General features: G+C 61.7%; 52 protein-coding genes (2 of these 52 cut by a window edge). 44 read left to right on the top strand and 8 right to left on the bottom strand.

Going from position 1 to position 57,671, the window contains the following annotated elements:
• Positions 1–916 carry the 3' portion of a PTS transporter subunit EIIC gene (locus tag J9788_RS19135; protein WP_182265544.1) on the top strand. The gene continues 446 nt to the left of window position 1, outside the view, so only the last 916 of its 1,362 coding nucleotides appear in the window; its start codon lies off the left edge, out of view; its stop codon occupies positions 914–916.
• A 3-nt stretch (positions 917–919) separates the two neighbouring features.
• Complete coding sequence (gene yfhb / locus J9788_RS19130) at positions 920–1,576, top strand: phosphatidylglycerophosphatase C (RefSeq protein WP_046897770.1); 657 nt, start codon at positions 920–922, stop codon at positions 1,574–1,576.
• Between the two features lie 45 nt (positions 1,577–1,621).
• Here yfhb and J9788_RS19125 read toward each other — a convergent pair whose 3' ends face one another.
• The gene (locus J9788_RS19125) at positions 1,622–2,674 is read right to left on the bottom strand and encodes a DUF2157 domain-containing protein (RefSeq protein WP_182265543.1); all 1,053 of its coding nucleotides are present in this window, start codon (positions 2,672–2,674) and stop codon (positions 1,622–1,624) included.
• A gap of 117 nt (positions 2,675–2,791) precedes the next feature.
• On the opposite strand from J9788_RS19125, the gene tadA reads away from it, so the two are divergent.
• Positions 2,792–3,298 carry a tRNA adenosine(34) deaminase TadA gene (gene tadA, locus J9788_RS19120; RefSeq protein ID WP_033644114.1) on the top strand — a complete coding sequence of 169 codons (507 nt, stop codon included), beginning with the start codon at positions 2,792–2,794 and terminating at the stop codon, positions 3,296–3,298.
• On the opposite strand, the gene mltF is transcribed toward tadA, so the two are convergent.
• On the bottom strand, positions 3,299–4,759 hold the full coding sequence (mltF, locus tag J9788_RS19115; RefSeq protein WP_182265591.1) for a membrane-bound lytic murein transglycosylase MltF: 1,461 nt from the start codon (positions 4,757–4,759) through the stop codon (positions 3,299–3,301). It abuts the gene before it with no gap.
• Between the two features lie 275 nt (positions 4,760–5,034).
• On the opposite strand from mltF, the gene purL reads away from it, so the two are divergent.
• The 15 genes from purL to J9788_RS19040 all read left to right on the top strand — a co-directional run bounded on the left by purL (position 5,035) and on the right by J9788_RS19040 (position 26,973).
• Positions 5,035–8,928 carry a phosphoribosylformylglycinamidine synthase gene (gene purL / locus J9788_RS19110; RefSeq protein ID WP_182265590.1) on the top strand — a complete coding sequence of 1,298 codons (3,894 nt, stop codon included), beginning with the start codon at positions 5,035–5,037 and terminating at the stop codon, positions 8,926–8,928.
• Positions 8,929–9,810: 882 nt separating this feature from the next.
• Positions 9,811–11,247, top strand: coding sequence for a HAMP domain-containing sensor histidine kinase (locus J9788_RS19105; protein ID WP_046897768.1), 1,437 nt, complete (start codon positions 9,811–9,813; stop codon positions 11,245–11,247).
• Positions 11,248–11,250: 3 nt separating this feature from the next.
• On the top strand, positions 11,251–12,123 hold the full coding sequence (gene qseG, locus J9788_RS19100; protein ID WP_182265542.1) for a two-component system QseEF-associated lipoprotein QseG: 873 nt from the start codon (positions 11,251–11,253) through the stop codon (positions 12,121–12,123).
• Complete coding sequence (glrR, locus tag J9788_RS19095) at positions 12,120–13,460, top strand: two-component system response regulator GlrR (RefSeq protein WP_033644111.1); 1,341 nt, start codon at positions 12,120–12,122, stop codon at positions 13,458–13,460. Before qseG ends, glrR begins: the two co-directional genes overlap by 4 nt.
• A gap of 130 nt (positions 13,461–13,590) precedes the next feature.
• The gene (locus tag J9788_RS19090) at positions 13,591–15,213 is read left to right on the top strand and encodes an NAD+ synthase (protein ID WP_182265541.1); all 1,623 of its coding nucleotides are present in this window, start codon (positions 13,591–13,593) and stop codon (positions 15,211–15,213) included.
• A 12-nt stretch (positions 15,214–15,225) separates the two neighbouring features.
• Positions 15,226–15,564, top strand: a complete 339-nt coding sequence (gene glnB / locus J9788_RS19085) for a nitrogen regulatory protein P-II (RefSeq protein ID WP_004847623.1) — start codon at positions 15,226–15,228, stop codon at positions 15,562–15,564.
• Positions 15,565–15,781: 217 nt separating this feature from the next.
• Positions 15,782–16,705, top strand: a complete 924-nt coding sequence (locus tag J9788_RS19080) for a LysR substrate-binding domain-containing protein (protein WP_015378793.1) — start codon at positions 15,782–15,784, stop codon at positions 16,703–16,705.
• Between the two features lie 115 nt (positions 16,706–16,820).
• Positions 16,821–18,284: a gamma-aminobutyraldehyde dehydrogenase gene (locus tag J9788_RS19075; protein ID WP_042785220.1), complete on the top strand. Its 1,464-nt coding sequence runs from the start codon at positions 16,821–16,823 to the stop codon at positions 18,282–18,284.
• 73 nt (positions 18,285–18,357) lie between these two features.
• Positions 18,358–19,512: a putative ABC transporter substrate-binding protein YdcS gene (gene ydcS / locus J9788_RS19070; protein ID WP_025303928.1), complete on the top strand. Its 1,155-nt coding sequence runs from the start codon at positions 18,358–18,360 to the stop codon at positions 19,510–19,512.
• Between the two features lie 53 nt (positions 19,513–19,565).
• Positions 19,566–20,594, top strand: a complete 1,029-nt coding sequence (locus J9788_RS19065) for an ABC transporter ATP-binding protein (protein ID WP_033644106.1) — start codon at positions 19,566–19,568, stop codon at positions 20,592–20,594.
• Between the two features lies 1 nt (position 20,595).
• Entirely contained in the window at positions 20,596–21,540 is a 945-nt protein-coding gene (locus J9788_RS19060; RefSeq protein ID WP_182265540.1) for an ABC transporter permease, read from the top strand.
• On the top strand, positions 21,530–22,336 hold the full coding sequence (locus J9788_RS19055; protein WP_016929774.1) for an ABC transporter permease: 807 nt from the start codon (positions 21,530–21,532) through the stop codon (positions 22,334–22,336). Before J9788_RS19060 ends, J9788_RS19055 begins: the two co-directional genes overlap by 11 nt.
• 35 nt (positions 22,337–22,371) lie before the next feature.
• Complete coding sequence (gene patD, locus J9788_RS19050) at positions 22,372–23,796, top strand: aminobutyraldehyde dehydrogenase (RefSeq protein ID WP_046687663.1); 1,425 nt, start codon at positions 22,372–22,374, stop codon at positions 23,794–23,796.
• A gap of 85 nt (positions 23,797–23,881) precedes the next feature.
• A complete protein-coding gene (locus J9788_RS19045) occupies positions 23,882–25,792 on the top strand; it encodes an FAD/NAD(P)-binding protein (RefSeq protein WP_182265539.1) in 1,911 nt (636 codons plus the stop codon).
• Positions 25,789–26,973 carry a cytochrome c gene (locus J9788_RS19040; protein WP_182265538.1) on the top strand — a complete coding sequence of 395 codons (1,185 nt, stop codon included), beginning with the start codon at positions 25,789–25,791 and terminating at the stop codon, positions 26,971–26,973. Before J9788_RS19045 ends, J9788_RS19040 begins: the two co-directional genes overlap by 4 nt.
• Before the next feature lie 37 nt (positions 26,974–27,010).
• Here the strand turns inward: J9788_RS19040 and hmpA are convergent, their stop codons facing one another.
• Positions 27,011–28,201, bottom strand: coding sequence for an NO-inducible flavohemoprotein (gene hmpA / locus J9788_RS19035; RefSeq protein WP_182265537.1), 1,191 nt, complete (start codon positions 28,199–28,201; stop codon positions 27,011–27,013).
• 357 nt (positions 28,202–28,558) lie between these two features.
• On the opposite strand from hmpA, the gene glyA reads away from it, so the two are divergent.
• Positions 28,559–29,812, top strand: coding sequence for a serine hydroxymethyltransferase (gene glyA / locus J9788_RS19030; protein ID WP_025303922.1), 1,254 nt, complete (start codon positions 28,559–28,561; stop codon positions 29,810–29,812).
• Positions 29,813–29,968: 156 nt separating this feature from the next.
• Complete coding sequence (locus tag J9788_RS19025) at positions 29,969–31,114, top strand: 3-phenylpropionate MFS transporter (RefSeq protein WP_094141992.1); 1,146 nt, start codon at positions 29,969–29,971, stop codon at positions 31,112–31,114.
• On the opposite strand, the gene csiE is transcribed toward J9788_RS19025, so the two are convergent.
• Positions 31,115–32,380, bottom strand: a complete 1,266-nt coding sequence (csiE, locus tag J9788_RS19020) for a stationary phase inducible protein CsiE (RefSeq protein WP_182265536.1) — start codon at positions 32,378–32,380, stop codon at positions 31,115–31,117. It abuts the gene before it with no gap.
• Positions 32,381–32,561: 181 nt separating this feature from the next.
• Here csiE and J9788_RS19015 point away from each other — a divergent pair, with 181 nt between their 5' ends.
• Positions 32,562–33,197: a DUF1007 family protein gene (locus tag J9788_RS19015; RefSeq protein ID WP_060560065.1), complete on the top strand. Its 636-nt coding sequence runs from the start codon at positions 32,562–32,564 to the stop codon at positions 33,195–33,197.
• The gene (locus J9788_RS19010; protein ID WP_046897757.1) at positions 33,188–34,210 is read left to right on the top strand and encodes a nickel/cobalt transporter; all 1,023 of its coding nucleotides are present in this window, start codon (positions 33,188–33,190) and stop codon (positions 34,208–34,210) included. The genes J9788_RS19015 and J9788_RS19010 overlap by 10 nt, the downstream gene beginning before the upstream one ends.
• 56 nt (positions 34,211–34,266) lie before the next feature.
• On the opposite strand, the gene suhB is transcribed toward J9788_RS19010, so the two are convergent.
• The gene (gene suhB, locus J9788_RS19005; protein WP_033644096.1) at positions 34,267–35,070 is read right to left on the bottom strand and encodes an inositol-1-monophosphatase; all 804 of its coding nucleotides are present in this window, start codon (positions 35,068–35,070) and stop codon (positions 34,267–34,269) included.
• A gap of 119 nt (positions 35,071–35,189) precedes the next feature.
• Here suhB and trmJ point away from each other — a divergent pair, with 119 nt between their 5' ends.
• The 22 genes from trmJ (at position 35,190) to J9788_RS18895 (ending at position 55,303) form a co-directional block, all read left to right on the top strand.
• Positions 35,190–35,924 (top strand): tRNA (cytosine(32)/uridine(32)-2'-O)-methyltransferase TrmJ, encoded by a 735-nt coding sequence (gene trmJ, locus J9788_RS19000; RefSeq protein ID WP_025303916.1) that lies wholly within the window; start codon positions 35,190–35,192, stop codon positions 35,922–35,924.
• A 193-nt stretch (positions 35,925–36,117) separates the two neighbouring features.
• A complete protein-coding gene (gene iscR, locus J9788_RS18995; RefSeq protein WP_004941404.1) occupies positions 36,118–36,612 on the top strand; it encodes a Fe-S cluster assembly transcriptional regulator IscR in 495 nt (164 codons plus the stop codon).
• A gap of 54 nt (positions 36,613–36,666) precedes the next feature.
• Positions 36,667–37,881 carry a cysteine desulfurase gene (iscS, locus tag J9788_RS18990; RefSeq protein WP_046897756.1) on the top strand — a complete coding sequence of 405 codons (1,215 nt, stop codon included), beginning with the start codon at positions 36,667–36,669 and terminating at the stop codon, positions 37,879–37,881.
• 24 nt (positions 37,882–37,905) lie between these two features.
• Positions 37,906–38,292 (top strand): Fe-S cluster assembly scaffold IscU, encoded by a 387-nt coding sequence (gene iscU / locus J9788_RS18985; protein WP_004941408.1) that lies wholly within the window; start codon positions 37,906–37,908, stop codon positions 38,290–38,292.
• A gap of 54 nt (positions 38,293–38,346) precedes the next feature.
• Positions 38,347–38,670 carry an iron-sulfur cluster assembly protein IscA gene (gene iscA, locus J9788_RS18980; protein WP_004941410.1) on the top strand — a complete coding sequence of 108 codons (324 nt, stop codon included), beginning with the start codon at positions 38,347–38,349 and terminating at the stop codon, positions 38,668–38,670.
• Between the two features lie 62 nt (positions 38,671–38,732).
• Positions 38,733–39,254, top strand: coding sequence for a co-chaperone HscB (gene hscB, locus J9788_RS18975; RefSeq protein ID WP_033644094.1), 522 nt, complete (start codon positions 38,733–38,735; stop codon positions 39,252–39,254).
• Positions 39,255–39,286: 32 nt separating this feature from the next.
• Positions 39,287–41,137 (top strand): Fe-S protein assembly chaperone HscA, encoded by a 1,851-nt coding sequence (gene hscA / locus J9788_RS18970; RefSeq protein ID WP_182265535.1) that lies wholly within the window; start codon positions 39,287–39,289, stop codon positions 41,135–41,137.
• A 2-nt stretch (positions 41,138–41,139) separates the two neighbouring features.
• Entirely contained in the window at positions 41,140–41,475 is a 336-nt protein-coding gene (gene fdx / locus J9788_RS18965) for an ISC system 2Fe-2S type ferredoxin (RefSeq protein WP_046897754.1), read from the top strand.
• A gap of 32 nt (positions 41,476–41,507) precedes the next feature.
• Positions 41,508–41,708 carry a Fe-S cluster assembly protein IscX gene (gene iscX / locus J9788_RS18960; protein WP_006327336.1) on the top strand — a complete coding sequence of 67 codons (201 nt, stop codon included), beginning with the start codon at positions 41,508–41,510 and terminating at the stop codon, positions 41,706–41,708.
• A 223-nt stretch (positions 41,709–41,931) separates the two neighbouring features.
• Positions 41,932–43,227 carry an aminopeptidase PepB gene (gene pepB, locus J9788_RS18955; protein WP_182265534.1) on the top strand — a complete coding sequence of 432 codons (1,296 nt, stop codon included), beginning with the start codon at positions 41,932–41,934 and terminating at the stop codon, positions 43,225–43,227.
• An 89-nt stretch (positions 43,228–43,316) separates the two neighbouring features.
• Complete coding sequence (sseB, locus tag J9788_RS18950) at positions 43,317–44,147, top strand: enhanced serine sensitivity protein SseB (protein ID WP_033644091.1); 831 nt, start codon at positions 43,317–43,319, stop codon at positions 44,145–44,147.
• Between the two features lie 161 nt (positions 44,148–44,308).
• Positions 44,309–44,734: a nucleoside-diphosphate kinase gene (gene ndk / locus J9788_RS18945; RefSeq protein WP_004941424.1), complete on the top strand. Its 426-nt coding sequence runs from the start codon at positions 44,309–44,311 to the stop codon at positions 44,732–44,734.
• A gap of 232 nt (positions 44,735–44,966) precedes the next feature.
• Positions 44,967–46,163, top strand: a complete 1,197-nt coding sequence (locus J9788_RS18940; RefSeq protein WP_004941426.1) for a bifunctional tRNA (adenosine(37)-C2)-methyltransferase TrmG/ribosomal RNA large subunit methyltransferase RlmN — start codon at positions 44,967–44,969, stop codon at positions 46,161–46,163.
• 97 nt (positions 46,164–46,260) lie between these two features.
• Complete coding sequence (pilW, locus tag J9788_RS18935) at positions 46,261–47,010, top strand: type IV pilus biogenesis/stability protein PilW (RefSeq protein WP_046897868.1); 750 nt, start codon at positions 46,261–46,263, stop codon at positions 47,008–47,010.
• Positions 47,000–47,980 (top strand): cytoskeleton protein RodZ, encoded by a 981-nt coding sequence (gene rodZ / locus J9788_RS18930; protein WP_182265533.1) that lies wholly within the window; start codon positions 47,000–47,002, stop codon positions 47,978–47,980. Before pilW ends, rodZ begins: the two co-directional genes overlap by 11 nt.
• 47 nt (positions 47,981–48,027) lie before the next feature.
• A complete protein-coding gene (gene ispG, locus J9788_RS18925; RefSeq protein ID WP_004941434.1) occupies positions 48,028–49,149 on the top strand; it encodes a flavodoxin-dependent (E)-4-hydroxy-3-methylbut-2-enyl-diphosphate synthase in 1,122 nt (373 codons plus the stop codon).
• A gap of 139 nt (positions 49,150–49,288) precedes the next feature.
• Positions 49,289–50,563, top strand: a complete 1,275-nt coding sequence (gene hisS, locus J9788_RS18920; RefSeq protein WP_182265532.1) for a histidine--tRNA ligase — start codon at positions 49,289–49,291, stop codon at positions 50,561–50,563.
• A gap of 13 nt (positions 50,564–50,576) precedes the next feature.
• Positions 50,577–51,197 carry a YfgM family protein gene (locus J9788_RS18915; protein WP_182265531.1) on the top strand — a complete coding sequence of 207 codons (621 nt, stop codon included), beginning with the start codon at positions 50,577–50,579 and terminating at the stop codon, positions 51,195–51,197.
• A gap of 11 nt (positions 51,198–51,208) precedes the next feature.
• Complete coding sequence (gene bamB / locus J9788_RS18910; protein ID WP_046897751.1) at positions 51,209–52,390, top strand: outer membrane protein assembly factor BamB; 1,182 nt, start codon at positions 51,209–51,211, stop codon at positions 52,388–52,390.
• A 131-nt stretch (positions 52,391–52,521) separates the two neighbouring features.
• The gene (der, locus tag J9788_RS18905; protein WP_182265530.1) at positions 52,522–54,012 is read left to right on the top strand and encodes a ribosome biogenesis GTPase Der; all 1,491 of its coding nucleotides are present in this window, start codon (positions 52,522–52,524) and stop codon (positions 54,010–54,012) included.
• Positions 54,013–54,111: 99 nt separating this feature from the next.
• Positions 54,112–55,068, top strand: coding sequence for an AEC family transporter (locus J9788_RS18900; RefSeq protein WP_046897749.1), 957 nt, complete (start codon positions 54,112–54,114; stop codon positions 55,066–55,068).
• Between the two features lie 13 nt (positions 55,069–55,081).
• Positions 55,082–55,303, top strand: a complete 222-nt coding sequence (locus tag J9788_RS18895; RefSeq protein WP_004941446.1) for a zinc ribbon domain-containing protein — start codon at positions 55,082–55,084, stop codon at positions 55,301–55,303.
• A gap of 4 nt (positions 55,304–55,307) precedes the next feature.
• Here J9788_RS18895 and J9788_RS18890 read toward each other — a convergent pair whose 3' ends face one another.
• The 3 genes from J9788_RS18890 to J9788_RS18880 all read right to left on the bottom strand — a co-directional run.
• Entirely contained in the window at positions 55,308–55,649 is a 342-nt protein-coding gene (locus J9788_RS18890; RefSeq protein ID WP_016929750.1) for a protealysin inhibitor emfourin, read from the bottom strand.
• Positions 55,649–56,674 carry a M4 family metallopeptidase gene (locus J9788_RS18885; protein ID WP_046897748.1) on the bottom strand — a complete coding sequence of 342 codons (1,026 nt, stop codon included), beginning with the start codon at positions 56,672–56,674 and terminating at the stop codon, positions 55,649–55,651. Before J9788_RS18885 ends, J9788_RS18890 begins: the two co-directional genes overlap by 1 nt.
• 62 nt (positions 56,675–56,736) lie before the next feature.
• Positions 56,737–57,671, bottom strand: the 3' portion of a protein-coding gene (locus J9788_RS18880) for a LacI family DNA-binding transcriptional regulator (RefSeq protein ID WP_046897747.1). The gene runs 136 nt beyond the window's last position; 935 of the gene's 1,071 nt are visible here — the last part of the coding sequence; its start codon lies beyond the right edge, outside the window — the gene reads right to left on this strand; the stop codon is at positions 56,737–56,739.

Here is a 57,671-nt window from a genome sequence, read left to right as displayed (position 1 = left end):
GTTGGACTACCCGAACGCGCTGGGGCTGCTGGCGATCTTCGGCAGCGCGGTGTTCGCCATCATGAACATTCTGGTCGGGGTGAACGCCGCGCGGGTATTCGGCGGCTCACAGGCGATGGGCGGCGTGATGGCCGGCATTCTTTCCAGTCCGGCGCTGGCGCAGATCACCCTGTTCGGCGAGGCGCTGCAGCCGGGGCGCGGCGGGGTGATCGCCGTGCTGCTGGTGGTGGCGTTGATGTGCTGGGTGGAGAAACGCCTGCGCACGCTACTGCCGGAGTCGGTCGAACTGATCCTCAATCCGCTGCTGACCACGCTGGTGACCGCCTCGTTGGCGATCCTGATCCTGCAGCCGATCGGCGGCGCCATTTCCGATGCCATCGCCCACGGCGCCAATTTGGCGATCGACAAGGGCGGGCTGCTTGTCGGGGCGCTGCTCTCCGGGCTGTTCCTGCCGCTGGTGCTGTCCGGCTTGCACCAGGGGCTGGTGCCGATCCACGTCGAGCTGGTGCAGGCGCACGGTTCCAACCCGCTGTTGCCGATCCTGGCGATGGCCGGCGTCGGTCAGGTGGGGGCGGCGCTGGCGGTGCTGTTGAAAACCCGCAACGCGCGGCTGAAGAAGGTGATCAAAGGGGCGTTGCCGGTCGGCATTCTCGGCATCGGCGAGCCGCTGATCTTCGGGGTGACGCTGCCGCTGGGCCGGCCGTTTATCGGCGCCTGCCTCGGCGGTGCGGTAGGCGGCGCGCTGATCAGCTACTGGAAAGTGGCGACGGTGATTACCTTTGGCATTTCGGGGCTGCCTTTGGCGTTGACCATCGTCTCAGGTAAGGTGATGTTGTATCTGGCGGGGATGCTGATTACGATTATCGCCGGTTTTCTCTTCACCTGGATGATGGGGTTCAACGATCCCGAGGAGTAGCGTTTGAACGACAAGCAGCAACCGTCGGCCGCAGCAGGGCGCCGCGTGGTCTTTTTCGATCTGGACGGCACTCTGCATCAGGAAGATATGTTCGGCAGTTTCTTGCGTTTCCTGCTGCGCCGTTTACCGCTGAATCTGCTGCTGGTGATACCGCTGTTGCCATTGATTGGTCTGGCGCTGTTGCTGCTGGGGCGCGCCGCGCGCTGGCCGATGAGCCTGTTGCTGTGGGCTATCACCTTCGGGCGTACCGAAGCGACGCTGAAGGCGCTGGAGCGGCAGTTCATTGAGGTTTTCCGCCAGAAGGTCACTGCGTTTCCGGTGGTGCAAATGCGCTTGCGGCAGTATCTGGATGAGCACGATGCCGAGGTGTGGCTGATTACCGGCTCGCCGGAGCAACTGGTGGCGCAGGTGTATCGGGATTCGGCGTTTCTGCCGCGGGTGCGGTTGGTCGGCAGCCGCATCGCGCGTCGCTATGGCGGCTGGGTGCTGACCTTGCGCTGTCTGGGCGTGCAAAAAGTGGTGCAGCTGGAGCAACGGCTCGGCGCGCCGCTGAAGCTGTACAGCGGTTACAGCGACAGCAAGCAGGATAACCCGCTGCTGTTTTTTTGCGAGCACCGTTGGCGGGTGAGCAAGCAGGGCGAGCTGCAGCAGCTGGAATAAACAAAGGGCGGAGAATTCCGCCCTTTGCGGTTACCGCTGCCGCGATCAGTCGTCGGTTACGTCGTGTGGTTTGCGCCCGAGCTGCCAAATCTTCTCCGCATAATGCCCCAACGCCCACAGGCTCAGGCCGAGCAGCGCGAAGAAAATTGTCTTCGGCATGCTGTCCCAGAAAAACTCGAACAGGCGGGTATAGAGGTTGATGCCGAGGAAGGTCAGCCCGAAACCGCGCAGCATGGCGTCGTCATGCTTCAACCCCAGCCAGATGGCGGCGAGGGCGGCCAGCCCGAACAGCAGGCTCCAGTGGAACAGCTCAATCTGGCGCGCGCGGTACCAGCTGTCGAGATCGCCGTAGTTGCCGAAGATGGACAGCAGCCACAGCGCGATGAACAGGTACAGCAGGCCCATCGCCAGCGACACCCGCTGCAGGCCGCGCTGCGCCAAGAGCGGCCGCAGCAGCAATGCGGCGGCGATCAGCACCCCGCCGAAGGCGATAAAGCGAATCGGGTAGCTCATGCCGAGCCAGTAGGCGCCCCAGCCGGACAGGTAGCCGGTCTCGGCGCCGAAGGCATTGCCGAGCGACAGCAGGGCGAACCACCATACCAGCCCGGAGCGGCTGAGCCAGCCGATCGCGCCGTACAGCAGCGCGGCGACCAGCAGCAGCACGGAAACCCGCCCGCTGCCGTTATCCAGCCAGACGCCCAGTTGCCATAAGGCGCAGGCGGTGAGCAACACGGCGACAAACAGCGCCGCCTCATTGCCGTAGCATTTTTCCGGATGGCGTTGACGACGACGCAGCGCCCAAACATAGGCGATCGCCGCCAGTACGCCGGCGATCGCCATGCGCACCGGCGCGTCAAAGCGGAACAGTTCGCTCAGCCATTCAAGCAGTGCGCTGTCGGCGAACAGGCTGGTGACGGCGATCAGCAACGAGGCCAGCGCGGCGAGAAACGCATAGCGCGCCAGCCGTCGCCAGTCGAAAGGCTGCACGTCCACATGCAGCAGCAGTTGCTGTTGTTGCTCGGGGGTCAAGGCGCCTTCCCCAACCCAGCCGTCCAGCGCCTTGCGCACCACGACGGCGTTCTTTTTACTGAGTTTCATGTTTCTTGTCCCTGAATCACACGCTGATGTGGCCAGTATAGCCATTGGCGCGCGGCTACGACAAAGGGAGGCTAGTGTGTATAATGCCCGCCGCAAAAGCGCACGAGGAATTATGCGATGACTGAATATAACGATGAGTACTGGATGCGTCAGGCATTGCAGCTGGCCCTGCGCGCGCAGGAAGAGGGCGAGGTGCCGGTGGGTGCGCTGCTGGTGCTGGACAATCAGGTCATCGGCGAGGGCTGGAACCGGCCGATCGGCCGGCACGATCCTACTGCGCACGCCGAGATCATGGCGCTGCGCCAGGGCGGCGCGGTGCTGCAAAACTACCGCTTGTTGAACGCCACGCTGTACGTCACGCTGGAACCCTGCGTGATGTGCGCCGGCGCGATGGTGCACAGCCGCATCCGCCGGCTGGTGTACGGCGCCGCCGACGAGAAAACCGGCGCGGCCGGTTCGCTGGTGGACATTTTGCGCCATCCGGGCATGAATCATCAGGTGGAGATCGTCTCGGGCGTGCTGGCGGACGAATGCGCCGCCACCCTGAGCAATTTCTTCCGCCTGCGCCGCGAACAGAAAAAAGCGCTCAAGCTGGCGCAGCGGGCGGCGGATAAGCCGGAATAATCAGTAGTTGAGCGCCAGTTCCGGCATCACCGTCGGATAGCCTTTTCCCAACGCTTCCTGCTCGGCGGCCGCTTGCGCCGCCTTTCTCTCTTTTTCCTGCAGATAACCCACCAGGCTGACCTGGTAGCGGCGGATGTTTTCTACATAATTGTAGGCTTCACGCCCGCGCGCATAGCCATAGGTCAGCTGCGGGTAGTAGCGCTTTTGGCTGAGCATCGGCAGACGCTGTTTGACGTCGACCCAGCTGTCCGGGTTGCCTTTTTGCGTTTTGGTCAGCTTGCGCGCGTCCAGCATATGGCCCCAGCCCATGTTGTAGGCCGCCAGCGAGAACCAGATGCGCTCGTCTTCCGGCACGCTGTCCGGCACCTTGGCCATCAGCCGCTGCAGGTACAGGGCGCCGCCCTGAATGCTCTCTTCCGGATCGAGGCGATCGTTGACCCCCAGGCCGTCGGCGGTGGCGCGGGTCAGCATCATCAGGCCGCGCACGCCGGTGGGGGAGGTGGCTTGCGGATTCCAGTGCGATTCCTGATAGGCGATGGCCGCCAGCAGCTTCCAGTCGATCTCGTTGGCATGCTTCTCGAACAGCGGGCGGAAGTTGTGCAGCACCGAGTCGATGGCCGACAGGAAGGTTTTGGTATCCACGTAGTCGAAGCTGCCGACGTGGCCGAGGTATTTCTCTTCCAGCCGCGCCAGGGTGCCGTCGTCCACCATTTGGCTGTAGAAATCCAGCATCGCCGCGTACAGGCTGTCGTCGCCGTCGCGTTTGAGGTACCAGGTGACCGGCTCTTCGTCGGTGACGTCGAACGCCACCGCCAGCTGTGGATGGATGCGCTGCAGCAGCGCGATGGTCACCGAATCGCCGAGGGTATAGTCCAGCTTGCCGTCGGCAACCCGCTCCAGCAGTTCTTTGGAGGTGAGATCGCTGGAGGACTCCCAGGCGAGGTCCGGGTATTTATCCTGTTTGAGCTGCTTTAGCGTGCTGACGTGCGCGGAACCGGAGGCGACCGCCAGCTTGCCTTTGATGTCGGCGAAACTTTTCGGCCGCGGGGTGCCCAGCCGGTACACCAGCTGTTGGGAAACGGAGTAGTAGGCGGGGCCGGTGCGCGCGCGGCTGAGGCGCTCCTGGTTGTAAATAAGGCCCGCCGCCAGCAGGTCGGCGTCGTCGTCGTCCAGATCGTCGAACAGGTCATTGATGTTCTGATGGGGGATCACCACCAGTTTTACCCCGAGGTAGTTGGCGAAGCGCTTGGCCAGTTCGTAGTCGAGCCCACCCGGCCCTTGCTTGGTGTTGAAATAGGTCAGCGGTGAATTCAGCGTGCTGATACGCAACTCGCCGCGGGAAATGATCTCCTGGAGTTGCCCGCCCTGGCCGCTGCGCCAGGTGATATTGGGCCACAGCGCGAGAGCCAGAAGCAGAGTGACAACGCCGATGAGGATGTAGTTTATTTTAAGACGTTTCAAATAGTTATCCAGTGATGGCACAGGTACGCCGGCGACGACAACCGCGACTTTTCTCATGGTTAAATCACCAGTGCGGGGGGCATTTTGCGCAACAAAACGCCAGTGTGCAACTTTATTGACACGTTATGACAATTCGACGGTGCGGCGCGCTTTTATCAATAATCCCTACGCAAACGGTTTCGTCGGCGGCGAGGATTCTCTATAATGACGCGCGTTTTCCCCTGTTGCGCCCAATGAAGCGTCTTATCCGTCGCTTCGAAGACGAGAGAACTTTGATTATGGAAATTCTGCGTGGTTCGCCCGCTTTATCGGCTTTTCGCATTACCAAACTGCTGTCCCGCTGCCAGGACGCCCACCTGCCCGTCAGTGATATCTACGCCGAGTACGTCCACTTTGCCGATGTTAGCGCACCGCTAAGTGCCGAAGAACACGCCAAACTTCAGCGCTTGCTCAAGTACGGTCCTTCTCTCGCCGAACACGCCCCCGCAGGCCGCCTGCTGCTGGTCACGCCGCGTCCGGGCACCATTTCCCCCTGGTCTTCCAAAGCCACCGACATCGCCCACAACTGCGGTTTGCAACAGGTGCTGCGGCTGGAGCGCGGTCTGGCGTTCTACGTCAAGGCGCCCGAGCTGACGGAAGCCCAGTGGCACCAGCTCGCTGCGCTGCTGCACGATCGCATGATGGAAACCGTCTTCAGCGAGCTGCAACAGGCTGAACAGCTGTTCGCGCACCATCAGCCGGCGCCGTATCAGTCGGTCGACGTGCTGGGCGCAGGGCGCGCCGCGCTGGAGCAGGCCAACGTCCGGCTCGGCCTGGCGCTGGCGCAGGATGAGATCGATTACCTGCTGAATGCCTTTACCGGTTTGGGGCGCAACCCGACGGATATCGAACTCTATATGTTTGCGCAGGCCAACTCTGAGCACTGCCGCCACAAGATTTTCAACGCCGACTGGATCATCGACGGCGAACAGCAGCCCAAGTCGCTGTTCAAAATGATCAAGAACACCTATGAGCAGACGCCGGACTATGTGCTGTCGGCGTATAAAGACAACGCCGCGGTGATGGAAGGCTCGCAGGTCGGCCGCTTCTTCGCCGCGCCGGAGAACGGCACGTACGATTACCATCAGGAAGACGTGCACATCCTGATGAAGGTGGAAACCCACAACCACCCGACGGCGATCTCGCCGTGGCCGGGCGCCGCGACCGGCTCCGGCGGCGAGATCCGCGACGAAGGCGCCACCGGCCGCGGCGCCAAGCCGAAGGCCGGCCTGGTGGGGTTCTCGGTATCCAACCTGCGGATTCCCGGCTTTGAACAGCCGTGGGAGCAGGACTTCGGCAAGCCGGAACGCATCGTCACCGCGCTGGACATCATGACCGAAGGCCCGCTGGGCGGCGCGGCGTTCAACAACGAATTCGGTCGCCCGGCGCTGCTGGGCTACTTCCGCACCTATGAAGAGCGCGTCAACAGCCATAACGGCGTCGAGCTGCGCGGCTACCACAAACCTATCATGCTGGCGGGCGGCATCGGCAACATCCGCGCCGATCACGTGCAGAAAGGGGAAATCACCGTCGGCGCCAAGCTGGTGGTGCTGGGCGGCCCGGCGATGAATATCGGTCTGGGCGGCGGCGCGGCGTCATCGATGGCGTCCGGCCAGTCCGATGCCGATCTGGACTTCGCGTCGGTGCAGCGCGACAACCCGGAAATGGAACGCCGCTGTCAGGAAGTGATCGACCGCTGCTGGCAGCTGGGCGACCAGAACCCGATCCTGTTTATCCATGACGTCGGCGCCGGCGGCCTGTCCAACGCGATGCCGGAGCTGGTGAGCGACGGCGGCCGCGGCGGCCGTTTCGAACTGCGCGACATCCTCAACGACGAGCCGGGCATGAGCCCGCTGGAAGTATGGTGCAACGAATCGCAGGAACGTTACGTGATGGCGATCGCCCCGGCGCAGATGGCGCAGTTCGACGAGATCTGCCGCCGCGAGCGCGCGCCTTACGCGGTGATCGGCGAAGCGACCGAAGAGCAACATCTAACGTTGAACGATCGTCACTTCGACAATCAGCCGATCGACATGCCGCTGGACGTGCTGCTCGGCAAGACGCCGAAGATGACCCGCGACGTGACCCGTCTGCAGGCGCAGGGCCAGGCGGTACAGCGTGAGAACATCACGCTGGCCGACGCGGTGAAGCGCGTGCTGCATCTGCCGGCCGTGGCGGAGAAAACCTTCCTGATCACCATCGGCGACCGCACCGTTACCGGCATGGTGGCGCGCGACCAAATGGTCGGCCCGTGGCAGATCCCGGTGGCCGACTGCGCGGTCACCACCGCCAGTCTGGACAGCTATTATGGCGAAGCGATGTCGCTCGGCGAACGCGCGCCGGTGGCGCTGCTGGACTTCGCCGCCTCCGGCCGCCTGGCGGTCGGGGAAGCGCTGACCAACCTGGCCGCCACGGAAATCGGCAGCCTGAAGCGCGTGAAGCTGTCCGCCAACTGGATGGCCGCCGCGGGCCACCCGGGTGAAGACGCCGGCCTGTACGAAGCGGTGAAAGCGGTGGGCGAAGAGCTGTGCCCGGCGCTGGGCATCACCATTCCGGTGGGCAAAGACTCCATGTCGATGAAAACCCGCTGGCAGGAGGGCAATGAACAGCGTGAAATGACCTCGCCGCTGTCGCTGGTCATCACCGCCTTCGCCCGCGTGGAAGACGTGCGCCACACCGTGACGCCGCAATTGCGCACCGATAAGGGCGACAGCGCGCTGCTGTTGATCGACCTGGGCAACGGCCATAACGCACTGGGTGCTACCGCGCTGGCGCAGGTTTATCGCCAACTGGGCGACAAACCGGCCGATGTGCGCGATGTCGCGCAGCTGGCGGGCTTCTTCAACGCCATGCAGCAGCTGGTGGCCGATCGCGCGCTGCTGGCTTATCACGACCGCGCTGACGGCGGCCTGCTGGTGACGCTGGCGGAGATGGCCTTCGCCGGTCACTGCGGCGTAGAGGTTAACCTCGATGGCCTCGACGACGATGCGCTGGCGGTGCTGTTCAACGAAGAGCTGGGCGCGGTGATCCAGGTGAGCGCCGAACGTCTCGACGACGTGAAGCGGGCGTTCGCGCAGCACGGTCTGACCGACAACGTGCATCACATCGGCAGCGTACAGGCCGGCGATCGTTTCGTCATCAATCAGCACGGCAAAGCGTTGTACAGCGAAAGCCGCAATACCCTGCGCATCTGGTGGGCGGAAACGACCTGGCAGATGCAGCGTCTGCGCGACAACCCGGCGTGCGCCGATCAGGAACATCAGGCCAAGCAGGATGAACAAGATCCCGGCCTGAACGTGAAGCTGACCTTCGCCCCCGAGGAAGACATCGCCGCGCCGTACATCGCCAAGGGCGCTCGCCCGAAAGTGGCGGTGCTGCGCGAGCAGGGGGTGAACTCCCACGTTGAAATGGCGGCGGCGTTCCACCGCGCCGGCTTTGACGCCGTGGACGTGCACATGAGCGATCTGCTGGCCGGGCGCCGCGATCTGCAGGACTTCCACACGCTGGTGGCCTGCGGCGGCTTCTCCTACGGCGACGTTCTGGGCGCCGGCGAAGGCTGGGCGAAGTCTATCCTGTTCAACGAGCGGGTGCGCGACGAGTTCGAGGCGTTCTTCCACCGTCCGCAGACGCTGGCGCTGGGCGTGTGCAACGGCTGCCAGATGATGTCCAACCTGCGTGAGCTGATCCCGGGCGCCGAACACTGGCCGCGCTTCGTGCGCAACCTGTCGGATCGCTTCGAGGCGCGCTTCAGCCTGGTGGAAGTGGCGGCCAGCCCGTCGCTGTTCATGCAGGGCATGACCGGCTCGCGCATGCCGATCGCCGTTTCCCATGGCGAAGGGCATGTCGAAGTGCGCGATGCGGCGCATCTGGCGGCGCTGGAAAGCCACGGTTTGGTGGCGCTGCGTTTCGTCAACAACGCCGGTCAAGTGACGGAAGCTTACCCGGCTAACCCGAACGGTTCGCCGAACGGCATTACCGCCGTGACCAGCGCCAACGGACGTGCCACGGTGATGATGCCGCACCCGGAACGCGTGTTCCGCACGGTCAGCAACTCCTGGCACCCGGAAGAGTGGGGCGAGGACAGCCCGTGGATGCGCATGTTCCGCAACGCCCGTAAGCAGCTGGGCTAAAAACGGCCACCACCGTACAGAGGGCGCAAGCAATTGCGCCCTTTTTTATGGTCGGCGTTCGCCGACTGGCGGCAGTGTCTGCATTTTGCGACAAGCGCTGGTTTGCTTGTCGCTAAATGGAGACATTTAACCCATTGATTTTATTATCGGTAAACAGGTTTGACTTTAGTTGTCGGCGTTTGGCGACAGAGCGGCGTTTATTTCATCACTGGCCGGCGCGGAATCGGTGAATCAAACTACAGGATTTTATTTATTTTTTATTAAAATCAATTGGTTATTAATTTGTTTGCAAAGTTGGCACGTAACGTGCATTATTCTCTGCGGTTGCTCATTCACCTTTTTATGACGGCGCCGTAATTAAACGGCACATCGCCTCATAAGCCTCCGAATGATGCCAAAGAAATGGTGCCTATCGTCCAACCAAACCGATAACAGACCGCGCAAGCGGCTTTATCAAGCATCGGGCGACACGTGGAGTGAGGCACCGCCTGTATCCAACTGTGATGAAGGGTTCATCAATCCTGGATACTTACGGATGCTATTCGTCCTGTTCGATGCCAGCCGCTGCGCTACATCACCCTGGGGACGAGGTTCAAGGGCATCCACACTTTCCTTGCGGCGGGGCAAGTTTATTGCCCCGGCGTCAATTCTCAACGCTGCGCTTACTCCTGTTTCGTTGCCTATGCCCGCGAACACAGACGTTGTCCAAACCGTATCGCTTTCGTTCCCGTTTACCGTATTGCTGCCGCGTGTCGTCGGTGCGCTTCTGCGCACGTTTCACCGATCCCGCGGCTTTTTCCTTTTGCGTTCAGGATTCTCCCTTGCCGGGCTTTTCTCTTTCCGGCGAGTCAGTTAGCATCGTGACAGGCCTGAGAGAATGAGATGATTTCGTTGAAAAAATGGCGTTTATTCCCACGTTCGCTGCGGCAATTGGTGCTGCTGGCGTTCCTGTTGGTGCTGCTGCCGCTGTTGGTGCTGGCCTATCAGGCCTACCAGAGTCTGGATCACCTGAGCGCGCAGGCGGCGGACATCAACCGCACCACGCTGGTGGACGCGCGGCGCAGCGAGGCGATGACCAGCGTGGCGCTGGAGATGGAGCGCAGCTATCGTCAGTACTGCGTGCTGGTTGAGCCCACGCTGCAGAAGCTGTACCAAAATCAGCGCAAGCAGTATTCGCAGATGCTGGACGCCCACGCGCCGATCTTGCCGGACGAGCGCTACTACCAAACGTTGCGTCAGTTGCTGACCCAGCTGGCGGCGATCAAGTGCCATAACAGCGGGCCTGATCAAGAAGCCTCCGCTTTGCTCGAGTCGTTCTCGCGCTCCAATGCCGAAATGGTGCAGGCCACGCGCGCGGTGGTGTTCTCGCGCGGCCAGCAGCTGCAGCAGGCCATCGCCGAGCGCGGCCAGTTCTTCGGCTGGCAGGCGCTGCTGCTGTTCCTGGTCAGCGTGCTGCTGGTGGTGCTGTTCACCCGCATGATCATCGGGCCGGTCAAGGCCGTGGAGCGGATGATCAATCGCCTGGGGGAAGGGCGTGCGTTGGGCAGCACCGCATCGTTCAAAGGGCCGCGCGAGCTGCGTTCGCTGGCGCAGCGCATCATCTGGCTGAGCGAACGGCTGGCGTGGCTGGAGTCGCAGCGCCACGAGTTCCTGCGCCATATCTCGCACGAATTGAAAACGCCGTTGGCCAGCATGCGCGAAGGCACCGAACTGCTGGCCGACGAGGTGGCGGGGCCGCTGACTTCCGACCAGAAAGAGGTGGTGGCGATCCTCGACAACAGCAGCCGCCACCTGCAGCAGCTGATTGAACAACTGCTGGATTACAACCGCAAACTGGCCGATGGCCCGGCGGAGCACGAGAACGTCGAGCTGCGCGAGATGGTCGATTTGGTGGTCGCCGCGCACAGTTTACCGGCGCGGGCGAAGATGATTTCCACCGAAATCGCACTGGAAGCGGAAATCTGCTGGGCAGAGCCTACGCTATTAATGCGCGTGCTGGATAATCTCTACTCCAATGCGGTGCACTACGGCAAGGAATCCGGTAACATTTGGATCCGCAGCCGTCAGGTTGGACAACGGGTGCAAATCGACGTCGCCAATACCGGCACGCCGATCCCCGAGGCTGAAAGAGCCATGATTTTCGAGCCTTTTTTCCAGGGTAGTCACCAGCGAAAAGGGGCGGTAAAAGGAAGCGGACTGGGGTTGAGCATCGCTCAGGACTGTATCCGTCGCATGCGCGGTGAGCTGCAACTGGCGACGGTCGCCGGTGCAGACGTCTGCTTCCGCATTGAACTGCCGTTAACCGCCGAGAATGAATAAATAATGTACACATGGTCTAAACGCCTTCGTCTTTCACAGACCGAACGTTCACCGCGTGCCACGCACAGAGCGCCGCTCGGCAAACGCCCGATCAGCTGGCTGGGCGCCGTTTTCTTTATGCCGCTGTTGCTGGCGGGCTGCGTCGATCGCGCCGTCAGCGGCGGATTGAGCGCTCAGCAGCAAGAGGCGATCCCGGATACCAAGGTGATCGATTACCGCACCGCGGCTTGCGATACCCTGTGGCAATTGGACGACAAGGACGCGCTGGATAACGCGCTCTACTGGCTGCGCGCGATGGACTGCGCCGATCGCATCGGCTCGACCCAGGCGCGTGCGCTGGCGAAAACGGTGCCGGGCGACAGCTGGTCCGGCGTTTTCAAACAGAGCATCCTGCTGGGGAGCGCACAGCCGACCTCCGGTGAACGTCGCCAGATGCTCGACAGGATCAACAGTTACCGGATGGAGTTCCCCGGTTCGCTGCGTCCGTTGACGCAGCTGTGGCGCCAGCAGCAGATGCTGCAGATCACGTTGTTCGATGAGAAAGCGCGCTATCAGCATCTGCAGGAGAGCAGCGACAGCCAGATCGATTCGCTGCGCCAGAATCAGGCGCGCCTGCAGTCGCAGCTGCAGGACACCTCGCGCAAGCTGGAAAACCTGACCGATATCGAGCGCCAGCTCTCATCGCGCAAGCAGCTGCAAGGGGAAATCCCGGAAAACGGCGCGGGCCAGCAGAAGGGCGAAGCCGCCGGTAAAAGCGGCGCGGCCGCCAAAGGCGCTGAAACGCAGGACGAACCGGAAAAAGGCACCGCGCTGCCGGTTGAACCGGAAGACACCTATACGCCGCATCCCGCCAATAAGGAGTCCCACGCGCAATGACCGCTCGCAAACCGGCCAACCTGTTATTGGTTGACGACGATCCCAGCCTACTGAAGCTGCTGGGCATGCGCCTGACCAGCGAAGGTTTTCACGTCACCACCGCCGAAAGCGGCCAGGAAGCGCTGCGCCTGTTGGCGCGCGAACAGATCGATCTGGTGATCAGCGATCTGCGCATGGATGAGATGGACGGCATGGCGCTGTTCGCCGAAATCCAAAAGCATCAGCCGGGCATGCCGGTGATCATTCTTACCGCGCACGGTTCGATTCCCGATGCGGTGGCCGCCACCCAGCAGGGGGTGTTCAGCTTCCTCACCAAGCCGGTGGATCGCGATGCGCTCTATAAGGCCATCGACGAGGCGCTGTCGCTGTCGGCCTCCCCCGCGGGTGACGACGCCTGGCGCGAAGACATCGTCACCCGCAGCCCGTTGATGCTGCGCCTGCTGGAGCAGGTGAAAATGGTGGCCCAGTCCGACGTCAGCGTATTGATCAACGGCCAGAGCGGCACCGGTAAAGAGGTGTTGGCGCAGGCGATCCACGCCGCCAGCCCGCGCGCCGGCAAGGCGTTCATCGCCATCAACTGCGGCGCGTTGCCGGAGCAACTGCTGGAATCCGAACTGTTCGGCCACGCCAAGGGCGCTTTCACCGGCGCGGTCAGCAGCCGCGAAGGGCTGTTCCAGGCGGCGGCGGGCGGCACGCTGTTCCTCGATGAGATAGGCGACATGCCGCTGTCGCTGCAGGTGAAGCTGCTGCGCGTGCTGCAGGAACGCAAGGTGCGGCCGCTGGGCAGCAACCGCGATCTGGACATTGACGTGCGCATCATCTCCGCCACCCACCGCGATCTGCAAAAGGCGATGGCGAAGAACGAGTTCCGCGAAGACCTTTACTACCGCCTCAACGTGGTGAACCTGAAGATCCCGGCGCTCAACGAGCGCGCCGAAGACATTCCGCTGCTGGCCAATCACCTGTTGCGCGAAGCGGCTCAGCGGCACAAGCCGTTCGTGCGCAGTTTCTCGACCGACGCCATGAAGCGGCTGATGACCGCCAGCTGGCCGGGCAATGTGCGTCAGTTGGTCAACGTCATCGAGCAGTGCGTGGCGCTGACCTCGGCGCCGGTGATCAGCGAAGCGCTGGTGGAACAGGCGCTGGAAGGGGAAAACACCGCGCTGCCGACTTTCGCCGAAGCGCGCAACCAGTTTGAGTTGCACTATCTGCGCAAACTGCTGCAGATCACCAAGGGCAACGTGACCCAGGCCGCGCGCATGGCGGGCCGCAACCGCACCGAGTTTTACAAATTGCTGTCGCGCCACGAGCTGGACGCCAACGATTTCAAAGAATGACAGATTTCCGCCGGTGCCTGCCACGCAGGTTCTCAACAAATCCGGCGGAATGATTTACACTCCGTTCTCTTTGCCGCGGCGCGCCCCGGCGTAGAGCACCATGGAACGTATTAAGCGGGATCGTACACAAATGAGCAGATCACTTTCCATCGCCCTGGCCCAGCTGAACCTGCTGGTCGGCGACATTGAAGGCAACACCGAACGCATGTTGCAAATCGTGCAGGAGCAGCAGAAGGCGGGAGCCGATCTGGTCATGTTCACCGAACTGGCGCTGTCCGGCTACCCGCCGGAAGACCTGCTGTACCGCAATGATTTCTATCAGCGCTGTGATGCGCAGCTGCTGCGCCTGCAGCAGGCTTCAGCCGAGACGGCGATCCTGGTCGGCCACCCGTGGCGCGAAGGCGACAAGTTGTACAACGCGCTGTCGCTGTTCGCCGAAGGCCGTCTGCTGACCCGCTACTTCAAGCAGCAGTTGCCGAACTACGGCGTGTTTGATGAGAAGCGCTATTTTCACGCCGGCAACGACACCTGCGTGGTGGAACTGAAAGGCTACCGTCTGGGGCTGCTGATTTGCGAAGATCTGTGGTTCCCGGAGCCGATCGACGCCGCCAAGGCCGCCGGCGCGGAGATTATCCTGTCGATCAACGCCTCGCCGTATAATCGCGAAAAACCGTATATCCGCAAAACGCTGATGGCCGGCCACTGCCAGCGCACCCAGCTGCCGCTGGTGTACCTCAACCAGGTCGGCGGCCAGGATGAGCTGATCTTCGACGGCTGCTCCAAGGTCTTCGACGCCGCCGGCAGCATGACCCACCGTCTGGCGGCCTTCGACGAGCAGATCACTCGCCTGGAATTCAACGAGCTGGACGTGGTGCCGATGGCCGATCCGGCCGCCGAACTGCCGCAGCTGGCGCAGGTGTATCAGGCGCTGGTGCTGGCGGTGCGTGACTACGTGACCAAGAACGGTTTCAAAGGCGCGGTGCTGGGGCTGTCCGGCGGCATCGACTCGGCGCTGACGCTGGCGATCGCCGTGGATGCGTTAGGTAAAGACAAGGTGCAGGCGCTGATGATGCCGTTCCGCTATACCGCGGACATCAGCATCGCCGACGCCAAGGAAGAGGCGGAAATCCTCGGCGTGGAGTTCGATATCGTGTCCATCGAGCCGATGTTCGATGCCTTTATGGGCCAGCTGTCGCCGATGTTCGCCGGCACCGAGCGCGACACCACCGAAGAGAACCTGCAGGCGCGTTGCCGCGGGGTGGTGCTGATGGCGCTGTCCAACAAACGCCGCAGCATCGTGCTGACTACCGGCAACAAGAGCGAAATGGCGGTCGGTTACGCTACGCTGTACGGCGATATGGCCGGCGGTTTCGATGTGCTGAAGGACGTACCGAAAACGCTGGTGTTCAAGCTGTCCGAATACCGCAACACCGTCTCCTACGTGATCCCGCAGCGGGTAATCGATCGTCCGCCGTCCGCCGAGCTGGCGCCGGATCAGGTCGATCAGGACAGCCTGCCGCCGTACGATATCCTGGATGCGATCCTGGAAGGCTACGTTGAGCGCGACAAGTCGGTCGCCGATCTGGTGGCCGAAGGCTTCGACGAAGCGATCGTGCGCAAGGTGATCCGCCTGGTGGACATCAACGAATACAAGCGGCGTCAGGCCGCCGTCGGGCCGCGCATCACCGCCCGTAACTTCGGCAAAGACCGCCGTTATCCCATCACATCCGGTTTTGGCCGCAAAAATTGGTAATAAGGAAAGAAGATGAAAAAGATCGACGCGATTATCAAGCCGTTCAAACTGGATGACGTCCGCGAAGCACTGGCCGAAGTGGGCATCACCGGCATGACGGTCACCGAAGTCAAAGGCTTCGGCCGCCAGAAGGGCCACACCGAGCTGTACCGCGGCGCCGAGTACATGGTCGACTTTCTGCCGAAGGTGAAGATAGAGATCGTGGTTGCCGACGACATCGTCGACACCTGCGTAGAAACCATCATGCAGACGGCGCAGACCGGCAAGATCGGCGACGGCAAGATCTTCGTCTTCGACGTGGCGCGCGTGGTGCGCATCCGTACCGGCGAGCAGGACGAAGAAGCGATCTGATCCTCACAAGGGTCCTCGGCCATCAGGGCGCAGCTTGCTGCGCCCTTGTCATTTCTGTCCCCCGCACATCGCACTTCTTCGCCTCATTGTTCTCCTCATTTTTGCCTGTCGGCATTCTAAAAAAGCGAACGCTATCGCGTTTTTGATACTTTTCCCGATCGCTTTACGGCCGGCGTCTACACTCAACGCAATGTTTTTGCTTGAGGAATCATTCCCCATGATGACGTTACGCCAAATCCGCCACTTCATCGCCGTGGCGGAAACCGGGTCGATCTCCGCCGGCGCCCAGGCGGTGTTTGTCTCCCAGTCTTCGCTGACGCTCGCTATCCAGCAGCTGGAAACCGAGATCGGCGTGCGGCTGTTCGATCGCCACGCCAAGGGCATGACGCTGACCCATCAGGGGCATCAGTTTTTGCGTCAGTCGTATCTGATCCTGGCGACGGTGGACAATGCCAAGCGCAGCCTGCAGATCGGCACAGAAAGCCTGACCGGCAAGCTGACCATCGGCGTCACCAGCCTGGTGGCCGGCTACTTCCTGGTGGAACTGCTCACGCGCTTTAAATCGGCTTATCCCAATGTCACCGTGCAGGTGGTTGAAGACGAACGCCCGTACATCGAGCATCTGCTGGTCAGCGGCGAGATCGACATCGGCGTGCTGATCTTGTCGAACATCGAGGACCGCGACGCGCTGCAGACCGAGGTGCTGATGCACTCGCCGTACCGCCTGTGGCTGCCGCCGCTGCACCCGCTGCTGGAGCACGAGAGCATCAGCCTGGCGGACGTGGCCAAACAGCCGCTGATCCAGCTCAACGCCGATGAAATGGACGTGCACGCGCGGCGCATCTGGGCACGCGCCGGGCTGAAGCCGGAGATCGCCATGAAGACCGCCTCGACCGAGGCGGTGCGCAGCCTGGTGGCGGCGGGGATGGGAGTCTCTATCCAGCCGGACATGGCGTACCGCGCCTGGTCGCTGGAGGGCAATATGATCGAGGCGCGCAAGCTGGACGATCTGCTGGAGCCGCTGGATATCGGGCTGGCATGGCGGCGCGGCAGCGCGCGGCCGGAGCTGGTGACGCCGTTCCTCACCATCGCGCGCGAGAACGGCAGCAAACACGCCGCCGGGCTTAAGCATTCGATTTAATCGAACGCGGCGTTCAGTATTTAGAATTTGTTGCCCGCCAGAGGCTCGCTTAGGCTGATTAAAACTAACTTATTCACATTTGGTTAACGTTTTTGTCACTTAGGGGCGTCAGGCGATGGCGGATGTGCAGGTTCTCTCAGGTTTGTCCTGTCAGCAGTTCATTAACGGTCAGCTTATCGACGGCGAAGGCCAGCAGGAATGCATCGTCAATCCGGCCAACGGCGAGACGCTGATCGCCCTGACCGAAGCCTCTTCGGCGCAGGTCGGCAGCGCGGTAAAAGCCGCGCAGCAGGCGTTCGGCCATTGGTCGCGCACTACGCCGGCCCAGCGCGCCACGCTGTTGCTGCGCATCGCCGATGCCATCGAGCGGCAGGCGCCGCAGCTGGCGCAACTGGAGGCCCTCAACTGCGGCAAGCCGCTGCATCAGGCGCTGAACGACGATCTGCCGGCGGCGGTCGACGTGTTCCGCTTCTTCGCCGGCGCGGTGCGCACTCAACAAGGGCAGCTGGCCGGTGAGTATGTGCCGGGCCACACCTCGATGATCCGTCGCGATCCCATCGGCGTAGTCGCCTCGATCGCCCCCTGGAACTATCCGCTGATGATGGCGGCGTGGAAGATCGCGCCGGCGTTGGCGGCGGGCAATACCGTGGTATTCAAACCGTCCGAGCACACGCCGCTGACTATTCTGGCGCTGGTGCCGGCGCTGCAGGAGATCCTGCCGCCGGGCGTGCTGAACATCGTCTACGGCGGCGGGGAAGGGGTCGGCAGCCAGCTGGTGGGGCACCCGCAGGTGCGGCTGGTGTCGGTCACCGGCGATATCGTCACCGGGCAAAAAATTCTTCAGGCGGCGGCCAAAAGCGTCAAGCGCACTCATCTGGAGCTGGGGGGCAAAGCGCCGGTGATCGTCTGCGACGACGCCGATCTCGACGAAGTGGTCAACGGCATTCGCACCTATGGCTATTACAACGCCGGCCAGGACTGCACCGCCGCCTGCCGCATCTACGCGCAGGCCGGCATCTATCCCAAACTGGTGGACGCGCTGGGCGAGGCGGTCGCCAGCCTGCGCTTTGCCCGCAAGCGCGATCAGGACAACGAGATCGGCCCGCTGATAAGCAGCCGCCAGCGCGATCGCGTCGCCAGCTTTGTCGAGCGCGCGCTCAGCCAACCGCATATCGAATTGATCACCGGCGCCGCGGCGCACTCCGGGCCGGGATTCTACTATCAGCCGACCCTGCTGGCGGGCTGCCTGCAAAGCGACGAGATCGTGCAGCGCGAGGTGTTTGGGCCGGTGGTCAGCGTCACGCGCTTCGAGCATCTGGCGCAGGCGGTCGAGTGGGCCAACGACTCGGAATATGGGCTGGCTTCGTCGGTGTGGACGCAAAATATCGATCGGGCGCTGCACATCGCCGCCCATCTGCAGTACGGCAGCACCTGGATCAACACCCATTTCACCTTGGCGAGCGAAATGCCGCACGGCGGCCTGAAACGCTCCGGCTACGGCAAGGATCTGTCCAGCGATTCGCTGCAGGATTACAGCGTTGTCAGGCACGTAATGGCGAAGTTCAAAGCCAGCTTCTAGCGGTTCTATAAAGCAAAATCGGGCGGCAGCCGTTCCCTGCCGCACACAGATACGCAACACAGGGGTAATTACGATGAGAAAAACTACCGCAGTCACCACCACCGTCTCCGCGCTCTGTCTCACCGTGCTGTGCGGCCTGGCTCAGGCGGCCGATCTGCCGCAGTCGCTGGGCAAAGGCGAAGGCCGGCTGGACATCATCGCCTGGCCCGGCTACATCGAACGCGGCCAGTCCGACAAAAACTACGACTGGGTCACCCAGTTTGAGAAGCAAACCGGCTGTGCGGTGAACGTGAAGACCGCCGCCACCTCCGATGAAATGGTCAGCCTGATGGCCAAGGGCGGCTACGATCTGGTGACCGCCTCCGGCGACGCCTCGCTGCGTCTGATCTTCGGCAAGCGGGTACAGCCGATCAACACCGCGCTGATCCCGAACTGGAAGAACATCGATCCGCGCCTGCTGAACGGCGCCTGGTATACCGTGGACGGCAAAACCTACGGCACGCCGTACCAGTGGGGGCCGAACCTGCTGATGTACAACACCAAAACCTTCCCGACGCCGCCGGACAGCTGGGCGGTGATCTTCCAGCAGCAGAACCTGCCGGACGGCAAGAGCAACCAGGGGCGGGTGCAGGCTTACGACGGCCCGATCTACATCGCCGACGCGGCGCTGTTCCTGAAGGCCACCCAACCGCAGCTCGGCATCAGCGATCCTTACCAGCTCAACGAAGAACAGTATCAGGCGGCGCTGAAGCTGCTGCGCAGCCAGCACGCGCTGATCCACCGCTACTGGCACGATACCTCGGTGCAGATGAGCGACTTTAAAAACGAAGGCGTGGTGGCTTCCAGCGCCTGGCCGTATCAGGCCAACGCCCTGAAGGGCGAGGGGCAGCCGATCGCCACCGTGTTCCCGAAAGAGGGCGTGACCGGCTGGGCGGACACCACCATGTTGCACAGCGACGCCAAACACCCGAGCTGCGCCTACCAGTGGATGAACTGGTCGCTGGAGCCGAAGGTGCAGGGTGACGTGGCGGCCTGGTTCGGGTCGGTGCCGGCTTCGCCGGCGGGCTGCAAGGCCAGTGCGCTGCTGGGTGAGAAGGGCTGCGAAACCAACGGCTTCAATCAGTTCGACAAAATCGCCTTCTGGAAAACGCCTCAGGCGCAGGGCGGCAAGTTCGTGCCGTACAGCCGCTGGACCCAGGATTACATCGCCATCATGGGCGGCCGCTAAGCCGCGGGGCGCAGCCCGCTGCGCCCGAATCACATCCGTATGGAGCACAGAAAATGACCATTGCCGTGCAATTCATCGATGTTTCGCGGACTTTCGGCGATGTTCGCGCCGTGGATCGGGTATCCATCGATATTCAGGACGGGGAATTCTTCTCCATGCTCGGGCCGTCCGGCTCGGGCAAAACCACCTGCCTGCGCCTGATCGCCGGCTTTGAACAGCTGACTTCCGGCTCGATTCGCATTCACGGTCAGGAAGCCGCCAACCTGCCGCCGTACCAGCGCGACGTGAACACCGTGTTTCAGGATTACGCGCTGTTCCCGCACATGTCGGTGCTGGAAAACGTCGCCTACGGCCTGATGGTGAAGGGCGTCGCCAAACGCGAGCGGCTGGCGCGGGCGCAAGAGGCGCTGGAGAGCGTGGCGCTCGGTTTCGTTGCCGAACGTAAACCGGCGCACCTGTCGGGCGGCCAGCGTCAGCGCGTGGCGTTGGCGCGCGCGCTGGTCAATCGGCCGCGGGTGCTGCTGCTGGACGAGCCGCTCGGCGCGCTGGATCTCAAGCTGCGCGAGCAGATGCAGGGCGAGCTGAAGAAGCTGCAGCGTCAGCTGGGCATCACCTTTATTTTCGTCACCCACGATCAAAGCGAAGCGCTGTCGATGTCCGATCGGGTGGCGGTGTTCAATAACGGCCGCATCGAACAGGTGGATACGCCGCGCGAACTTTACATGCGGCCGAAGACGCCGTTCGTCGCCGAGTTCGTCGGCACCTCCAACGTGGTGCGCAGCGAGCTGGCGCAGCGCCTGCTTGGCGAAAGCCGAACCTTCTCGATCCGGCCGGAACATATCCGCCTGCTGGAGCACGGCGGCGCGGCGCAGGACGAGATCCAGGTGCAGGGCACGCTGCAGGAAATCCATTACCAGGGCGCGGCCACGCGGTATGAAATCGCGCTGAACGGCGGCGAAAAGCTGCTGGTCAGCCAGGCCAATCCGCAGTGGATCGCCGCAGGGCAACAGCGGCAGATCGGCCAGCCGATCGTCGCCTGCTGGCCGCGCGCGGCGATGGTGCCGCTGCTGGAGGAGAGGTGAGATGGACATGAGCATCGATTCCCCCCCGGCGCGCGGCGGTACCGTGCGCGCGCTGTCGACCTGGCTCTATCGCCGGCCGACGCTGTATCTGCTGTTACTGCTGGTGCCGCCGCTGCTGTGGTTCGGCGCGGTGTACCTCGGTTCGCTGCTGACGCTGCTGTGGCAAGGATTTTACACCTTCGACGATTTCACCATGGCGGTGACGCCGGATCTGACCTTCGCCAACCTCGCGGCGCTGTTCAACCCGGCCAACTACGACATCATCCTGCGCACGCTGACCATGGCGGTGCTGGTGTCGCTGGCCAGCGCGGCGCTGGCGTTCCCCATCGCCTATTACATGGCGCGTTACACCAGCGGCCGCGTCAAGGCGTTCTTTTACATCGCCGTGATGATGCCGATGTGGGCCAGCTATATCGTCAAAGCCTATGCCTGGACTTTGCTGCTGGCGAAAGACGGCGTGGCGCAGTGGTTCCTGCAGCACATGGGGCTGGAGCCGCTGTTGGCTTCGCTGCTGACGGTGCCCGGCGTCGGCGGCAACACGCTGTCGACCTCGGGGCTGGGGCGTTTTCTGGTGTTCGTCTATATCTGGCTGCCGTTCATGATCCTGCCGATCCAGGCGGCGCTGGAGCGCCTGCCGCCCTCGCTGCTGCACGCTTCGGCGGATCTGGGCGCCCGGCCGGCGCAGACCTTCCGTCACGTCATTTTGCCGCTGGCGGTGCCGGGCATCGCCGCCGGGTCGATCTTCACTTTCTCGCTGACGCTGGGCGACTTTATCGTGCCGCAGCTGGTGGGGCCGCCGGGCTATTTCATCGGCAGCATGGTGTACGCCCAGCAGGGCGCGATCGGCAATATGCCGATGGCCGCGGCCTTTACGCTGGTGCCGATCGTCCTGATCGCCATCTACCTTTCCATCGTCAAACGTCTGGGGGCTTTCGATGCACTCTGAACGCGCGCCCTTAGGGCTGAAGCTGGCCGCCTGGGGCGGACTGGTCTTCCTGCATTTCCCGTTGGCGATCATCGCCATCTACGCCTTCAACACCGAAGACGCGGCCTTCAGCTTCCCGCCGAAGGGCTTCACGCTGCACTGGTTCAACGTCGCCGCCGGGCGGCAGGACATTATCGATGCGGTGCTGCTGTCGGCGCAGATCGCCTGCCTGGCGACCGCCATCGCGCTGGTGCTCGGCACCCTGGCGGCGGCGGCGCTGTATCGGCGCGATTTCTTCGGCAAGGACAGCATTTCGCTGCTGTTGCTGCTGCCGATTGCGCTGCCGGGGATCGTCACCGGCCTGGCGCTGCTGGCGGCGTTCAAGGCGCTGAACATCGAGCCCGGCATCCTGACCATCGTCGTCGGCCATGCGACGTTCTGCGTGGTGATCGTGTTCAACAACGTCATCGCCCGGTTCCGCCGCACCTCGTACAGCCTGATCGAAGCGTCGATGGATCTCGGCGCCGACGGCTGGCAAACCTTCCGTTACGTGATCTTGCCGAACCTCGGCTCGGCGCTGCTGGCCGGCGGCATGCTGGCGTTTGCGCTGTCGTTCGACGAAATCATCGTGACCACCTTTACCGCCGGCCACGAGCGCACGCTGCCGCTGTGGCTGCTGAACCAGCTCGGTCGCCCGCGCGACGTGCCAATCACCAACGTGGTGGCGCTGTCGGTGATGCTGTTGACCATGCTGCCGATCCTCGGCGCTTACTACCTGACCAAAGGTGGGGAAAGCGTCGCCGGCAGCGGCAAATAATTTCCTTACCCGACCTCTGATAAAAGGATAACCCTATGCAAAGCCAACTGTTGATTGACGGCCAACTGGTGAATGGCCAGGGCGCTACCCAGCCGGTGTATAACCCGGCGACCGGCGAAGTGATCGCGCAGGTGGCGGAGGCCAGCCCGGAGCAGGTCGATCGCGCAGTGCTGGCGGCGGACGCCGCGTTCGCCGCCTGGGGGCAAACCACGCCGAAGGAGCGCGCCGAGCACCTGCTCAAGCTGGCGGATCTGATCGACGAGCATGCCGAGACCTTCGCCAGGCTGGAGTCGCTCAACTGCGGCAAGCCTTATCACTGCGTGCTGAACGACGAGCTGCCGGCGGTGGCCGACGTGTTTCGCTTCTTCGCCGGCGCCAGCCGCTGCCTGACCGGCATGGCGGCCGGTGAGTATCTGGCCGGGCACACCTCGATGATCCGCCGCGATCCGCTCGGCGTGGTGGCCTCGATCGCGCCGTGGAACTACCCGCTGATGATGGCGGCCTGGAAGCTGGCGCCGGCGCTGGCGGCGGGCAACTGCGTGGTGATCAAGCCTTCTGAGCAGACGCCGCTGACCACTTTCAAACTGGCCGAACTGGCCGCCGGGCTGTTCCCGCCGGGCGTGCTCAACGTGCTGTTCGGGCGCGGCGCCGGCGTGGGCGATCGGCTGACCGGTCATGACAAGGTGCGCATGGTGTCACTGACCGGGTCGATCGCCACCGGCGAGCACATCATCGCCCATACCGCCGCCGGCATTAAGCGCACCCATATGGAGCTGGGCGGCAAGGCGCCGGTGCTGGTGTTCGACGATGCCGATCTGCAGCAGGTGGTCGACGGCATTCGCGGTTTCGGCTTCTACAACGCCGGGCAGGATTGCACCGCCGCGTGCCGCATCTACGCGCAGAAAAGCATTTATCCCGAGCTGGTCAAGCGGCTGGGCGAGGCGGTGGCCAGCCTGAAGATCGGCGCGCCGGACGACGAGACCACCGAGCTGGGGCCGTTGATTACCGCCCAGCATCTGGAGCGGGTGGCCGGTTTTGTCGAGCGAGCCAAAGCGTTGCCGCACGTGCAGGTGGTGACCGGCGGCGAGAAGGTGAAAGGGCCGGGCTACTACTTCCAGCCGACGCTGTTGGCCGGCGCGCGCCAGGACGATGAGATCGTGCAGCGCGAAGTGTTCGGCCCGGTGGTGACGGTGACGCCGTTCGACGACGAAGAGCAGGTGCTGGCCTGGGCGAACGAATCCAATTACGGGCTGGCGTCGTCCGTGTGGACCCGCGACGTGGGCCGCGCGCATCGCTTAAGCGCCCGCCTGCAATACGGCTGCACCTGGGTGAACACCCACTTCATGCTGGTGAGCGAAATGCCGCACGGCGGCCAGAAATTGTCCGGCTACGGCAAGGATATGTCGATGTATGGGCTGGAGGATTATACGGCCATTCGTCATGTGATGTTCAAACATTGATTTTACAGTAATTATCCGCACAATAGCGCGGCCTTCGAGCCGGCTCCGGCCGGCTGATGATAATAAAAATTGAAAGGAAGCCTATATGGGTATCACCAGACGCGATTTTCTCAACGGGGTGGCGATCACCATCGCCGCCGGGTTGACGCCGCTGCAAATCTTGCGCGCGTCGCCGCAAACCGCCAATCAAACCCTGTACTATCCGCCGGCGCTGACCGGGTTGCGGGGCAACCATCCGGGCTCGTTCGAGCATGCGCACCAGCTGGGGCGCGACGGCAAAACCTTTGATTTCGGCAGCGTGCCCGCCGTTGAAGAGTTCGATCTGGTGGTGGTCGGCGCCGGCATCAGCGGGCTGGCGGCCGCCTGTTTCTGGCAGCAGCTGAAAGGCGAGCGGCAGCGCATTCTTTTGATCGACAATCACGACGACTTCGGCGGCCACGCCAAGCGCAACGAGTTCAACAGCGACGACGGCATGCTGCTCGGCTACGGCGGCAGCGAATCGCTGCAGTCGCCGCGCTCCAACTTCAGCCCGGTGGCGATGGGGCTGCTGCGCAAGCTCGGCGTCGATATCGACCAACTGGAACAGGCTTTCGACACCACCTTCTACCCGGATTTGAATTTGAGCCGCGGCGTTTACTTCGATCGCAAGAACTTCGGCGTCGACAAGGTGGTGAGCGGCGATCCGGGGCGCACGGTGGCGGACGACATTCCGCGCGATCGCCTCAACGGCCGTTCTTATGAAGCGTTCATCGGCGATTTCCCGCTGCCGGAAAGCGATCGCCAGGCGCTGATTGCGCTGCACACGGTGGAGAAGGATTATCTGCCGGAGATGACGCAGGAGCAGAAGGTCGAGTGGCTCGATACCCACAGCTATACCCAGTTCCTGCGTGAAAAAGTGGGCCTGAGCGAACTGGCGATCCGCTATTTCCAGCAGACCACCAACGACTTCCAGGCGGTGGGCATCGACGGCACCTCGTGCAGCGATGCGCGCATCTGCGATCTGCCGGGCCTTGACGGCATGAATCTGCCGCCGCTGGACGAAGAGTCGCAGGCGGATCTCGACGATCCTTACGTGTTCCACTTCCCGGACGGCAACGCCACGCTGGCGCGCCTGATGGTGCGCCAGCTGATCCCGGCGGTGGCGCCGGCCGGCAAGGACATGAACGACGTGGTGCTGGCCAAATTCGACTACAGCCAGCTCGATCGGCCGGAATCGCCGGTGAAGCTGCGTTTGAACAGCACAGGTCTGCACGCGGCCAACGTCGGCGACAAGGTGGAAGTCACCTACATGACCGGCGAGAAGATGACCAAAGTGCGCGCCGGGCAGGTGGTGATGGCCGGCTACAACATGATGATCCCGTATCTGGTGCCGGAGATGTCGCACGAGCAGCAGGAGGCGCTGAAACAGAACGTCAAGGCGCCGCTGGTGTACAGCAAGGTGGTGATCCGCAACTGGCAGCCGTTCATCAAGCTGGGCGTGCACGAGGTTTATTCGCCGGCCGCGCCGTACAGCCGCGTGAAGCTGGACTATCCGGTGAGCATGGGCGGCTATCAGCACCCGCGCGATCCGGATCGGCCGATCGGCCTGCATATGGTGTATGTGCCGACGCTGCCGGGCAGCGGCCTCAGCACGCGCGAACAGTCGCGTAAAGGGCGCGCGCTGCTGCTGGGCACGCCGTTCGAAGTGCACGAACAGATGATCCGCGAACAGCTGCAGGGCATGCTGGGCGAGGCCGGCTTCGATCATCAGCGCGACATTCAGGCGATCACCGTCAACCGCTGGTCGCACGGTTACTCCTACTTCCTCAACGGGCTGTTTGACGACGAAGACGAAGCCAAGAAAATCATCGAAACGGCGCGGCAGCCGATCGGCAAGATCGCTATTGCCAACTCCGATGCCGACTGGAGCCCGTACGCCAACTCGGCGATCGATCAGGCGTGGCGCGCGGTTAACGAACTGGCCTACGGCAAGGTTGCCGCCAAGGAGGGAGCATGAGTCTGCGCTCGCTGTACCTGTTGAGCCTGCTGGCCGCCGGCGGCTCGGCCCAGGCGATGTCGGCCGGGGAATACGTCGCCAAAGCCGGTGACTGCACCGCCTGCCATACCGCGCCGGGCGGCGCCGAATTGGCGGGCGGCATGAAGTTCCCGACGCCGCTCGGGGCTATCTACGCCACCAACATCACGCCGGACAAGCTGCACGGCATCGGCGCTTACTCGTTCGAAGAGTTCGATCGCGCCATGCGTCAGGGGATCGCCAAAGACGGTCACCGGCTTTATCCGGCGATGCCGTACACCTCGTACGCCAAAATGAGCGCGGAAGACATGCGCGCGCTGTATGACTATCTGATGAACGAGGTGCCGGCGCAGAACGTCGCCAACCGCGCCAGCGACATCAGCTGGCCGCTGTCGATGCGTTGGCCGCTGGCGGTGTGGAATAAGCTGTTCCACGACGACCAGCCGTATCAGGCCGATCCACAGCAAAGCGCCGAGTGGAATCGCGGCGCCTACCTGGTGCAGGGCGCGGGCCACTGCGGCAGCTGCCATACGCCGCGCGGTTGGGCGATGCAGGAGAAGGGGCTGGACGGTAAGGAACCGGTGTTCCTGAGCGGCGCCGAGCTGGACGGCTGGTACGCTTCCAACCTGCGCGGCCTGCCGCCGGAAGAGGTGACGGCGCTGCTGAAAACCGGCCGCAGCCGCCATGCGGCGGTCGCCGGGCCGATGAGCGAGGTGGTGACCCACAGTACGCAGTACCTCAGCGCCGGCGATCTGAACGCCATCGCGGTGTACCTGCGCAGCCTGACGCCGGACACCGCCGCCAAACCTGCTTCATCTGCTGCGCAGGCGGATAATTCGGGCGGCAAGGCGACCTATGCGATGTACTGCTCGACCTGCCACGGCAATCAAGGTGAAGGTACCGATTTTGCCATTCCGGCGCTGGCGGGCAACGCCACGGTAACGGCGGACAATCCGCTGACCGCGCTGCGGGTGGTGCTGGAAGGGGCGCATACCCCGATCACGCAGCAGGCGATGGCGCTCGGGATGCCGGCTTACGGCTGGGCGTTGAACGATCGGCAGGCGGCCGACCTGATGAGCTATCTGCGGGGAAGCTGGGGCAACCAGGCGGCGCCGGTAACGGTGCAGCAGGTGCAGGACGCGCGCCAACTGCAGGCGAAATGAAGAGGGAGCGCGGTCTGACGGCCGCGCTCCGCAAGCATTACAGCACCTTATGCGGGCCGAAGCATTCGTAGTGGATGCGTTCGGCCTCTACGCCCATCTCCAGCAACTGTTTGCCCACGAACTGCATGAAGGCCACCGGGCCGCAGAAGTAATAGTGCATCTGCGGATCGGCCAGGCTGCCTTGCAGCGCGCTCAAATCCATCAATCCGCGGCTGTGGTAGTCGCGGCCTTCCACGTCATCGGCGCCCGGCTCGCGGTACCACACATGGCGGCTAAGATTCGGCATGCGCCCGGCAATATCCGCCACTTCCTCGGCAAAGGCATGCACGCTGCCGTTTTCCGCCGCGTGCAGCCAGTGGACCTGCGCCTGGTGTTGGCTGTCGTGCAGGCTGTTGAGCATGCCGAGCATCGGGGTTTGGCCGACGCCGGCGGAGATCAGCGCCACCGGCGTGGTCGGCGCCACGTCGAGGAAGAAGTCGCCGTGCGGCGGGGCGATGTCGATCACGTCGCCTTCCTGCGCCTGCTGGTGCAGGTAGTTGGACACTTTCCCCTGATCTTCGCGCTTCACCGCGATGCGGTAGAACTCGCCGTTTGGCGAGGTGGTCAGCGAGTACTGGCGAATTTCCTGATGCTCCAGGCTGTCGTGCTTGATGTAGACCGCCAGGTATTGCCCCGGTTTGAAGTCCGCCACCCGGCCGCCGTCCACCGGCGCCAGCACGAAACTGCAGATCACGTCGCTCTGCGGCTGTTTCTTCAGGATGCGGAATGCGCGCAGATCGCGCCAGCCGCCGTTGTCGGTTTCGCTCTGCTGATAAATCTGCTCTTCACGCTGGATAAACACGTTGGCCAGCACGCCGTAGGCTTTGCCCCAGGCGTCCAACACTTCCTGACCCGGGCTGAACATTTCGTCCAGCGTCGCCAGCAGGTGGCCGCCGACGATTTGGTATTGTTCCGGCTGGATATTGAAGCTGGTGTGCTTCTGCGCGATGCGCTCCACCGCCGGCAGCAGCGCCGCCAGGTTCTCGATGTTGGCGGCATAGGCGCAGATGGCGTCGAACAACGCCTGACGCTGATCGCCGTTGTGCTGGTTGCTCATATTGAAAATGTCTTTCAATTCCGGGTTGTGCGCGAACATGCGATCGTAAAAGTGGGCGGTCAGCTTCGGCCCGGTTGCAGCCAGCAGGGGGATGGTGGATTTTACGGTGGCGATGGTTTGGCTATCCAGCATGGGAGCGCTCCTTGGGTTGGGCTCTTGACGAGAATCTTAATGATGTATTTTAAATGCATCTTATTGGGTTGCACGCCGCTTGTAAATACCCTTGTTTTCGTTGCGGTGTTCTTCGGGCGTCGATCGCGCTCACAGAACATGAAAAAAGCGCATTGTTCGCATGAGGAAATGTCCGTTGATAAACGGCGGCGTTTCGCGGATCAAAGCCTTGCGCCGCCTTATGCCAATCGTTTGCGTAAAAACCTCTGTCAAGACCTATCTTCGGTAGGGCGAAACGGTTTACACTGTGGCCCAGAACCCAAACGGGTAGTTATTTGGTGATTTTTTAGTTAGCTGATTTAAGTCAGGAGATGCCGGATGTTAAAGCGTGAAATGAACATTGCCGATTACGATGCGGAACTGTGGCGTGCCATGGAGCAGGAAGTGGTGCGTCAGGAAGAGCACATCGAGCTGATCGCGTCTGAGAACTACACCAGCCCGCGCGTGATGCAGGCTCAGGGTTCCCAGCTGACCAACAAATACGCTGAAGGCTATCCGGGCAAGCGTTACTACGGCGGCTGCGAATACGTGGATATCGTTGAGCAGCTGGCTATCGACCGCGCCAAAGAATTGTTCGGCGCCGATTACGCCAACGTGCAGCCGCACTCCGGCTCCCAGGCTAACTTCGCCGTTTACACCGCGCTGCTGCAGCCGGGCGACACCATTCTGGGCATGAACCTGGCGCACGGCGGCCACCTGACCCACGGTTCCCCGGTTAACCTGTCCGGCAAACTGTATAACGTGGTGCCTTACGGCATCGACGACAAAGGTCAAATCGACTATGACGATCTGGCCAAACAGGCGCAAACCCACAAGCCGAAAATGATCATCGGCGGCTTCTCCGCTTACTCCGGCGTGGTTGACTGGGCCAAAATGCGCGAAATCGCCGACAGCATCGGCGCTTATCTGTTCGTCGACATGGCGCACGTGGCCGGCCTGATCGCCGCCGGCGTGTACCCGAACCCGGTACCGCACGCGCACATCGTCACCACCACCACCCACAAAACCCTGGCGGGCCCGCGCGGCGGCCTGATCCTGGCGAAGGGCGGCGACGAAGAGCTGTACAAGAAGCTGAACTCCGCCGTGTTCCCTGGCGGCCAGGGCGGCCCGCTGATGCACGTGATCGCCGGCAAGGCGGTGGCGCTGAAAGAAGCGATGGAGCCTGAGTTCAAGGTTTACCAGCAGCAAGTGGCGGTCAACGCCAAGGCGATGGTGGACGTGTTCCTGCAGCGCGGCTACAAAGTGGTCTCCGGCGGCACCCATAACCACCTGTTCCTGCTGGATCTGGTCGACAAAAACCTGACCGGTAAAGAAGCGGACGCTGCCTTGGGCCGCGCCAACATCACCGTCAACAAAAACAGCGTGCCGAACGATCCGAAGAGCCCGTTCGTCACCTCCGGCGTGCGTATCGGCACCCCGGCCGTGACCCGTCGCGGCTTCAAAGAAGCCGACGTGCGCGAACTGGCCGGTTGGATCTGTGATGTGCTGGACAACATCAACGATGAAGCCACCATCGAACGCACCAAGAAGAAAGTGCTGGATATCTGCGCCCGCCTGCCGGTTTACGCATAATCCCGCTTTTGCCTGAAAAAACCCGCTGCGGCGGGTTTTTTTGTGGCCGCTCGCGGCAAACTGTGAGCTGTCTGGCACTCTAACGCATTGACGTGGAATGAAGATTGCGGGCAGGTGTGAGCTCTGTCAAAGTATTGCCCTCACTCCGGAGGGATCATGGTTCTGCAATCCACGCGTTGGCTCGCGCTCAGTTATTTCACCTACTTCTTTTCCTATGGCATCTTCTTACCGTTCTGGGGCGTGTGGCTGAAAGGCGAGGGCATCGCGCCCGAAACCATCGGCATATTGCTCGGCGCCGGTTTGGTGGCCCGCTTCCTCGGCAGTTTACTGATTGCTCCCCGCGTTAAAGATCCCTCTCATCTGGTTTCCGCGCTGCGCCTGCTGGCGCTGCTGACCCTGGCTTTCGCAGTTGGCTTCTGCTTCGGCAACGGCTGGGGCTGGCTGATGCTGGTGATAGCGGGGTTCAACCTGTTCTTCTCGCCGCTGGTGCCGCTGACCGACGCGCTGGCCGCCACCTGGCAAAAGCAAATCCGCATGGACTACGGCCGGGTGCGGCTGTGGGGCTCGCTGGCGTTCGTCATCGGCTCGGCGCTGACCGGGCAACTGGTGGCGGTGTGGGGCCATAACGCCATTCTCTACAGCCTGATCCTAAGCGTGCTGGCGATGCTGCTGGGCATGCTGCTGAAGCCGAGCGTGATGCCGCAGGGCGAAGCGCGCACGCACGGTGGGGCCGAGCGTTCGCTGTGGGCGCTGTTGAAAGAAGGGCCGGTGTGGCGCTTCCTGTTGTGCGTCACGCTGCTGCAGGGCGCGCACGCCGGTTACTACAGCTTCGGCTCCATTTACTGGCAGGAGGCGGGCTATTCGGCCTCGACCATCGGTTATCTGTGGTCGCTGGGCGTGGTGGCGGAAGTGATTATTTTCGCCAGCAGCAACGTGCTGTTCCGCCGCTGGAATGCGCGCAACCTGCTGCTGCTTTCCGCCTGTTGCGGCGTGTTGCGCTGGAGCCTGATGGCCTACAGCACCGAGCTGGGTTGGCTGCTGCTGATCCAGATCCTGCACTGCGGCACCTTCACCGTGTGCCATCTGGCGGCGATGCGCTTTATCGCCGCGCGCCAGGGGCAAGAGGTGATCCAACTGCAGGCGGTGTATTCGGCGCTGGCGATGGGCGGCGGTATCGCCGTCATGACGGTCATTGCCGGGTTCCTGTTCGAACATTGGCAGGGCGGGGTGTTCTGGGTGATGGCGGCGGTCGCGGCGCCGGCCTTGTTCATCCGGCCGCCGGCGGTCAGCGTCAGCCGGTGATTAAGGGGCTTCCAGCAGCGCGCGGATGGCCTGGCGCTGGCGGTTTTCCAGCGGCAGTTCGGTATAGATCAGCGGCGGGTGCGGAGCGCTGTGCACCGCCGCGTAGGGGGTGATCACCAGCGTGACGCCCTGCGGCGCTCCGCCGCACAGATAGTCGCTCAGCGGCAGATACTTGATGTTCAGCGGCAGCAGCGTGAGCTCGCGGATCTGATATTCCACTTCCTCTTCCAACTGCGGGTTATCCAGCGTCAGCAGCAGCACCTGTTTTTCCTGCAGCGCGTTGTCCTGCATCAGCCAGGCGCCGAAGCTGATGGCCACCAGGCCCGCCTCTTCGTTGGAAAAATGCACGCCGTACTCCTGCTCCAGCGGTTTCAACGCTTCCTGCGTGGTGCGCATCAGCCGCGGGTATTTGCGCACCACTTCTTCCAGCAGCATATTGTCGATGCCGATGGCGAAACGGCAGCGCTCCAGCGCCGGCGCCAGATGGGCGAACAGCTGGCTGACCAGCTCCGCCTTGCTGCTGAAAGCCATGCCGGACAGCTGCTGGAATCGCTCGACCATGCTGTCGATCGCCGTCATCAACCGCTGCTCATGCGCCGAGTCGTTGCTGTGGTAGCTGTGGCTTTTCAACAGGGTGAAGGTCAGCGCCAGGAAATCGCGCTCGTCCGCGTGCGGCGGCTGGTTAAACAGCCGGTTGCAGGTCTGATGCAGCCAGGCGGCGGCTTGCTGCTCCGGTTTTTGCCGCAGCCAGTCGCGCTGAACGGCGTCGAAACGCGGGTGTTGCTGCAGGCGGTTTTGCCAGGCGCAGTAGAGCAGATAATGCTGCAGGAATTGGCGGTCGCGCGCGTCAAAGTGACGATTGAGCAGCGGCTCGCAGGCGTCGAGCGCCTGGGCCAACAGCGATGTCGACTCGGCATCGGCCGCCAGCGCTTGCCGCAGGCGCGGGGCGAAATCGTCTTCGACGAACCGCGGGCTGCAGCGCAGGGTGCGCCTTAGCCAATGGAGCAGGCACAGGCGTTGGTTGAGCGCGCTGCCCCTCAATCGGTAGCCATGGTCGGGATCGACGGCGATCTCCAGATGGTGGAAACGCTGGATTTCACTGGCCACCTCGGCTATATCTTGCCGGGTTATCGGGGGGGCGACGCCATTGATTCGGCTGAGGGTCTCCAGCTGTAACTCGGGCTCCAGCGTGTACAGCATCAGCAGCAGATGGCAGCGCCGTTGTTGTCCGGAGAGCTCAGGCACGGGAGAGGTGTCCAGGCTCATATCACCTTCCGGCATAAAAGGTTGCGATTATGCCTAAGCATAGCAAAAGGCTTTGTGCCGGCAGGGTTAACGCGCGGCTTTTACTTCGGCTTACAACTTTCGTCACAAATATCGCCGGCAGAGGCGGGCCGTTCGACATTTATTTGTGTTACGTTATAACAAATATAGGTAAAGCAGGATAATGATGAAGTTACGTCGACTTTTGGCTGCCTTTGGCGCCGTGTTCAGCGCCGGTGCGATCGCTCATCCGCACAGCTTTATCGATATGAACACTACCTTCGTCGCCAAGGACCAGCGGTTGGTCGGCCTGAAAATGGTGTGGGTGATGGATGAAATCACCTCGGCGGATCTGCTCTACGATGCGAAAAACGCCAAGAGCGATTCGGAAGTGTGGAAAAAGCTGGCGGCGGAAGTGATGGCCAACGTGCTGGGGCAGCACTATTTCACCGACCTTTACCGCGGCGGTAAACCGGTGAAATACCTGAACTTGCCCAGCGAATATCACCTGTCGCGCCAGGGCAACCAGGCGGTGCTGGAGTTCGTGCTGCCGTTGGCCGAGCCGCAGCCGCTGGCGGGCAAGCCGTTCGAGCTTTCTACTTACGATCCGACTTATTTCGTGGATATGACCTATAAAGACCAAAATGCGCTGCATTTGCCGCCGGAGATGGCGCAGCAGTGCAGCTACAAGCTGATGACGCCGAAGCCGAATGCGTCGCTGCAGGCCTATGCGCTGTCGCTCGACAAGAACGACTCGCCCGGTGAAGACCTGGCGCTGGGGCAGCAGTTCGCCCAGCGGGTGACGCTGCAATGTCGCTGAATCTCTCGCAACCGACGATAAACCGGCGCCACTGGGCTTTCGGCCTGTGGCCGCTGCTGCCGTTCACGCTGGCGCTGGCGGCCGCCGCGCTGCTGGCGTGGCACTATTGGCCGCAGCTGCTGATGCAGAGCGTGGTATGGCAAAAAGCGCTGCACCAGCAGATGGCGGGGTTGTTGCAGCAGGTGAAGGCCGCGCCGCAGCAGGCAGGGTTGGCGCTGGTGCTGTTCAGCCTCGGCTATGGCGTTTTGCATGCGCTCGGCCCCGGCCACGGCAAAGTGGTGATCGCCACCTATCTGGCCACTCACCCGGCGCGGCTGAAAAGCAGCCTGAAGCTGACCTTTGCCGCTTCGCTGGTGCAGGGCGGGGTGGCGATCGCGCTGGTCACGCTGATGCTGGTGGTATTGCAGCTCTCTTCGCGCCAGCTGCACCAAAGCAGCTTCTGGCTGGAGAAGGGCAGCTTTATTCTGGTGATGTTGCTTGGCGTGTTGCTGAGTTGGCGCGCGCTGAAACGTCTGTTTGCGGCGATCAAGGCGATGCGCCCGGCGCCGGCGCTGCGCATCAACAGCCTGACGCCGCTGGCGGCGGAGCATGTGCACAGCGCCGATTGCGGCTGCGGCCACCGGCATCTGCCGAGCGACAGCGAGCTGCAGGCAGGAAGCGATTGGCGCACCCAGACCGCCATCGTGCTGGCGATGGGCATGCGTCCCTGTTCGGGGGCGATTTTGGTGCTGCTGTTTTCCAAGGTGATCGGCGTGTTTGGCTGGGGAGTGATCTCCGCGCTGGCGATGGCGTTCGGCACCTCGTTGACCATCTCCATGCTGGCGCTGCTGGTGCATTACAGCCGCCGGCTGGCGGTGCGCCTCAGCCGTTCGCGTGCGCCCGCCGCCTGGAGCGCGGTGGCCTGGGGGGCGTTGGCGCTGGCCGGGGGGCTGATCCTGTTGGCCGCCGGGCTGTTGCTGTACGTCAGCGCGCAGCCGGAATTCGGCGGCGGTATCCGCCCCTTCTCCCGCTGACTGGCATAAAAAAAGCGCTGCATCGGCAGCGCTTTTTTTCGATTAGCTTCTGGCGATTAACGCTTCAGCGCTTCGCTCAGTTCTTCACGCATGGTGGCCAGCATGGCTTTCACCACGCGCGGGTTGCCTGCGACCACGTTGCCGGAGCTGAAGTGGTTGTGGCCGCCGACGAAGTCGGTGACCAGGCCGCCGGATTCACGCACCAGCAGTTCGCCCGCGGCGAAGTCCCACGGCTTCAGGCCGATTTCGAAGAAACCGTCTACGCGGCCGGCGGCCACATAGGCCAGATCCAGCGCAGCGGAACCGGTGCGGCGGAAGTCCGCGCACTGGGTGAACAGCTTGCCGACGATGTTGATATAAGGCGTTGCGTGCTGTTTGACTTTGAACGGGAAGCCGGTCGCCAGGATGGTGCCATCCAGATCTTTGGCGTTGGTGCCGCGCAGACGGTAACCGTTGAGCTGGGCGCCCTGACCGCGCGTGGCGGTGAACAGTTCGTTACGCATCGGATCGTAAACCACGGCCACTTCAGTGCGGCCTTTGATGCGTACGGCGATGGAAACGGAGAAATGAGGGAAACGTTTGATGAAGTTTGCAGTGCCATCCAGTGGATCGATCACCCATTGCACATCGCGATCTTCGCCGATCAGCTCACCGCGTTCTTCGCTCACGATACTGTGTTGCGGATAAGACTTGCGGATGACGTCGATGATCAGATGCTCTGCATCGCGATCGACGTTGGTGACGAAGTCATTGGTCCCTTTCTGGCTCGCTTCTACAGCGTCCGGGGTTTCGTAGTTTTTGGCAATCAGGTTACCGGCCTTGCGCGCAGCGCGCACGGCGATAGTCAGCATCGGATGCATGGGTATCTTCCAACTAGGATGTTAAAGAACAGGAAACGGCGCGAAGTATAGCAGCTGTTCGGCAAATTGCCTACGGCTGTGTTAAGATGCTGCGATTTTCCGCCACGCTCAGAGTTTGTATGCTGCACAATATCCGCATTGTTCTGGTAGAGACTTCACATACCGGCAACATGGGCTCGACCGCCAGAGCCATGAAAACCATGGGGTTAACCAACCTTTATCTGGTTAATCCGCTGATCAAACCCGATTCTCAGGCCATCGCCCTGGCCGCCGGCGCCAGCGACGTGATCGGCAACGCCACCATCGTCGATACCCTCGATGACGCCATCGCCGGCTGTAGCCTGGTGGTGGGCACCAGCGCGCGCTCTCGCACCCTGCCGTGGCCGATGTTGGAGCCGCGTGAATGCGGCGTGCGCGCGGTGCACGAGGGCGAGCACGCGCCGGTGGCGCTGGTGTTCGGCCGTGAACGCGTCGGGCTGACCAACGATGAATTGCAGAAGTGCCACTACCACGTCGCCATTCCGGCCAACCCGGACTACAGCTCGCTGAACCTGGCGATGGCGGTGCAGATCCTGGCGTACGAAGTGCGCGTGGCTTACCTCGATCGCCAACAGGCGGGCGCGCCACAGCTGGAAGAGACGCCGTATCCGCTGGTGGACGACCTCGAGCGTTTCTATCAGCACCTGGAGCAGACGCTGCAGCGTACCGGCTTCATTCGCCCGTCCCATCCGGGCCAGGTGATGAGCCGCCTGCGTCGGCTGTTCACCCGCGCGCGCCCGGAAGGGCAGGAGCTGAATATCCTGCGCGGCATGCTGACTTCGATCGAGAAACAGGATAAACATCAAGGTAATTAATTGATGCGGCATAACGGTGGGCGACAATAGTATTAGTTATCCAAAGGTTATAACATGTATTTTATATACCTTTGTTCTTGCTAAGTTCAAAACGTGCTAATACTTGAGTTAATTACTAGGTTAAATAGTTGACTGATTTACTCAGGAATGTCAGACTTTCGGCCATATTTGACCAACAGGTAACCATTGAGCTATGAGACTGACATCCAAAGGCCGTTATGCCGTAACCGCTATGCTCGACGTAGCGCTGCATTCCCAGGAAGGGCCGGTGCCACTGGCGGACATTTCCGAACGCCAGGGTATTTCGCTCTCTTATCTGGAACAATTATTCTCCCGTCTGCGCAAGAATGGCCTGGTGGCCAGCGTGCGCGGTCCGGGCGGTGGTTATCTGCTGGGTAAAGACGCGGGTGAGATCGCCGTTGGCGCTGTCATCACTGCCGTCGATGAATCGGTAGATGCAACCCGTTGCCAGGGCAAAGAAGGGTGTCAGGGCGGCGATCGCTGCTTGACCCACGCCCTGTGGCGCGATCTGAGCGAGCGCATCAGCGGGTTCCTGAACAACATTACGCTGGCTGAACTGGTCAACAACCAGGAAGTGCTGGTGGTGGCGGATCGTCAAAACAACGATACGCGCCGCACGGCCAACGGTCGTCCGCAAGAAACTATCAACGTTAATCTGCGCGCATAAGCAGCTGGCGAAATTATTTTAGTTTTTGGAAGTGATGTACGGAGCACAAGAGCAATGAAATTACCGATTTATCTGGATTACTCAGCAACGACGCCGGTTGACCCGCGCGTTGCTGAGAAGATGATGCAGTTTTTGACCCTGGACGGCACTTTCGGCAACCCGGCTTCCCGTTCCCACCGTTTCGGTTGGCAGGCGGAAGAGGCGGTAGACATCGCCCGTAACCAAATCGCCGAACTGGTGGGCGCCGATCCGCGCGAAATCGTCTTCACCTCCGGGGCGACCGAATCCGACAACCTGGCGATCAAAGGCGCTGCCAATTTCTACCAGAAAAAAGGCAAGCACATCATCACCAGCAAAACCGAACATAAAGCCGTGCTCGACACCTGCCGTCAGCTGGAGCGCGAAGGGTTTGAAGTCACCTACCTGGCGCCGCAGAGCAACGGCATCATCAGCCTGCAGGATCTCGAAGCGGCGATGCGCGATGACACCATCCTGGTCTCCATCATGCACGTCAACAACGAAATCGGCGTGGTGCAGGATATCGACGCGATCGGCGAAATGTGCCGTGCGCGCGGTATCATCTACCACGTTGACGCCACCCAGAGCGTGGGCAAACTGCCTATCGATCTGAGCAAGCTGAAAGTCGACCTGATGTCGTTCTCCGGCCACAAAATCTATGGCCCGAAAGGCATCGGCGCGCTGTACGTGCGTCGCAAGCCGCGCATCCGCATCGAAGCGCAGGTACACGGCGGCGGTCACGAGCGCGGCATGCGTTCCGGCACCCTGCCTGTCCACCAGATCGTCGGCATGGGCGAAGCTTATCGCATCGCCAAAGAAGAGATGACCGAAGAGATGGCGCGTCTGCGCACCCTGCGCGATCGTCTGTGGAACGGCGTGAAAGATATGGAAGAAGTGTATCTGAACGGCGATCTGGAGCACGGCGCACCGAACATCCTGAACGTCAGCTTCAACTACGTTGAAGGCGAGTCGCTGATCATGGCGCTGAAAGACCTGGCCGTTTCTTCCGGTTCAGCCTGTACCTCCGCCAGCCTCGAGCCGTCCTACGTGCTGCGCGCGCTGGGCATGAGCGATGAATTGGCGCACAGCTCGATCCGTTTCTCCCTGGGGCGTTTCACCACGGAAGAAGAGATCGACTACACCATTCAACTGGTGCGTAAATCCATCGGCCGTCTGCGCGATCTGTCCCCGCTGTGGGAGATGTTCAAGCAGGGCGTGGACATCAACAGCATCGAATGGGCGCATCATTAATTCTCAGGTTTCAGGAGCAAGGTCATGGCTTACAGCGAAAAAGTAATCGATCATTATGAAAACCCGCGCAACGTGGGTTCTTTCGACAACGAAGATCCTACCGTCGGCAGCGGCATGGTAGGGGCGCCGGCTTGCGGCGACGTGATGAAGCTGCAAATCAAGGTTAACGATGAAGGCATCATCGAAGACGCGCGCTTTAAAACTTACGGCTGCGGTTCCGCCATCGCCTCCAGCTCGCTGGTGACCGAATGGATGAAAGGCAAGTCGCTCGATCAGGCTGAAGCGATCAAAAACACCCAGATCGCCGAAGAGCTGGAATTGCCGCCGGTCAAAATTCACTGCTCGATCCTGGCTGAAGACGCCATCAAAGCAGCGATTGCCGACTATAAGAGCAAGCATAGCGCCAAGTAATTTGTCTGAGTCGGCCCGGCCGCGCCGGGCTTTGATGTGAAGTGTGAGGTTGTGATGTCTATTACCATGAGCGACAGCGCTGCGCAGCGTGTTCAGGCGTTTTTGACGAACCGCGGCAAAGGTCTCGGCCTGCGTCTGGGAGTGCGAACTTCCGGCTGCTCCGGGATGGCGTACGTGCTGGAATTTGTTGACGAAGCCAACGATGACGACATCGTGTTTGAAGACAAAGGCATCAAGGTGATCATCGACGGCAAGAGCCTGGTCTACCTTGACGGCACCGAGCTTGATTTCGTTAAGGAAGGCCTGAACGAAGGCTTCAAGTTCAACAACCCGAACGTCTCAAGCGAGTGCGGCTGCGGCGAGAGTTTCAACGTCTGACAGTCCATCGTGCTCCCCCGTTTCGGCGGGGGAACTTCATCCGCTAACGCCCAGAGCACGCTATGGATTACTTTACTTTATTCGGGCTGCCAGTTCGCTACACCGTGGACGGCAGCCTGCTTGCGTCCCGCTTCCAGGATCTGCAGCGCCAATTCCACCCCGATCGTTTCGCCAACCAGCCGGAGCGTGAACGCCTGATGGCGTTGCAGCAGGCGGCGACCATCAACGAAGCCTACCAGGCGCTGAAGCACCCGTTAAAACGCGCGGAGTATATGCTATCGTTGCACGGCTTCGATCTGGGCAACGAACAGCATACGATGCGCGACACCGCGTTCCTGATGGAACAGCTGGAACTGCGCGAAGAGCTCGACGCCATTGAGCGCAAGCCGGAGGCGGAAAGCCTGCTGGCCGATTTCGGCGCGCGGCTGGCCGCCTCGGTCAAACAGCGCAGCGCGCTGATGCTGCAGCAGTTGGACAGTGAGCAGTGGGCGGACGCCGCCGACACCGTGCGCAAGCTGCGCTTCTTGGACAAACTCCAGCAACAGGTTGAACAACTCGAAGAAAAACTGCTGGGTTTTGAGTAACACCTTCTGATTCTGATTGTGGAAGCTTCAACATGGCCTTATTACAAATTAGTGAGCCTGGCCTCAGCGCCGCGCCGCACCAGCGACGTCTGGCCGCCGGCATCGACTTGGGCACCACCAACTCGCTGGTCGCCACGGTGCGCAGCGGGCAAGCGGAAACGCTGGCCGACGAACAGGGTCGCCATTTGCTGCCTTCGGTAGTGCATTATCAGGCGGACGCGCAGCGCGTCGGCTGGGAGGCGCGCCAACAGGCGGCGCAGGATCCGGCCAATACCGTCAGCTCCATCAAACGCATGATGGGCCGCTCGTTGGCGGACGTGCAGCAACGTTACCCGAACCTGCCGTATCAATTTCAGGCCAGCGACAACGGCCTGCCGCTGATCGTCACCGCCGCCGGCTCGGTTAACCCGGTCGGTGTCTCCGCTGATATCCTGCGGGCCCTGTCCGCGCGCGCGCAAGCGGCGCTGGAAGGCGAGCTGGATGGCGTGGTGATCACCGTTCCCGCCTACTTCGACGACGCGCAGCGCCAGGGCACCAAAGACGCGGCGCGTCTGGCCGGCTTGCACGTTCTGCGCCTGTTGAACGAACCGACCGCGGCCGCGATCGCCTACGGGCTGGATTCCGGCCAGGAAGGGGTGATCGCGGTTTACGATCTGGGCGGCGGCACCTTTGATATCTCCATTCTGCGTCTCAGCCGCGGCGTGTTCGAAGTGCTGGCCACCGGCGGCGATTCCGCGCTGGGCGGCGACGACTTCGATCACCTGTTGGCCGACTGGCTGCGCGAGCAGGCCGGCGTAGCCGATCGCAGCGACCACAGCGTGCAGCGCCAACTGCTGGATGCCGCCATCGCCGCCAAAATCGCGTTGAGCGATGCCGACAGCGTGCGCGTCGAGGTGGCCGGCTGGCAGGGCGAGGTGACCCGCGCCCAGTTTGAAGCGCTGATCGCTCCGTTGGTGAAGCGCACGCTGATGGCCTGCCGCCGCGCGCTGAAAGACGCCGGCGTCGCCGCCGACGAGGTGCTGGAAGTGGTGATGGTCGGCGGCTCCACCCGCGTGCCGTTGGTGCGTGAGCAAGTGGGCGCCTTCTTCGGCCGTACGCCGCTGACGGCGATCGATCCGGATAAAGTGGTCGCCATCGGCGCCGCGATCCAGGCCGACATTCTGGTGGGCAACAAGCCGGACAGCGACATGCTGCTGCTGGACGTGATCCCGCTGTCGCTGGGCCTCGAAACCATGGGCGGCCTGGTGGAGAAAGTGATCCCGCGCAACACCACCATTCCGGTGGCGCGCGCGCAGGAGTTCACCACCTTTAAAGACGGCCAGAGCGCGATGATGATCCACGTGCTGCAGGGCGAGCGCGAGCTGGTGCAGGATTGCCGTTCGCTGGCGCGCTTCACGCTGCGCGGCCTGCCGCCATTGCCTGCCGGGGGCGCGCACATTCGCGTCACCTTCCAGGTGGATGCGGACGGCCTGCTGAGCGTCACCGCGATGGAGAAATCCACCGGCGTGGAAGCCTCTATTCAGGTCAAGCCGTCGTACGGCCTGTCGGACAGCGAAATCGCCGGCATGATCAAGGATTCGATGGCCAACGCGCAAAACGACGTGGGCGCGCGCAAGCTGGCGGAGCAACGCGTGGAAGCCGCGCGGGTGCTGGAAAGCCTGCAGGGCGCGCTGGCCACCGACGCCGCGCTGCTGAGCGAGGCGGAAAGCCAGGCGATCGCCGCCGCGACCCAGGCGTTGCAGCAGGCGGCGCAGGGTGAAGACCCCGCCGCTATCGAAGACGCCATCAAAACATTAGATGCACAAACGCAAGATTTTGCCGCGCGCCGCATGGACGCTTCCATTCGCCGCGCGCTGGCTGGCCATTCTGTGGATGAGGTTTAACCATGCCTAAAATTGTTTTCCTGCCCCATCAAGATCTGTGCCCGGAAGGGGCGGTTCTGGACGCCGAAAAAGGGGAGTCGATCCTCAACGTTGCGCTGCGCAACGGCATTGAAATCGAGCACGCCTGCGAGAAATCCTGCGCCTGCACCACCTGCCACTGCATCGTGCGTGAAGGCTTCGATTCGCTGGAAGAGAGCAGCGAGCTGGAAGACGACATGCTGGACAAGGCCTGGGGGCTGGAGCCGGAAAGCCGTCTGAGCTGCCAGGCGCTGGTCGCCGACGAAGATCTGGTGGTCGAAATGCCGCGTTATACCGTCAACCACGCGCGTGAGCATTAATTGTTAGCCGCGGCGCCAACCAGGAGATCATAATGGGACTGAAGTGGACCGACAGCCGTGAAATCGGCGAAGCCCTGTACGACCAATACCCGGACACCGATCCGAAAACCGTGCGTTTTACCGACATGCATCAGTGGATCTGCGATCTGGAAGAGTTCGATGACGATCCACAGGCTTCCAACGAAAAAATACTGGAAGCGATCCTGCTGGTCTGGTTAGATGAAGCGGAGTAAATAGCGTAACGGGCTGCCATGGGCGGCCCGTTTATTTTGTATCCGACATACCCGTCGTCTTTCAAACCGCAGCGTTGTTACCTGCACGATCACACCCCAGTCACTTACCTGAGTAAGCTCCTGGGGATGAGATCGCTGGGCGCCTAGCTGCAATTTGAAATCCATAGGGTATGCAATAAAGCCCTAATGAAATAATAAAGGGAACATCCGGAGTAAGAAGGCTATGACAACAGAATTCATGCAGGTCACGCTGTCGCAACAACCTGCCGACGCCCGCTGGGGCGAGAAAGCGCTGCTGAGCACCAACGGCGAAGGAATGACCATCCACCTGACCGGCGCCGACAAGCTGGGCGCGATCCAGCGCGCGGGCCGCAAAATTGACGGCCAGGGCATCAAAAACGTCAAGCTGGCCGGCGACGGTTGGGATTTGGAAAACAGCTGGGCGTTTTGGCAGGGCTACCGCGGGCCGAAAGGGCAGCGCAACGTCGAATGGGCCGAACTGCCGGAAGCCGCGCGTCAGGAGCTGGATAAGCGCCTGAAGATCGTCGACTGGGTGCGTGACACCATCAACATGCCGGCGGAAGAGCTGGGGCCGGAGCAACTGGCGACCCGCGCCGTTGATCTGATGTGCGACGTCGGCTGCGATGCCGTCAGCTACCGCATTACCAAGGGGGAAGATCTGCGCGAGCAGAACTATGCCGGCATCCACACCGTCGGCCGCGGTTCCGAGCGCCCGCCGGTGCTGTTGGCATTGGACTTCAACCCGACCGGTAACCCGGATGCGCCGGTGTTCGCTTGCCTGGTCGGCAAGGGCATCACCTTCGACAGCGGCGGCTACAGCCTCAAGCAGAGCGCCTTCATGGATTCGATGAAATCCGACATGGGCGGCGCGGCCACCATCACCGGCGCCCTGGCGCTGGCGGCGGCGCGCGGCCTGAAGCAGCGCGTGAAGCTGTACCTGTGCTGCGCCGACAACATGGTCAGCGGCAACGCCTTCAAACTGGGCGACATCATTCGTTACCGCAACGGCAAAACTGTTGAGGTGATGAACACCGATGCGGAAGGTCGCCTGGTGCTGGCCGATGGCCTGATCGACGCTTCTGAGCAGAACCCGCAGCTGATTATCGACTGCGCCACCCTGACCGGCGCGGCCAAGACCGCGGTAGGCAACGACTACCACGCCCTGTTCAGCTTCGACGACGCGCTGGCGCAAGAGCTGCTCAGCAGCGCCGCTGCCGAGCACGAGCCGTTCTGGCGTCTGCCGCTGGCCGAATTCCACCGCAGCCAGCTGCCGTCCAACTTCGCCGAGCTGAACAACGTGGCCGGCCCGGCTTATACCGCCGGCGCCAGCACTGCGGCGGCCTTCCTGTCGCACTTCGTCATGAATTACCAACAGGGCTGGCTGCACATCGACTGCTCCGCCACCTACCGCAAAGGCGCGGTGGATCAGTGGTCGGCCGGCGCGACCGGTTTGGGCGTGCGCACCCTGGCCAATCTGTTGCTGAGCAAAGCCAAATAATTGAACGCCCGCCGCGGCGGGCGCTAGAATGCGCATTATCTTCGGGGCCCAGCATGCTGGGCCTCGCTATTTGATCCCTGGAGTTTGCCATGAGTTCCCATCATCACGATGCCGCCCCGAGCGAGAACGAGCTTGAACGCCTGCTGAAGCTGGCGGTGACGGAGCCGGCCCACCGTCCGGCGTTCTTCCGTGAACTGCTCGACGCCACGGTGCTGATCCTCGGCGACAGCGAGCAGGTGCAGCAGGACGGCGACATTACGCTGAACGCGGATACGCCGGTCAATATCCAGCATTGGGAAAAGCAGGACGGCGGCAGCATCATTCCGTTCTTCACCTCGCTGGAAGCGTTGCAGAAGGCCGTTGAGGACGAACAGCCGTTCATCGCCATGCCGGCGCGGGTGCTGTTTGAAATCACCCAGGGCGCGGATCTGTTCCTCAACCCGAAGGCGGAATACGGCAAAGAGTTCTACCCGGAAGAGGTGGCGATGCTGCTGGCGACCGGCGGCGTCGTCAAACCGGTGGAGCATTACGTCGACAAAGAGACCCAAATCCTGTTGGGGCAGCCCGAAGAGTACCCGTCGGCGATGGTGGATGCGCTGACCACGCTGTTCAGCCAGCGCAAGCCGGTGCGCCGCGCGTTTCTGGCGCTGATGCACGACCAGGCGGCGGACGAGAAGCCGAATCTGCTGATCGGGCTGGAAGTGGATGCAGAACCGGCGGAGATCGAGGCGTTGATCAACGAGGCCGGCAGCGTCGCCAGCGAAACGGCGCCGAATGACGAACCGGTCGATTTCTGCCTGGTGTCGGAGAAAGAGCGCGGCATCAGCCACTACCTGATCGCCCATACGCAGCCGTTTTATCAGCGCCGCTGGGGCAGCTGGCTGCGCAATTTGATCCCGTCCACCGACAAAACCCAGTAACGCGGTGCGTTGTCGGAAATGCCGCTGGAAGATCATATTTTTTTAATGAAATGTTGATTTTCCCGTAGGCAAGCGTTAACGGCGCACATATAATCTGCGCCACTTGAGAAGGCCGGCAACATTGCAGACCGGCCTGTTTTGGAAGTCATACAGAGGCCATCATGACCGTAGAACGTACCTTTTCCATCGTTAAACCAAACGCTGTAGCCAACAACGACATCGGCGCTATCTACGCGCGTTTCGAGCGCGCCGGTTTCAAAATCATCGCCGCTAAAATGCTGCGTCTGACTCGCGAGCAAGCTGAAGGCTTCTACGCTGAGCACAAAGGCCGCCCATTCTTCGACGGTCTGGTTGAGTTCATGACCTCCGGCCCAATCATGGTGCAGGTTCTGGAATCTGAAAACGCCGTGCAACGCAACCGCGACATTATGGGCGCAACCAACCCGGACAACGCACTGGCCGGCACCCTGCGCGCCGACTACGCGGACAGCTTCACCGCTAACGCCGTTCACGGTTCCGACTCCGTTGAATCCGCACAGCGTGAAATCGCTTACTTCTTCAACGAAAGCGAAATCTGCGCACGTTAATCGTGCCGTTGCTGATAGCCAGGCATTCACCGGCTGAAACAATAAAAATGCCCTGAATGCCTTTCAGCCATAGAAACCCGCTACTAAAATTTGTACAATGCCGCGCCCCTGATAAGACGACTTGTCAGGGGCGTGTTTTTAGTGCCGCCACCCGAATCTCGCGGGCTGAAATGCACAACTTACTTTCCATTCTTTAGCGCCATAACGTGTAATAACGAGGCCAGAGATCATTATGTTAGAACCCATCACGTCCGAGCACACCGTGTCTGAAAATAATTCGCTGACTACCCCCTCCGTTAACGTGGAGCAACCGGCTGCGGCCAAAATCAACCTGCTGGATCTGAACCGCCAGCAAATGCGCGAGTTCTTCGCCGAAATGGGCGAGAAACCGTTCCGCGCCGATCAGGTGATGAAGTGGATTTACCACTACTGCTGCGACGATTTTGAGCAGATGACCGACATCAACAAAGTCCTGCGCGGCAAGCTGCAGCGCGTGGCGGAAATCCGCGCGCCGGAAGTGGCGGAAGAACAGCGCTCGGCCGACGGCACCATCAAATGGGCGATCAAGGTGGGCGATCAGCAGGTCGAAACCGTGTACATCCCGGAAGCCGACCGCGCGACGCTGTGCGTCTCCTCGCAGGTGGGTTGCGCGCTGGAGTGCAAATTCTGTTCGACGGCGCAGCAGGGCTTCAACCGCAACCTGCGCGTGTCGGAAATCATCGGCCAGGTGTGGCGCGCGGCGAAAATCATCGGCGCGCTGAAGGTGACCGGCCAACGCCCAATCACCAACGTGGTGATGATGGGCATGGGCGAACCGCTGCTTAACCTGAATAACGTGGTGCCGGCGATGGAAATCATGCTGGACGACTTCGGCTTTGGCCTGTCCAAACGCCGCGTGACCCTGTCTACCTCCGGCGTGGTGCCGGCGCTGGACAAGCTGGGCGACATGATCGACGTGGCGCTGGCCATTTCGCTGCACGCGCCGAACGATACCATCCGCGATGAGATCGTGCCGATCAACCGCAAGTACAACATCGAGACCTTCCTGTCCGCGGTGCGTCGCTACCTGGAGAAATCCAACGCCAACCAGGGGCGCGTCACCGTCGAGTACGTGATGCTGGATCATATCAACGACAGCACCGACGATGCGCATCAGCTGGCGGAAGTGCTGAAAGACACGCCGTGCAAGATCAACCTGATCCCATGGAACCCGTTCCCGGGCGCCCCTTACGGCCGCAGCTCCAACAGCCGGGTGGATCGTTTCTCCAAGGTGTTGATGGAATACGGCTTTACGACTATTGTTCGTAAAACCCGTGGTGACGATATCGATGCCGCCTGCGGGCAACTGGCGGGTGAAGTGATCGACCGTACCAAGCGTACCCTGAAAAAGAAAATGGCCGGGGAACCTATCAACGTACGGGCGGTCTGAATCCTATAGCACCTTTTTTGTTATCTAACAGCCTGTTATGCGAGATGTTGACGCTAATGGGCGTTAGCTGACGGCCGATAAGGAAATGAATGCGGGCATGAAGCTGAAACTGTGGGGTGTGTGGCTGGCGGCCGGGTTGTTGGCCGGGTGTTCCGGCTCATCGCCGGAAAAGGAAGCACAGGTCGCTGAGGCGGGCCAGACGCGGTTGCAGCTGGGGCTGGAGTACCTGCAGCAAGGTGACATGGACGCCGCGCGCCAGAACCTCGAAAAGGCGCTGGACGCGGCCCCGCAGGATTACCGCACGCAGTTGGGCATGGCGCTCTACGCGCAGCGGATCGGTGAAAACGCCGCGGCCGAACAGCGTTATCGGCAAGCGCTCAAACTTGCGCCGGGCAATGGCACCGTACTGAATAATTACGGTGCGTTTCTTTGCAGTTTAGGGCAGTATGTACCGGCGCAACAGCAGTTTAGCGCTGCGGCGCTGGCGCCCGATTATGGTCAGGTCGCCGACAGCCTGGAAAACGCAGGTTACTGTTTTCTCAAGGCCGGACAAAACGATGAAGCGCGCACGCTGTTGAGCCGCGCGCTGAAGGTCGATCCGGACAAAGGCACTCCGCTGTTGGCGGAGGCCGAAAAGCAATTTGGAGAAGGGAAGCGCGCCCAGTCGCAACTTTTATTGGATGTTTATCAGCATGTTCTGCCGGCCAGCGCCAGCAGCTTATGGTTACAGATTCGTTTCGCCGCGTTAGCCGGCCGTCAGGATAGCGTTCAACGCTATGGCAAGCAGCTAGCGCGAAGTTTTCCACAATCCAAACAGTACCAGCAGTTCTTAGCTAATGAATACTGAAGCCTCCCAAGATAAAACCGTATCCATGACGACGGGCCAGCGCCTGCGTCAGGCCCGTGAGCAACTCGGGCTGAGCCAACAGACCGTTGCAGAACGCCTGTGTCTCAAAATGTCCACCGTGCGCGATATCGAGGAAGACAGCATTTCCGCTGACCTCGCGTCCACCTTCGTGCGCGGCTACATCCGTTCCTACGCCAAGCTGGTGCATTTGCCGGAAGACGAACTGCTGCCGATGCTGGCCAAGCAGGCGCCGTTGAAGATGGCGAAAGTGGCGCCGATGCAAAGCTTCTCGCTGGGCAAGCGCCGCAAGAAACGCGACGGCTGGCTGATGAGCTTCACCTGGCTTATCGTGTTCGTGGTGATTGGCCTGACCGGCGCCTGGTGGTGGCAAAACCACAAGGCGCAGCAGGAAGAGATCGCCACCATGGCCGATCAATCCTCGGCACAGCTTTCACAGAATAACGAAGGGCAGTCCGTGCCGCTGACCGACGGCAACGCCGACGCCGGCACCGGCACCAACGTGCCGTTGACCGACAACAGCGCCGCGCCGGCCGATACCGGCGCAGCGGCTCAGGCGCCGGCGGCGACCGCCCAGACGCCGGGCGCGGCTCAGCAACAGCCTGCCGTGGTGTCACCAAGCCAGACCACCTTGCCGGAAACCGCGCCGGCGGCACAATCGCCGCTGCCGACCGCCGATGCGGGCGTTGCTGCGCCGGCGGCCGATCCGAACGCGCTGGTGATGGATTTCTCCGCCGACTGCTGGCTGCAGGTGACCGACGCGAGCGGTAAAACGCTGTTCAGCGGCACCCAGAAGCAGGGCGGCAAGCTGAACCTGACCGGCACTGCGCCGTACAAACTGACCATCGGCGCGCCGGCGGCAGTACAGATCCAGTATCAGGGTAAACCGGTTGATTTGAGCCGGTTCGTTAAGTCAAACCGTGTTGCTCGCCTGACCGTCGCCGCGCAGTAATCGCGCGGCCCCGGTCGTGATGTCAGAGCAGCAATGGAGAGTAAGTAATGCATAACCAAGCGCCCATCAACCGTCGAAAATCTACACGCATTTACGTCGGCAAGGTGCCTATTGGTGATGGCGCGCCGATTGCCGTGCAGTCGATGACCAACACCCGTACCACCGATGTTGAAGCAACGGTTAATCAGATTAAAGCGCTGGAGCGCGTGGGCGTCGACATCGTCCGCGTTTCGGTTCCTACCATGGACGCCGCCGAGGCGTTCAAGCTGATCAAGCAGCAGGTCAACGTGCCGCTGGTCGCCGATATCCACTTCGATTATCGCATCGCGCTGCAGGTGGCCGAATACGGCGTGGACTGCCTGCGCATCAACCCGGGCAACATCGGCAACGAATCGCGCATTCGCTCGGTGGTGGACTGCGCCCGCGACAAGAACATCCCGATTCGCATCGGCGTCAACGGCGGTTCGCTGGAGAAAGATCTGCAGGAAAAGTACGGCGAACCTACGCCGGAAGCGCTGCTGGAATCCGCCATGCGCCACGTGGATATCCTCGATCGCCTCAACTTCGACCAGTTCAAGGTCAGCGTCAAGGCGTCGGACGTGTTCCTGGCGGTGCAATCCTACCGCTTGCTGGCGTCGCGCATCGATCAGCCGCTGCATCTGGGCATCACCGAAGCCGGCGGCGCGCGCAGCGGGTCGGTCAAATCGGCCATCGGTCTGGGGATGCTGCTGTCTGAAGGCATCGGCGATACCCTGCGCATCTCGCTGGCGGCGGATCCGGTCGAAGAGGTGAAGGTCGGTTTCGACATTCTGAAGTCGCTGCGCATCCGCGCGCGCGGCATCAACTTCATCGCCTGCCCGACCTGTTCGCGTCAGGAGTTCGACGTGATCGGCACGGTGAACGCGCTGGAGCAGCGCCTGGAAGACATCATCACGCCGATGGACGTCTCGATCATCGGTTGCGTGGTGAACGGCCCGGGCGAGGCGCTGGTGTCCACCATGGGTGTGACCGGCGGCCACAAGAAGAGCGGCTTCTACGAAGACGGCGTGCGCCAGAAAGAGCGTTTCGACAACGAACAGATGATCGACCAGCTGGAAGCGAAAATTCGCGCCAAGGCCGCGATGATGGACGAAAGCAAACGCATCACGGTCAACCTGCTGGAAAAATAAGCGTTATCGCTACACGGCGGGCCTGTTGGCCCGCTTGTTTATGCACCTGAAGGGCAGAAAACCGCATCCGCGTTGAATACCGGGCGGCAAAGTCCCTATAATCGGGTTCATTTTTACAGACAACGGACAGAGAACTCACGTGGCAAAGAACATTCAAGCCATCCGCGGCATGAACGACTACCTGCCGGAAGAAACGGCATTATGGCAGCGTATTGAAGGCACCCTCAAGCAGGTGCTGGGCAGCTACGGTTACAGCGAAATCCGGTTGCCGATTGTAGAGCAGACCCCGTTATTCAAACGCGCGATCGGCGAAGTGACCGACGTCGTGGAAAAAGAGATGTATACCTTCGAAGACCGCAACGGCGAAAGCCTGACGCTGCGTCCGGAAGGGACGGCCGGCTGCGTGCGCGCCGGTATCGAACATGGTCTGCTGTACAATCAGGAACAGCGTCTGTGGTACATCGGCCCGATGTTCCGCTACGAGCGCCCGCAAAAGGGCCGCTACCGTCAGTTCCATCAGCTGGGCGCGGAAGTGTTTGGCCTGCAAGGCCCGGATATCGACGCCGAGCTGATCCTGCTGACCGCCCGCTGGTGGAAAGCGCTGGGCATCGCCGAGCACGTCAAGCTGGAGCTGAACTCCATCGGTTCGCTGGAAGCGCGCGCCAACTACCGCGATGCGCTGGTGGCGTTCCTGGAGCAGCACGTCGAGGTGCTGGACGAAGACTGCAAACGCCGCATGTACAGCAACCCGCTGCGCGTGCTGGACTCCAAGAATCCTGAGGTGCAGGCGCTGCTGAACGACGCGCCGCGCCTGTCCGAGTACCTGGATGAAGAATCCCGTGCTCACTTCGCCGGTCTGTGTGAACTTTTGGCGCAGGCAGGTATCCCATATACCGTTAACGAGCGCCTGGTGCGCGGTCTGGATTACTACAACCGCACCGTGTTTGAGTGGGTGACCACCAGCCTGGGCGCGCAGGGCACCGTCTGCGCGGGCGGCCGTTACGACGGTCTGGTCGAGCAGTTGGGCGGCCGCGCCACCCCGGCGGTCGGTTTCGCCATGGGCCTGGAGCGTCTGGTGCTGCTGGTGCAGGCGGTCAACCCGGAATTCAAGGCGCCGTCGGCTATCGACGTCTACGTCATCTCTTCCGGCGCGGGCACCCAGAGCGCGGCGATGCGGCTGGCTGAACAGGTGCGCGACGCGGCGCCGCAGCTGAAGCTGATGACCAATTACGGCGGCGGCAACTTTAAGAAGCAGATCACCCGTGCGGACAAATGGGGCGCGCGCATCGCGCTGATCCTGGGCGAGAGCGAAGTGGCGGCGCAGCAGGTGGTGGTGAAAGACCTGCGCAGTGGTGAACAAGAAACGCTGGCGCAAAGCGAAGTCGCTGCGCGTCTGGCTTTGATGTTAGGTTAAGGAGAAGGACACCGTGGAAGTCTATACCACTGAAAACGAACAAGTCGACGCACTGCGTCGGTTCTTTGCCGAGAACGGCAAAGCGCTGGCGGTGGGCGTGGTGATCGGAATTGGTGCCCTGGTTGGCTGGCGTTACTGGCAGAGCCATGAAAACTCCAACATGATGGCGGCATCGCAATCCTATCAGGAAGCCAGCGATCGTCTGGCGGCCGGTAAGCCGGATGACGTGGCTGCCGCAGAGAAATTTGTCCAGGCCAACGGCAACAGCTACGGCGTACTGGCTGCGCTGCAGTTGGCCAAGCACTTTGTCGAACAGAATGATTTCGCCAAGGCGGAACAACAATTGGCGCTGGCGCAGGGCCAGACCAAAGACGACAACCTGTTGGCGATGATCGACCTGCGTCTGGCGCGCGTCCAGCTGCAGGAGAAAAAGCTGGATGAAGCGCTGAAAACGCTGGATGGCGTGAAAGGCGAAGGCTGGGCGGCGATGATGCAGGATGTGCGCGGCGATGTGCTGCTGGCGAAGGGCGACGCCAAGGGCGCGCGCGAAGCTTACAGCAAAGGCATTGAGTCCAACGCTTCTCAAGCGCTGCAGGTTCTGCTGCGCATGAAATTGAATAACTTGTCCAGCTAAGGGGAATTCCCATGCAATTGCGTAAAACACTCTTGGTCGGACTGGTTTCCGCTGCCTTGCTGAGTGGTTGCTCGCTGTTTAACAGCGAAGAAGACGTGGTTACCATGTCGCCGTTGCCGAAAGTTGAAAATCAGTTTACGCCGAACAAGGCGTGGAGCACCTCGGTGGGCGACGGTATCGGTGAGTATTACTCCCACCTGCGCCCGGCCTATCAGGACAGCACCATTTACGCCGCCGATCGCTTCGGCATCGTGAAAGCGATGGACGCCGACAGCGGCAACGAGAAGTGGAAGGTCAATCTCTCCGAGAAGACCGGCTTCTTCTCCAGCAACCTGTCTGCGCTGCTGTCGGGCGGCCTGACGGTTGCGGGTGACAAGGTTTACGTCGGCAGCGAAAAAGCGGTGGTTTACGCATTGAACACCGCCGACGGCGCCATCGCCTGGCAGACCAAAGTGGCCGGCGAAGCGATCTCCCGTCCGGTTGTCAGCGACGGCATGGTGTTGGTGCATACCTCCAACGGCATGCTGCAGGCGCTGAACGAAGCCGACGGCGCGGTGAAGTGGACGGTTAACCTGGACATGCCTTCGCTGTCGCTGCGCGGTGAGTCCGCGCCGGCCGTCGCCTTTGGTGCCGCCATCGTCGGCGGTGACAACGGCCGCGTCAGCGCCGTGCTGATGCAGCAGGGCCAGATTATCTGGCAACAGCGCATCTCTCAGCCGAGCGGCGCAACCGAAATCGATCGCCTGAACGACGTGGACACCACGCCGGTGATCGTTGACGGCGTGGTCTACGCGCTGGGTTACAACGGCAACCTGACGGCGCTGGATCTGCGTTCCGGTCAGATCATCTGGAAACGCGAGCTGGGTTCGGTGAATGATTTCATCGTCGACGCGGGCCGCATCTACCTGATCGACCAGAACGATCGCGTGGTGGCGCTCAGCACCGAAGGCGGCGTGACCGTGTGGACGCAAAGCGATCTGCTGCACCGCAACCTGACGCCGCCGGTGATGTATAATGGTTATCTGGTGACCGGTGACGCCGAAGGCTATCTGCACTGGGTCAACACCACCGATGGCCGTTTTGTCGCCCAGCAGGAAGTGGACAGCTCCGGCTTCCTGTCTGCGCCGATGGTGGCCGGCGACAAGCTGGTGATCCAGGCTCGCGGCGGGAAAGTTTACGCTTTCACCCGCTAACGCCGCTCGTCGCATGGCTTGAAAACGGCTCCTGAATGTTCAGGGGCCGTTTCGTATTTTTATAAGCTGCACCGCCGGTGTCTATCCGCAGTGCAGTAACGCATTGATTATTAAGTAATGAGGCTTCAACAATGATACCTGTCGTCGCGCTGGTCGGGCGCCCGAATGTGGGTAAATCCACCTTGTTCAACCGTTTAACCCATACGCGTGATGCGCTGGTGGCGGATTTCCCGGGGCTGACGCGTGACCGCAAGTATGGTCGTGCTGAAATCGAAGGCAATGAATTTATCATCGTCGATACCGGCGGCATCGACGGCACTGAAGACGGCGTCGAAACGCGCATGGCCGGCCAGTCGCTGCTGGCGATCGAAGAAGCGGACATCGTGCTGTTCATGGTTGACGCCCGCGCCGGCCTGATGCCGGCGGATCAGGGCATTGCCCAGCACCTGCGCAGCCGCCAGAAGGCGACCTTCCTGGTGGCCAACAAGACCGACGGTCTGGATCCGGACACCGCCACCGCCGATTTCTACTCGCTCGGCCTGGGTGAAGTTTACGCCATCGCCGCTTCTCACGGCCGCGGCGTGACCCAGCTGATTGAACACGTGCTGGTGCCGTTCGTGCCGGAAAAACCGGAAGACGTCGAGCTGACCGAGGAAGAGGCCAATGCCGCTTACTGGGCCGAGCAAAACGGTGAAACGCAGGAAGGCGAAGAAGACGAAGAGCCGGAAGAAGCGTTCAATCCGCAGGATCTGCCGATCAAACTGGCGATCGTCGGCCGCCCGAACGTAGGTAAGTCTACGCTCACTAACCGTATCCTCGGCGAGGAGCGCGTGGTGGTGTACGACATGCCGGGCACCACCCGCGACAGCATCTACATTCCGATGGTGCGCGACGAACGCGAATACGTGCTGATCGACACCGCCGGGGTGCGCAAACGCGGCAAGGTGACCGAAACCGTCGAGAAATTCTCGGTGATCAAGACCCTGCAGGCGATTGAAGACGCCAACGTGGTGCTGCTGGTGATTGACGCGCGTGAAGGCATCTCCGATCAGGACCTCTCGCTGCTCGGTTTTATCCTCAATAGTGGGCGCTCACTGGTTATTGCGGTCAACAAGTGGGACGGCATGAGCGAAGAAGATCGCGAGCACGTGAAAGAGATGCTCGATCTGCGTCTGGGCTTCGTCGACTTCGCGCGCGTGCACTTTATTTCCGCCCTGCACGGCAGCGGCGTCGGCAACCTGTTCGAATCGGTACAGGAAGCTTACGAGTGCGCAACCCGTCGCGTAAACACCTCGATGCTGACCAAAATCATGCAGATGGCGGTTGACGATCACCAGCCGCCATTGGTGCGCGGCCGCCGCGTGAAGCTGAAATACGCCCACGCCGGCGGTTACAACCCGCCGATCGTGGTGATCCACGGCAACCAGGTCAGCGATCTGGCCGATTCGTACAAGCGCTACCTGATGAACTACTTCCGTCGCTCGCTGAACGTGATGGGGACGCCGATCCGCATCCAGTTCAAAGAGGGCGACAACCCGTTCGCCGGCAAACGCAACCTGCTGACGCCGACCCAGATGCGTAAGCGCAAACGCCTGATGAGCCACCTGAAAAAGAGCAAGTAATCGCTCATGAGGGGCGCGGCAGTGATGCCGCGCCTCTTTTTTATTGGCCCGAAATCGTTTTATTATCTGAAGATTACCTCGCCTGTCTGAAGGTACACCATGTCCTGGGAAACCTGGAGTTTTGCATTCGACGTCACCGTGCCGAATCTACTGATGATGCTGCTTGGGATCCTGTTGCGCCATTGGCGCCTGATGGATGACCGCTTCGTCGACGGCGCGACCCGCCTGGTGTTCAATCTGGCGCTGCCGTGCCTGCTGTTTTTCAGCATCGCCACCAACCATCCGCAGCTGCTCGGCAATCTGCCGCTGGTGCTGTTCGGCGCGGTCGGCACGCTGGCGACCTTCCTGCTGCTGGAGCTGGCGGCCAGGTGGGTGGTGAAAGAACCGCGTGAGCGCGGGGTGTTCGTACAGGGCGGGTTTCGCGCCAACACCGCCATCGTCGGTCTGGCCTACGCCATGACCGCCTACGGCAGCGAAGGCATTGCGCTCGCCTCGCTGTACCTGACCGTGACGGTGATCCTGTTCAACATACTGTCGGTCATCACCCTCACGCGCAGCCTGCAGGGCGGGCAGGGCAAGAAAATCAGCCACTTGTCGCTGCTGCGCAGCATCGTCACCAATCCGCTGATCATCGGCCTGGTGTGCGGGCTGCTGTATGCGCAAACCGGGCTGGGCATCCCGGCCGTGATCCGCCAGACCGGCAGCTATATCTCCGCGCTGTCGCTGCCGTTGGCGCTGCTGTGCACCGGCGCCAGCCTGGATTTCCGCGCCATGTTCCGCTCGTCCAACGTGGCGGCGCTGTCGTCGGCGGCCAAGCTGTTTCTGGTGCCGTTCCTGATGACGCTGGCCGGCTGGCTGTGCGGGTTTCAGGGGGCGGCGCTGGGCATTATCTTCCTGTTTTCCGCCACGCCCACCGCTTCGGGCAGCTATGTGATGACGCGTGCTATGGGCGGCAACGCCACGCTGGCGGCCAACATTATCGCTATCACCACTGTCGGGTCGTTCTTCACCACCGCGTTGGGGATCTATTTCTTGCGCTCATGGGGCGCGATTTAACCTGGGAGCCGTTATGGATGCGCATTGTCCGCACTGTCGTCAGACCATGAATTGGGTAGCGGGTCACTACCATTGTGCCGCCTGTCAGCGCGATTATCGGCAGCTGGCGAGCTGCCCGGAGTGCGGGCAGCCGCTGCAAGAGTTGAAGGCCTGCGGGGCGGTGGATTACCTGTGCCAGAACGGGCACGGGCTGATCTCCAAAAAACGGGTGAATTTCAGCTATCAGCCGCTGTAAGCCCTCACTCATCCACCTGGCCGGTTTTCCACAAATCCACCAGCGCCTGCGGCGCGCTGCTTTCCGGGATTAACAGCACGATCTCGGTGCTCAGGGTGGGGCTGGTGTAGTTGATCTGTACGCGGTAGTAGCGCTGGTCGCCGCAGCCGGGGGAGTTGGGTTGGCCCTCTTCCTGGGCGTACGGCAGCGTCTGATTCAGCAACTGATTCAGGCGCTGCCGTTGCTCCGGCGTGATATCGGCCAGCGCAATGCGGCGCTGGCCCGCCAGTTTGGGAATGTAGGCGAAGCCTCCCTCGCGCGCCAGCTCAATGACCGTATCCTGATTGAGCGTCGGCAGCGGTTTCATTACTCCACCCCCACCTGATGCCAGGCCTGTTGCACCTTGTCCGCCACGCTTTGATCGAAACGCGCCTGCGCGTGTTTCACCGTCGCGCGGGCGAAGGTGGCAAAGTCGGCGTTTTGCGGCAGCGCTTTGTCGCACACCGTGTCATACCAGACGTAGCCGGCTTTTTCCCAGGCGAAGCCGCCCAGCGCGGTTGCCGCCAGGTAGAACGCGCGGTTGGGAATGCCGGAGTTGAGGTGCACGCCGCCGTTGTCTTCCTTGGTCTGGATGTAATCCTTCATGCTGGCGGGCTGCGGGTCTTTGCCCAGCAGCGGGTCGTCGTAGGCAGTGCCGGGCGCTGACATCGAGCGTAACCCTTTGCCTTTGATGCCCTTGGCGAGCAGCCCGGCGCCGATCAGCCAGTCGGCTTTATCGGCGGTTTGCTGCAGGTGGTATTGCTTGACCAACGAACCGAACACGTCAGACAGCGATTCGTTGAGCGCGCCGGACTGCTGGTAGTAGATCAGCCCGGCTTCGCTCTCGGTCACGCCGTGCGCCAGCTCGTGGCCCACCACGTCGATGGCGATGGTGAAACGGTTGAAGATCTCGCCGTCGCCGTCACCGAACACCATCTGCTGGCCGTTCCAGAAAGCGTTCTGGTACTCCTGGCCGTAGTGCACGCTGCCGACCAGCGGCAGCCCTTTATTATCCAGCGAATTGCGCCGATAGGCCTGCCAGAAGAAATCGTAGGTGACGCCGAGATAGTCGTAGGCCTCGTCCACCGCCACGTCGTGGTTGCTGGGCTGCCCCTCCTTGCGCACCTGTTTGCCGGGCAGTTGGGTGCCGTTCTGGGCGTCGTAGATATCGCGGAGCGCTTCGCCGGCTCGGGCGTTTTTCTCGGTCGGCGAACGCAGCGGCTTGTTGCCGAGCAGGCTTTGCACGTGGTTCAGGGTGTGCAGCGCGCAGTCGCGCTGTGGGGCGTTACCGTGTTCAATAATGCGGCGCAGCATGTAGGGAGGAATAACGGAACGCATGCGCTGGGCTGGCATAGTGGCTCTCCTTAGGCAAAAAATTTACCTCATCGAATGAATGCACTGAGCCTAAGTGTAGTCTACTCGTCATAAAGCCTGTGGTTATGCGTGCTCACCGCCGGGGTGGTCTTGTGAGGACTGATGCGTCGCACCGAGGCGCGTACCGCCAACCGGCCATGCAGCAGCAGGTTGCACGGCGGCGCGTCGGCGCGCAGCATGCGCCGCTGCAGCAGCTGGATCGCCTCGTAGCCCAGCTCATCGCGCGGCACCTGTACCGAGGTCAGCGGCACATCGTGGATTTCCGCCAGGTTGAAGCCATCGGTGCTCATCACCGACACGTCGCCTGGTACGTCCAGCCCCAGCTTGTTGAGCGCCTTGACCGCCCCGACCGCCATGTAGTCGCCGCCGGCCAGGATCGCCGTCGGCAGCGGGGCACAGTTCAGGTAGGTGGTCAGCGCCTGTTCGGCCTCTTCGCTGCCGAAGCCGGAAGTGGTCACCAGATGGCGGCCGTCGTCGAACGGCAGATGATGCCGCGCGTAGGCCTGCCGGATGCCCGCCAGCCGCAGCTCCATGGTGTGGCGGCGCAGACACTGCAGGTTGAGGATATGGCTGTGCCCCTGCTGGAACAGATAGCTGGCGGAATAGTCGCCGATCAGCTGATGATCCGGCGAGACGCTGTCCAGCCGCATCTGCCGATCGGTGCAGTTGATCAGCACGCAGGGCTTGGGCAGATCGGCCGCCAGGGTGTGGATATGTTCGTCGTCGATGCCGATGATCAGCGCCGCTTCGGTGTGCGGATCGCTCATCTTTTCCAGAAACAGCGCGCCGTCGCTGTGCTGCTCTTCCAGGCCGCAGTAACGGATGCGCACCTCGTGCTGCATCAGTGCGGCGGCGATGCCCTGTATGACCTTGTAGTAGAAGATATCGGTGCGCACGTCGAACGCGCGCTGCGGCGCGAACACCATCACGTTGTTTAACATCAGTCGGCCGCTGGAAATGCCCTGCAGAATGCCGT

Origin of the sequence: Serratia sp. X10 (genome assembly GCF_017811775.1) — a bacterium.
GTDB classification, from domain to species: Bacteria; Pseudomonadota; Gammaproteobacteria; order Enterobacterales; family Enterobacteriaceae; genus Serratia; species Serratia ureilytica.
Note: the sequence above shows the minus strand (reverse complement) of the source record. Positions and strands in the feature narration are given on the sequence as shown.

Coding starts and splice junctions, on each gene's coding strand:
- hmpA (WP_182265537.1), bottom strand. CDS start 28,201: ATGCTGGATAGCCAAACCATCGCCACCGTAAAATCCACCATCCCCCTG.
- glnB (WP_004847623.1), top strand. CDS start 15,226: ATGAAAAAGATCGACGCGATTATCAAGCCGTTCAAACTGGATGACGTC.
- J9788_RS19010 (WP_046897757.1), top strand. CDS start 33,188: ATGTCGCTGAATCTCTCGCAACCGACGATAAACCGGCGCCACTGGGCT.
- tadA (WP_033644114.1), top strand. CDS start 2,792: ATGACTGAATATAACGATGAGTACTGGATGCGTCAGGCATTGCAGCTG.
- iscU (WP_004941408.1), top strand. CDS start 37,906: ATGGCTTACAGCGAAAAAGTAATCGATCATTATGAAAACCCGCGCAAC.
- J9788_RS19065 (WP_033644106.1), top strand. CDS start 19,566: ATGACCATTGCCGTGCAATTCATCGATGTTTCGCGGACTTTCGGCGAT.
- J9788_RS19125 (WP_182265543.1), bottom strand. CDS start 2,674: ATGAAACTCAGTAAAAAGAACGCCGTCGTGGTGCGCAAGGCGCTGGAC.
- pepB (WP_182265534.1), top strand. CDS start 41,932: ATGACAACAGAATTCATGCAGGTCACGCTGTCGCAACAACCTGCCGAC.
- ndk (WP_004941424.1), top strand. CDS start 44,309: ATGACCGTAGAACGTACCTTTTCCATCGTTAAACCAAACGCTGTAGCC.
- J9788_RS19105 (WP_046897768.1), top strand. CDS start 9,811: ATGATTTCGTTGAAAAAATGGCGTTTATTCCCACGTTCGCTGCGGCAA.
- J9788_RS19040 (WP_182265538.1), top strand. CDS start 25,789: ATGAGTCTGCGCTCGCTGTACCTGTTGAGCCTGCTGGCCGCCGGCGGC.
- glrR (WP_033644111.1), top strand. CDS start 12,120: ATGACCGCTCGCAAACCGGCCAACCTGTTATTGGTTGACGACGATCCC.
- J9788_RS18895 (WP_004941446.1), top strand. CDS start 55,082: ATGGATGCGCATTGTCCGCACTGTCGTCAGACCATGAATTGGGTAGCG.
- ydcS (WP_025303928.1), top strand. CDS start 18,358: ATGAGAAAAACTACCGCAGTCACCACCACCGTCTCCGCGCTCTGTCTC.
- J9788_RS19055 (WP_016929774.1), top strand. CDS start 21,530: ATGCACTCTGAACGCGCGCCCTTAGGGCTGAAGCTGGCCGCCTGGGGC.
- J9788_RS19025 (WP_094141992.1), top strand. CDS start 29,969: ATGGTTCTGCAATCCACGCGTTGGCTCGCGCTCAGTTATTTCACCTAC.
- bamB (WP_046897751.1), top strand. CDS start 51,209: ATGCAATTGCGTAAAACACTCTTGGTCGGACTGGTTTCCGCTGCCTTG.
- J9788_RS19080 (WP_015378793.1), top strand. CDS start 15,782: ATGATGACGTTACGCCAAATCCGCCACTTCATCGCCGTGGCGGAAACC.
- ispG (WP_004941434.1), top strand. CDS start 48,028: ATGCATAACCAAGCGCCCATCAACCGTCGAAAATCTACACGCATTTAC.
- J9788_RS18890 (WP_016929750.1), bottom strand. CDS start 55,649: ATGAAACCGCTGCCGACGCTCAATCAGGATACGGTCATTGAGCTGGCG.
- J9788_RS18940 (WP_004941426.1), top strand. CDS start 44,967: ATGTTAGAACCCATCACGTCCGAGCACACCGTGTCTGAAAATAATTCG.
- patD (WP_046687663.1), top strand. CDS start 22,372: ATGCAAAGCCAACTGTTGATTGACGGCCAACTGGTGAATGGCCAGGGC.
- iscS (WP_046897756.1), top strand. CDS start 36,667: ATGAAATTACCGATTTATCTGGATTACTCAGCAACGACGCCGGTTGAC.
- der (WP_182265530.1), top strand. CDS start 52,522: ATGATACCTGTCGTCGCGCTGGTCGGGCGCCCGAATGTGGGTAAATCC.
- hscB (WP_033644094.1), top strand. CDS start 38,733: ATGGATTACTTTACTTTATTCGGGCTGCCAGTTCGCTACACCGTGGAC.
- pilW (WP_046897868.1), top strand. CDS start 46,261: ATGAAGCTGAAACTGTGGGGTGTGTGGCTGGCGGCCGGGTTGTTGGCC.
- J9788_RS19090 (WP_182265541.1), top strand. CDS start 13,591: ATGAGCAGATCACTTTCCATCGCCCTGGCCCAGCTGAACCTGCTGGTC.
- hscA (WP_182265535.1), top strand. CDS start 39,287: ATGGCCTTATTACAAATTAGTGAGCCTGGCCTCAGCGCCGCGCCGCAC.
- J9788_RS18885 (WP_046897748.1), bottom strand. CDS start 56,674: ATGCCAGCCCAGCGCATGCGTTCCGTTATTCCTCCCTACATGCTGCGC.
- sseB (WP_033644091.1), top strand. CDS start 43,317: ATGAGTTCCCATCATCACGATGCCGCCCCGAGCGAGAACGAGCTTGAA.
- iscX (WP_006327336.1), top strand. CDS start 41,508: ATGGGACTGAAGTGGACCGACAGCCGTGAAATCGGCGAAGCCCTGTAC.
- suhB (WP_033644096.1), bottom strand. CDS start 35,070: ATGCATCCGATGCTGACTATCGCCGTGCGCGCTGCGCGCAAGGCCGGT.
- csiE (WP_182265536.1), bottom strand. CDS start 32,380: ATGAGCCTGGACACCTCTCCCGTGCCTGAGCTCTCCGGACAACAACGG.
- iscA (WP_004941410.1), top strand. CDS start 38,347: ATGTCTATTACCATGAGCGACAGCGCTGCGCAGCGTGTTCAGGCGTTT.
- qseG (WP_182265542.1), top strand. CDS start 11,251: ATGTACACATGGTCTAAACGCCTTCGTCTTTCACAGACCGAACGTTCA.
- J9788_RS18900 (WP_046897749.1), top strand. CDS start 54,112: ATGTCCTGGGAAACCTGGAGTTTTGCATTCGACGTCACCGTGCCGAAT.
- J9788_RS19045 (WP_182265539.1), top strand. CDS start 23,882: ATGGGTATCACCAGACGCGATTTTCTCAACGGGGTGGCGATCACCATC.
- glyA (WP_025303922.1), top strand. CDS start 28,559: ATGTTAAAGCGTGAAATGAACATTGCCGATTACGATGCGGAACTGTGG.
- rodZ (WP_182265533.1), top strand. CDS start 47,000: ATGAATACTGAAGCCTCCCAAGATAAAACCGTATCCATGACGACGGGC.
- trmJ (WP_025303916.1), top strand. CDS start 35,190: ATGCTGCACAATATCCGCATTGTTCTGGTAGAGACTTCACATACCGGC.
- fdx (WP_046897754.1), top strand. CDS start 41,140: ATGCCTAAAATTGTTTTCCTGCCCCATCAAGATCTGTGCCCGGAAGGG.
- J9788_RS19075 (WP_042785220.1), top strand. CDS start 16,821: ATGGCGGATGTGCAGGTTCTCTCAGGTTTGTCCTGTCAGCAGTTCATT.
- J9788_RS19060 (WP_182265540.1), top strand. CDS start 20,596: ATGGACATGAGCATCGATTCCCCCCCGGCGCGCGGCGGTACCGTGCGC.
- iscR (WP_004941404.1), top strand. CDS start 36,118: ATGAGACTGACATCCAAAGGCCGTTATGCCGTAACCGCTATGCTCGAC.
- J9788_RS19015 (WP_060560065.1), top strand. CDS start 32,562: ATGATGAAGTTACGTCGACTTTTGGCTGCCTTTGGCGCCGTGTTCAGC.